53 protein-coding genes, 1 tRNA gene and 1 other RNA gene (1 of these 55 running past the window's edge) are annotated in these 56,259 nt (G+C 71.3%); 41 read left to right on the forward strand and 14 right to left on the reverse strand.

All coding sequences use genetic code 11. The features are described from left to right. Nucleotides 1–94: 94 nt before the first annotated feature. From AOM01_RS04040 to AOM01_RS04075, 8 genes are all read left to right on the forward strand, one after another. A complete protein-coding gene (locus AOM01_RS04040) occupies nt 95–523 on the forward strand; it encodes a DUF3052 domain-containing protein (protein ID WP_062289318.1) in 429 nt (142 codons plus the stop codon). Continuing rightward, complete coding sequence (locus AOM01_RS04045) at nt 520–984, forward strand: redoxin domain-containing protein (RefSeq protein WP_082109965.1); 465 nt, start codon at nt 520–522, stop codon at nt 982–984. The genes AOM01_RS04040 and AOM01_RS04045 overlap by 4 nt, the downstream gene beginning before the upstream one ends. 79 nt (nt 985–1,063) lie before the next feature. After that, nucleotides 1,064–1,684, forward strand: coding sequence for a SatD family protein (locus AOM01_RS04050; protein ID WP_169746512.1), 621 nt, complete (start codon nt 1,064–1,066; stop codon nt 1,682–1,684). 159 nt (nt 1,685–1,843) lie between these two features. After that, a complete protein-coding gene (locus tag AOM01_RS04055) occupies nt 1,844–2,353 on the forward strand; it encodes a Pycsar system effector family protein (RefSeq protein WP_156155820.1) in 510 nt (169 codons plus the stop codon). A 181-nt stretch (nt 2,354–2,534) separates the two neighbouring features. Further along, nucleotides 2,535–2,611 (forward strand) — tRNA-Val (locus AOM01_RS04060). A gap of 293 nt (nt 2,612–2,904) precedes the next feature. Beyond that, the gene (locus tag AOM01_RS04065) at nt 2,905–3,816 is read left to right on the forward strand and encodes a hypothetical protein (protein ID WP_062289326.1); all 912 of its coding nucleotides are present in this window, start codon (nt 2,905–2,907) and stop codon (nt 3,814–3,816) included. An 85-nt stretch (nt 3,817–3,901) separates the two neighbouring features. After that, on the forward strand, nt 3,902–4,576 hold the full coding sequence (locus AOM01_RS04070; protein ID WP_169746513.1) for an AbiV family abortive infection protein: 675 nt from the start codon (nt 3,902–3,904) through the stop codon (nt 4,574–4,576). Beyond that, nucleotides 4,573–4,872 carry a hypothetical protein gene (locus AOM01_RS04075; RefSeq protein WP_062289332.1) on the forward strand — a complete coding sequence of 100 codons (300 nt, stop codon included), beginning with the start codon at nt 4,573–4,575 and terminating at the stop codon, nt 4,870–4,872. The genes AOM01_RS04070 and AOM01_RS04075 overlap by 4 nt, the downstream gene beginning before the upstream one ends. A gap of 157 nt (nt 4,873–5,029) precedes the next feature. On the opposite strand, the gene AOM01_RS04080 is transcribed toward AOM01_RS04075, so the two are convergent. Next, entirely contained in the window at nt 5,030–5,785 is a 756-nt protein-coding gene (locus AOM01_RS04080) for a DeoR/GlpR family DNA-binding transcription regulator (RefSeq protein ID WP_062289335.1), read from the reverse strand. 55 nt (nt 5,786–5,840) lie between these two features. On the opposite strand from AOM01_RS04080, the gene AOM01_RS04085 reads away from it, so the two are divergent. From AOM01_RS04085 to AOM01_RS04135, 11 genes are all read left to right on the forward strand, one after another. After that, the gene (locus AOM01_RS04085; RefSeq protein WP_228374205.1) at nt 5,841–6,215 is read left to right on the forward strand and encodes a DUF4406 domain-containing protein; all 375 of its coding nucleotides are present in this window, start codon (nt 5,841–5,843) and stop codon (nt 6,213–6,215) included. A 62-nt stretch (nt 6,216–6,277) separates the two neighbouring features. Continuing rightward, nucleotides 6,278–7,126, forward strand: a complete 849-nt coding sequence (locus AOM01_RS04090) for a potassium channel family protein (RefSeq protein WP_062289340.1) — start codon at nt 6,278–6,280, stop codon at nt 7,124–7,126. A 10-nt stretch (nt 7,127–7,136) separates the two neighbouring features. Then, nucleotides 7,137–7,949: a Nif3-like dinuclear metal center hexameric protein gene (locus tag AOM01_RS04095; protein ID WP_062289344.1), complete on the forward strand. Its 813-nt coding sequence runs from the start codon at nt 7,137–7,139 to the stop codon at nt 7,947–7,949. An 18-nt stretch (nt 7,950–7,967) separates the two neighbouring features. Continuing rightward, a complete protein-coding gene (locus AOM01_RS04100) occupies nt 7,968–8,705 on the forward strand; it encodes a zinc ribbon domain-containing protein (RefSeq protein ID WP_062289347.1) in 738 nt (245 codons plus the stop codon). Further along, nucleotides 8,702–9,532: a histidine phosphatase family protein gene (locus AOM01_RS04105; protein ID WP_062289350.1), complete on the forward strand. Its 831-nt coding sequence runs from the start codon at nt 8,702–8,704 to the stop codon at nt 9,530–9,532. The genes AOM01_RS04100 and AOM01_RS04105 overlap by 4 nt, the downstream gene beginning before the upstream one ends. 67 nt (nt 9,533–9,599) lie before the next feature. Continuing rightward, a complete protein-coding gene (locus tag AOM01_RS04110; RefSeq protein WP_062289353.1) occupies nt 9,600–10,466 on the forward strand; it encodes a helix-turn-helix domain-containing protein in 867 nt (288 codons plus the stop codon). A gap of 89 nt (nt 10,467–10,555) precedes the next feature. Beyond that, nucleotides 10,556–10,927, forward strand: a complete 372-nt coding sequence (locus AOM01_RS04115) for a DUF2255 family protein (RefSeq protein WP_062289356.1) — start codon at nt 10,556–10,558, stop codon at nt 10,925–10,927. 27 nt (nt 10,928–10,954) lie between these two features. Further along, the gene (locus AOM01_RS04120) at nt 10,955–11,290 is read left to right on the forward strand and encodes a carboxymuconolactone decarboxylase family protein (RefSeq protein WP_062289365.1); all 336 of its coding nucleotides are present in this window, start codon (nt 10,955–10,957) and stop codon (nt 11,288–11,290) included. Further along, nucleotides 11,287–11,688 (forward strand): cupin domain-containing protein, encoded by a 402-nt coding sequence (locus AOM01_RS04125; RefSeq protein WP_062289367.1) that lies wholly within the window; start codon nt 11,287–11,289, stop codon nt 11,686–11,688. Before AOM01_RS04120 ends, AOM01_RS04125 begins: the two co-directional genes overlap by 4 nt. A 279-nt stretch (nt 11,689–11,967) precedes the next feature. Beyond that, nucleotides 11,968–13,023 (forward strand): zinc-binding dehydrogenase, encoded by a 1,056-nt coding sequence (locus AOM01_RS04130; protein WP_174441882.1) that lies wholly within the window; start codon nt 11,968–11,970, stop codon nt 13,021–13,023. 70 nt (nt 13,024–13,093) lie between these two features. Then, nucleotides 13,094–13,858 carry an SDR family oxidoreductase gene (locus AOM01_RS04135; protein WP_082109968.1) on the forward strand — a complete coding sequence of 255 codons (765 nt, stop codon included), beginning with the start codon at nt 13,094–13,096 and terminating at the stop codon, nt 13,856–13,858. A gap of 64 nt (nt 13,859–13,922) precedes the next feature. On the opposite strand, the gene AOM01_RS04140 is transcribed toward AOM01_RS04135, so the two are convergent. From AOM01_RS04140 to AOM01_RS04160, 5 genes are all read right to left on the reverse strand, one after another. Next, nucleotides 13,923–15,173 carry an ATP-binding protein gene (locus AOM01_RS04140; protein ID WP_082109969.1) on the reverse strand — a complete coding sequence of 417 codons (1,251 nt, stop codon included), beginning with the start codon at nt 15,171–15,173 and terminating at the stop codon, nt 13,923–13,925. Nucleotides 15,174–15,277: 104 nt separating this feature from the next. Then, a complete protein-coding gene (locus AOM01_RS04145; protein ID WP_062289373.1) occupies nt 15,278–15,952 on the reverse strand; it encodes an NADPH-dependent F420 reductase in 675 nt (224 codons plus the stop codon). After that, nucleotides 15,949–17,004 (reverse strand): LLM class flavin-dependent oxidoreductase, encoded by a 1,056-nt coding sequence (locus AOM01_RS04150; RefSeq protein WP_062289374.1) that lies wholly within the window; start codon nt 17,002–17,004, stop codon nt 15,949–15,951. The genes AOM01_RS04145 and AOM01_RS04150 overlap by 4 nt, the downstream gene beginning before the upstream one ends. Nucleotides 17,005–17,088: 84 nt before the next feature. Further along, complete coding sequence (locus tag AOM01_RS04155; RefSeq protein ID WP_062289378.1) at nt 17,089–17,943, reverse strand: formate/nitrite transporter family protein; 855 nt, start codon at nt 17,941–17,943, stop codon at nt 17,089–17,091. Nucleotides 17,944–17,995: 52 nt separating this feature from the next. Continuing rightward, the gene (locus tag AOM01_RS04160; RefSeq protein ID WP_062289380.1) at nt 17,996–18,580 is read right to left on the reverse strand and encodes a TetR/AcrR family transcriptional regulator; all 585 of its coding nucleotides are present in this window, start codon (nt 18,578–18,580) and stop codon (nt 17,996–17,998) included. Between the two features lie 117 nt (nt 18,581–18,697). On the opposite strand from AOM01_RS04160, the gene AOM01_RS04165 reads away from it, so the two are divergent. From AOM01_RS04165 to AOM01_RS04185, 5 genes are all read left to right on the forward strand, one after another. Further along, on the forward strand, nt 18,698–21,133 hold the full coding sequence (locus AOM01_RS04165; protein ID WP_228374206.1) for a beta-glucosidase family protein: 2,436 nt from the start codon (nt 18,698–18,700) through the stop codon (nt 21,131–21,133). 7 nt (nt 21,134–21,140) lie between these two features. Next, the gene (locus tag AOM01_RS04170) at nt 21,141–23,888 is read left to right on the forward strand and encodes a glycoside hydrolase family 3 protein (RefSeq protein WP_062289383.1); all 2,748 of its coding nucleotides are present in this window, start codon (nt 21,141–21,143) and stop codon (nt 23,886–23,888) included. A gap of 128 nt (nt 23,889–24,016) precedes the next feature. Further along, nucleotides 24,017–25,036: a CE1 family esterase gene (locus AOM01_RS04175; RefSeq protein WP_062289387.1), complete on the forward strand. Its 1,020-nt coding sequence runs from the start codon at nt 24,017–24,019 to the stop codon at nt 25,034–25,036. Between the two features lie 47 nt (nt 25,037–25,083). Beyond that, entirely contained in the window at nt 25,084–26,649 is a 1,566-nt protein-coding gene (locus tag AOM01_RS04180) for a sulfatase family protein (protein WP_062289389.1), read from the forward strand. An 81-nt stretch (nt 26,650–26,730) separates the two neighbouring features. Further along, nucleotides 26,731–28,011, forward strand: coding sequence for an anaerobic sulfatase maturase (locus AOM01_RS04185; RefSeq protein WP_082109970.1), 1,281 nt, complete (start codon nt 26,731–26,733; stop codon nt 28,009–28,011). Nucleotides 28,012–28,030: 19 nt separating this feature from the next. Here AOM01_RS04185 and AOM01_RS04190 read toward each other — a convergent pair whose 3' ends face one another. Genes AOM01_RS04190 through AOM01_RS04200 form a run of 3 tightly spaced genes read right to left on the reverse strand, consistent with a single transcriptional unit; the run spans nt 28,031 to nt 30,807 of the window. After that, a complete protein-coding gene (locus tag AOM01_RS04190) occupies nt 28,031–28,864 on the reverse strand; it encodes an SDR family NAD(P)-dependent oxidoreductase (protein ID WP_062289392.1) in 834 nt (277 codons plus the stop codon). A gap of 45 nt (nt 28,865–28,909) precedes the next feature. Then, nucleotides 28,910–29,881 carry an aldo/keto reductase gene (locus AOM01_RS04195; RefSeq protein ID WP_062289395.1) on the reverse strand — a complete coding sequence of 324 codons (972 nt, stop codon included), beginning with the start codon at nt 29,879–29,881 and terminating at the stop codon, nt 28,910–28,912. A gap of 50 nt (nt 29,882–29,931) precedes the next feature. Beyond that, a complete protein-coding gene (locus AOM01_RS04200; protein WP_062289397.1) occupies nt 29,932–30,807 on the reverse strand; it encodes an aldo/keto reductase in 876 nt (291 codons plus the stop codon). Nucleotides 30,808–31,115: 308 nt separating this feature from the next. Between AOM01_RS04200 and AOM01_RS04205 the strand changes: the two genes are divergently transcribed. Both AOM01_RS04205 and AOM01_RS04210 read left to right on the forward strand, forming a co-directional pair. Beyond that, nucleotides 31,116–32,006 (forward strand): helix-turn-helix transcriptional regulator, encoded by an 891-nt coding sequence (locus AOM01_RS04205; RefSeq protein WP_062289400.1) that lies wholly within the window; start codon nt 31,116–31,118, stop codon nt 32,004–32,006. Between the two features lie 64 nt (nt 32,007–32,070). Further along, entirely contained in the window at nt 32,071–32,856 is a 786-nt protein-coding gene (locus AOM01_RS04210; RefSeq protein ID WP_062289403.1) for an SDR family NAD(P)-dependent oxidoreductase, read from the forward strand. On the opposite strand, the gene AOM01_RS04215 is transcribed toward AOM01_RS04210, so the two are convergent. Beyond that, nucleotides 32,853–33,626: a YaaA family protein gene (locus tag AOM01_RS04215; RefSeq protein WP_062289406.1), complete on the reverse strand. Its 774-nt coding sequence runs from the start codon at nt 33,624–33,626 to the stop codon at nt 32,853–32,855. The genes AOM01_RS04210 and AOM01_RS04215 overlap by 4 nt on opposite strands. Nucleotides 33,627–33,700: 74 nt before the next feature. Between AOM01_RS04215 and AOM01_RS04220 the strand changes: the two genes are divergently transcribed. Next, nucleotides 33,701–35,083, forward strand: coding sequence for a glycoside hydrolase family 30 protein (locus AOM01_RS04220; RefSeq protein WP_062289409.1), 1,383 nt, complete (start codon nt 33,701–33,703; stop codon nt 35,081–35,083). Here AOM01_RS04220 and AOM01_RS04225 read toward each other — a convergent pair. Then, the gene (locus tag AOM01_RS04225; RefSeq protein ID WP_062289412.1) at nt 35,073–36,269 is read right to left on the reverse strand and encodes an aminotransferase class I/II-fold pyridoxal phosphate-dependent enzyme; all 1,197 of its coding nucleotides are present in this window, start codon (nt 36,267–36,269) and stop codon (nt 35,073–35,075) included. The genes AOM01_RS04220 and AOM01_RS04225 overlap by 11 nt on opposite strands. Before the next feature lie 96 nt (nt 36,270–36,365). Between AOM01_RS04225 and rnpB the strand changes: the two genes are divergently transcribed. Continuing rightward, an RNA gene (rnpB, locus tag AOM01_RS04230) (RNase P RNA component class A) lies at nt 36,366–36,742 on the forward strand. Nucleotides 36,743–37,166: 424 nt separating this feature from the next. Here the strand turns inward: rnpB and AOM01_RS04235 are convergent. After that, nucleotides 37,167–37,610, reverse strand: a complete 444-nt coding sequence (locus tag AOM01_RS04235) for a hypothetical protein (protein ID WP_062289414.1) — start codon at nt 37,608–37,610, stop codon at nt 37,167–37,169. A gap of 518 nt (nt 37,611–38,128) precedes the next feature. Between AOM01_RS04235 and AOM01_RS04240 the strand changes: the two genes are divergently transcribed. Both AOM01_RS04240 and AOM01_RS04245 read left to right on the forward strand, forming a co-directional pair. Continuing rightward, a complete protein-coding gene (locus AOM01_RS04240) occupies nt 38,129–38,356 on the forward strand; it encodes a ribbon-helix-helix protein (RefSeq protein ID WP_062289417.1) in 228 nt (75 codons plus the stop codon). Continuing rightward, complete coding sequence (locus AOM01_RS04245; protein ID WP_062289420.1) at nt 38,346–38,690, forward strand: type II toxin-antitoxin system PemK/MazF family toxin; 345 nt, start codon at nt 38,346–38,348, stop codon at nt 38,688–38,690. Before AOM01_RS04240 ends, AOM01_RS04245 begins: the two co-directional genes overlap by 11 nt. 46 nt (nt 38,691–38,736) lie before the next feature. Here AOM01_RS04245 and AOM01_RS04250 read toward each other — a convergent pair whose 3' ends face one another. Continuing rightward, complete coding sequence (locus AOM01_RS04250; RefSeq protein WP_062289423.1) at nt 38,737–39,519, reverse strand: SDR family NAD(P)-dependent oxidoreductase; 783 nt, start codon at nt 39,517–39,519, stop codon at nt 38,737–38,739. Between the two features lie 123 nt (nt 39,520–39,642). Here AOM01_RS04250 and AOM01_RS04255 point away from each other — a divergent pair, with 123 nt between their 5' ends. The 8 genes from AOM01_RS04255 to AOM01_RS04290 all read left to right on the forward strand — a co-directional run bounded on the left by AOM01_RS04255 (nt 39,643) and on the right by AOM01_RS04290 (nt 49,650). Then, complete coding sequence (locus tag AOM01_RS04255) at nt 39,643–40,485, forward strand: helix-turn-helix transcriptional regulator (protein WP_062289425.1); 843 nt, start codon at nt 39,643–39,645, stop codon at nt 40,483–40,485. A 249-nt stretch (nt 40,486–40,734) separates the two neighbouring features. Continuing rightward, a complete protein-coding gene (locus AOM01_RS04260; protein ID WP_062289427.1) occupies nt 40,735–42,894 on the forward strand; it encodes a DEAD/DEAH box helicase in 2,160 nt (719 codons plus the stop codon). A gap of 113 nt (nt 42,895–43,007) precedes the next feature. Beyond that, the gene (locus tag AOM01_RS04265) at nt 43,008–43,232 is read left to right on the forward strand and encodes a hypothetical protein (protein WP_062289431.1); all 225 of its coding nucleotides are present in this window, start codon (nt 43,008–43,010) and stop codon (nt 43,230–43,232) included. Between the two features lie 110 nt (nt 43,233–43,342). Further along, entirely contained in the window at nt 43,343–44,335 is a 993-nt protein-coding gene (locus AOM01_RS04270; protein ID WP_062289434.1) for a phosphotransferase family protein, read from the forward strand. 1 nt (nt 44,336) lies between these two features. Next, entirely contained in the window at nt 44,337–45,680 is a 1,344-nt protein-coding gene (locus AOM01_RS04275) for an MATE family efflux transporter (RefSeq protein ID WP_062289437.1), read from the forward strand. Then, a complete protein-coding gene (locus AOM01_RS04280; RefSeq protein WP_062289440.1) occupies nt 45,677–46,321 on the forward strand; it encodes a TetR/AcrR family transcriptional regulator in 645 nt (214 codons plus the stop codon). The genes AOM01_RS04275 and AOM01_RS04280 overlap by 4 nt, the downstream gene beginning before the upstream one ends. A 153-nt stretch (nt 46,322–46,474) precedes the next feature. Further along, nucleotides 46,475–48,760: a beta-galactosidase gene (locus tag AOM01_RS04285; RefSeq protein ID WP_062289441.1), complete on the forward strand. Its 2,286-nt coding sequence runs from the start codon at nt 46,475–46,477 to the stop codon at nt 48,758–48,760. Then, nucleotides 48,757–49,650, forward strand: a complete 894-nt coding sequence (locus AOM01_RS04290) for an AraC family transcriptional regulator (RefSeq protein ID WP_228374207.1) — start codon at nt 48,757–48,759, stop codon at nt 49,648–49,650. The genes AOM01_RS04285 and AOM01_RS04290 overlap by 4 nt, the downstream gene beginning before the upstream one ends. 3 nt (nt 49,651–49,653) lie before the next feature. Here the strand turns inward: AOM01_RS04290 and AOM01_RS04295 are convergent, their stop codons facing one another. Further along, complete coding sequence (locus AOM01_RS04295; protein WP_062289444.1) at nt 49,654–50,859, reverse strand: cellulase-like family protein; 1,206 nt, start codon at nt 50,857–50,859, stop codon at nt 49,654–49,656. A gap of 122 nt (nt 50,860–50,981) precedes the next feature. Between AOM01_RS04295 and AOM01_RS04300 the strand changes: the two genes are divergently transcribed. The 3 genes from AOM01_RS04300 to AOM01_RS04310 form a co-directional block, all read left to right on the forward strand. Next, entirely contained in the window at nt 50,982–53,906 is a 2,925-nt protein-coding gene (locus tag AOM01_RS04300; protein WP_062289447.1) for a DUF5107 domain-containing protein, read from the forward strand. After that, nucleotides 53,899–54,825: an aldose 1-epimerase family protein gene (locus AOM01_RS04305; protein WP_062289450.1), complete on the forward strand. Its 927-nt coding sequence runs from the start codon at nt 53,899–53,901 to the stop codon at nt 54,823–54,825. The genes AOM01_RS04300 and AOM01_RS04305 overlap by 8 nt, the downstream gene beginning before the upstream one ends. Nucleotides 54,826–55,103: 278 nt before the next feature. Continuing rightward, nucleotides 55,104–56,259, forward strand: partial view of a S1C family serine protease gene (locus tag AOM01_RS04310; RefSeq protein ID WP_062289453.1) — the 5' portion only. The gene runs 89 nt beyond the window's last position; 1,156 of the gene's 1,245 nt are visible here — the first part of the coding sequence; the start codon lies at nt 55,104–55,106; its stop codon lies beyond the right edge, outside the window.

Genomic DNA, 56,259 nt, shown 5'->3' on the forward strand with positions numbered 1-56,259 from the left:
CGCGTTGATTGCACCGTGCCGCGCGGTGCCTCTACTGTGGACGCCAGGCACATGCTCAGGCGTGTGAAGCACCGATGAAGGGGGTCCCGCCACCGTGGCGACGCAGGAGGACGCGAAAGCGGCGGTCGACGCCGTGGTCGCCAAGCTCGGACTGAAGAGCGGCCAGATCATTCAGGAGTTCGGGTTCGACGACGACACCGATGCGGACTTCCGCGCGGCGATCGAGTCCATCACGGGCGAGGACCTTGTCGACGAGGACTACGGCGACGTCACGGACGGCACGCTCGTGTGGTTCCGCGACGGCGACGACGACCTCGCCGATCTGCTCATGGACGCGCAGACACTGCTCGACGACGGCGCCGCCGTCTGCGTGTGCGTCCCCAAGGCCGGACAGGACGGCCACGTGCTCCCGCGCGACGTGCAGGAGGCGGCCTCCGTCGCCGGCCTGCACGCGACCTCCACCTTCGTCATCGGTTCCGAGTGGACCGCGACCTACCTGGTCGAGAAGGGCCGCTCCAAGTGACCCACCCCCTGGTGGGCCAGCAGGCCCCCGCGTTCCGCATGACGGACACCCACGGCCGGACCGTGACCACCGAGGACCTCGCCGGCACGGCGTACCTCCTGGTGTTCGTGCCGTTCGCGTTCTCCGACACCTGCACCAACGAGCTCATCGACCTGCGCAGCGCCGACGACCTGCTGGGCCGCGACGACCTCCGCGTGATCGTGGTGAGCTGCGACTCCGTCTACACGCTCAAGGCGTGGGCGGACACCCACTCGTACAAGGCGGACCTGCTGTCCGACTTCTGGCCCCACGGCGAGGTGTCTCGGCAGTACGGCGTGTTCAACCCGCACAAGGGGCTCGCGGGTCGTGGCTCCTACCTGGTGGACGCGTCGGGCACCGTGAGGTGGGCGATCGTCAACCCCGAGGGTGAGGCGCGCGACCTCGCCGAGTACCGGACCGCGGTGCGCTTCCTGCTCGGTTGAACGCGGTCCCGGCATTGCACAAGTGGCTGAAATGACGACTGAGAGTCCTGTGGCAACATCGCCGTCCGTGACTCGCTCAGTGACAGCAGTCATCGTGGACATTGTCGGCTCCCGCAGACTTCTTGACCGGCGTGGCGCGCAAATTGGTGTGCTGGAAGCATTTATGAGTGCAGAGCACGCGACGCGCCCGCTGGTACCTCTTGGCGCGACCGTTGGCGATGAGTTTCAAGCCGTTTACGTTGACGTCGAATCCGCCGTGCGGGTCACGACCCTCGCCGCGCTGCTACTAGCCGACGACGTCGAGTTTCGTGTTGGGATAGGTATCGGCGAGGTAGTTCAAATTGACGGCGACATCTCGGACGGTAGCGCTTGGTGGAGAGCTCGCGAAGCGATCGACGAGGCCCACCGTAGGGAACGCGCAGGCGAGGCGAGCGTGCGCTCCTGGTGCGTCGGAGACGGCGAGCGCCATGCGTTCGAGGTATGCGCAGTGTTGTTGTTGCGAGACCACATTCTCAGCCGTATGAAGGCACGCGAACGACGCATCGCGGCGCAAGTGCTCCTGGGCGATAATCAAGTTGCGATCGCGGTGCGCGAGGGCATCAGCCAAGCCGCGGTATCTCAGTCCGCGCACCGCTCTGGGGCCATCTCACTTCGAGAAGCAATTGGGGCCCTATGCGCCCGCCCGCGCGGGTTGCGCTGATACCGGACCGCGCTTCAAGGCGCTGCTCCTGGGCGGATAGCGCTGCACATGGTATTGCCCGCGTTTCAGTAAATCCGCCGCCAACAGCAGTTCTCGGTCGACGATGTGGACGCGCTTGCGAGCACGACGGTCTGGACTGGGCGTGGGTAGGATTCAGTCTTGACCTTTCCGGGGGGCATGTTGAAGAAGTCCGAACTCGCGGTGCTGAGTGAGATTCACGCTGAGGCGCGGTCAGAGATCGCCGTCGCTGACCAGAAGGCAGCGATCCTTCTTGCGACCATTAGTGTCACGACCGTTGCCGTTCTCGCCGCTGCTCTCGCTGGCCAGCTCACATCGGCCCAGTTGGCCGGCGCGAAGTCATTCGTGTGGTGGGGTGCGCTCGCGGGCGCCGGTCTCGCGTATTACTTCTGCGCGGCTGCGCTATGGCCACGGCTCGCGCCTGCTCGCGCGTCGAATCAGATTGCTTACTGGGGGCACGTCGCGGAGTTCAAGGGCATTTCAGATCTCCACTCGGCGATTGATGACGAGTTGCTTGCGCCGGACGAGCGACTCCTGCATCAGTGCTGGCACGTCGCTCGGATTGTGCGGAGGAAGTACGTGTATATTCGCCGAGGCCTGCTATGCGCCGGACTCTCTGCGGCGCTCGGCGCAGCGGTCGTTCTACTGTGATTGACCTCGTCGGCTGACGGACTGTAGTTGCACGGCCTCGCGGTGTTCGCGATGCGAACTCGAACGTGCATTGGTTGGGTCGCCAGCGGGCCATCGTGCAGGTTGCTGGTTCGACGGCGAACTCGAGACGCGAGACCTACCGTGGCGCCCGGTCATGGTCCGTCCTGCCACAATGGTCTGCGGGCCCTTAGCTCAGTTGGTTAGAGCACTGCGTTTACACCGCAGGTGTCGTCGGTTCGAGTCCGGCAGGGCCCACCAGTGCTTGTGGCCTGCAAGCGGGTCCGTATGGTACCCGCGCATGCCTGCTTGAGGATTCGTGCGAGCCGGGTGGGCGACGTGCGCGGCCTCGACGTGAGTCGACCTTGAGGGCGCCGCGCGACGGTTCCTCCAACTAGTCGGCGGTCTTTCGGCGTGCCAGCGGCGCTCGACCGACTATACATATCAGCGCGTGGGTCGGCCGCAAGGTCAGGTCTCCGGGTCGACTCCCCGATCGCCGCATTCGACGGGCGACACTTGCGTGAGTGTCGGAGGGTGCGAGTACCGTGATTCACATGGCAACCTCGACGATTGACCTGGTATCCCTGCTCGATGACGTCGCGAGTAGTGCGCAGTCCACCATCAACACGGTTCCGCGGGTGGACGAGGTCGACGGCGACTTCGACGCGGCTGACATCCCGAGCGCCGCAGCTCAGCGGTGGGTGAAGATCCCCGACGTGGTCGTCGTCGTGTGTGACCTCAAAGGGAGCACCGCGTTGGGCACTGGTGGCAAGCACGACACCACCACCGCACGTATCTACAAGTCCGCCGTCGACGGTGCCGTCAGGATTCTCCACGAGTTCGGAGCCAACTACATCGACATCCAAGGCGACGGCGGATTCGGCGTGTTCTGGGGTGACAACCGCTACGAGCGCGCTTTCTGCGCTGGCGTGACGATCCGCACTTTCAGCGACGCCTGGTTCGCCGCGCTACGGGCGAAAGACGCGACCGTCCCGCATACGGGTTACAAGGTTGGCATCGCCTCGGAGCGAGTGCTCGTCAAGCGTCTCGGGACTCGCAACGACCTCGAGGAGCAGGAACCTGTCTGGGCCGGCAAGCCCGTCAACTTCGCGTCCAAGTGCGCACAGGCCGCTGACGTTGCTGAGCTGATCGTCACCGACAAGGTTTGGGATCGCCTTAGTTCCAACGACTACGTCGCGTTCTCGTGCGACTGCCATGGAGCGCCCGCGGAACTCTGGGAGGCCGTAGAGGTCGAGGTCCTGCCCGAGGACAGCCGAGGAGCAGTCCGTCTGACTTCGGCATGGTGTGACACCTGTGGTCCGTCGTTCTGTGACGCCATCATGACGGGTGCGCGCAAGCGGGCGTCGGTGACAGAGGCTAAGCGCCAGGAGCACGACCGGAACTTCCGGGCGGCATTGCTGGCAATTCGCAAGCGTGACGCGGAGCACCGGTACCCCAAGTGGTGAGCGCAGAAGCCCCACCGCGGTCGACGCGCGAAGACGCATGGGCGCTCGTCGCAGGAGAGTCGGTGGAGTCGGAGATGGACGCGGAATGACAGCAATGACGGCGGAGCAGGCGCGCGCCTTTTGGCGTGCGCTCGTAGACAACGCGGCGCACCTGGTAGACGACTCGGCGCTGCTCGCAGCGACTTCGCCCGCACGGTCGCGATCGCTGCCCGTCCTCGCTCAGGAAGAGCTCGGCAAGGCGGTCCGGGTCTACAACGCATTCGAATCCTCCTGGAGCAGCGGGCGCGACGAAGAACGCGCGGTGCCGGAGTTGAGCAAGGGAGCCCGCGACCATCTGGCGAAGTTCATGGAGGCCTACAAGTACGGCGACGACCTCGACCACTTCTGGGGCGACTTTTCGTCGATAGGCGACCTTCCAGATTCTGATGACGCTGAGGATTGGAGAGCTTGGGCGCAAGCGCGCCAGACGCAGGCGCGGGAGGCGTCGCGGGAGGCCAATGCGGCCAAGCAGGCCGGCTTCTACGTCGACCTCAAAGACGGTGGCGCATGCAAGTCGCCGACTGACGTCGATATTCCTCACCTCGCAGGTCGGAGGGCGTTCGTCGCGGGCGTCATCGAGATGCTGCTTATCCAGGATCACGTGCGGATGAAGCACCAGGGCATGACGTACGACTCGACCCACGCGACACAGGCGCGACTCTTGAGGCACGCGCATCCCGAGTACTTCGAGGAGGCTGGCGCCGACGGCGGTCTCGCATGACTGCCTCGCTCCTCGGCGGGCTGATCGCCCTCTACGCGGTGTCGTTCGCGTTGCCCACGTGGGCTCTTGGCCGATACGTGGTCCGAGCACAGCGAGACCTCACCGTGCTTGAGGCGCGCGCGAATCTGAGCGGCAAGGACGAGGGCGCGTGGGACGACTTCGATGAGGCGTACCGCCATCCGGCGGCCAATGTGCGTGCGTCTCGCAACGCGTACCTGCTTGACGTCGCACTCATCGGCACCGGCACGGCAGCCGGCGCGATCGCCTCGGTGATCGCGCTGCTCGCGACGGCCTAGGCTGGTCGCCAGGCGTCGTGCGGGCTGATCGAATGGCGCAGGAGTGCGGTTGCGACGTCACTCCGATGGGCTCGAAACATCGCTATGACGGACTCGAGCGCTCAACGGCCTTGTATCGTCCCTGGTAGAAGGTTTCGCGAACTCCCCGCCACCCGTCTTACGCGGCGCTCACCAGCGGCACGCCGGCCTCCGCCAACGCACGCATCGACGCCAGCGCGGGATCGGCGTCCGTGATGACCCCGCTCACGGCATCCAGGCTCAGTACCGCGAACCGTGACGCCGCGCCGATCTTCTCCTCGCTCGCCATCACGTACGTCTCCGCGGCGCACGACGCGAGCGTCCGCTTCATCGCGGCCTCGTCCGCGTCGCCCGTGGTGAGGCCTGCGTCAGCGTGCACGCCGGTCACGCCGAGCAGGAACAGGTCTGCGCTCACGCCCCGCGCCGCCTCGGCGGCCGCCGCCCCGCACGCGACCGCCGAGTGCTTGAACAGCGCCCCGCCGATCAGGAGCACGGGCGCACGGTGCTCGAGCAGCGCCGCGGCGACGGTGACGCTGTGCGTGATGATCGTGCAGTCCAGGTCGCGGGGGAGCGCCGCCACCGTCGCGAGCGCCGTGGTCCCGCCGTCGAGGATCACCGTCATCCCGGGGGCGATGAGCGCGGCGGCCGCCGCGGCCACCCGCGACTTGCTGTCCGGCGCCACCCGGGTGCGGGTCGCATAGTCCGCCACCGCGGGGGAGGCGGGCAGCGCGCCACCGTAGACACGCACCGCGAGCCCCTCCGCGTCGAGCTCGCGCAGATCGCGGCGGATGGTGTCCTCGGACACCCCCAGCTCGGCGGCCAGGTCCTTCGCGACGATGCGCCCGTCGCGGGCGAGGCGGTCCAAGAGGAGCGACCGTCGTGACGCTGCCAGCATTCCGATTCCTTCCGACTTCTTCACATTCTTGCATGATTGTGCCTACAGTGCGGTCATGAACACACCGATGCTCATCCTCATCGCCGGTCCCTACGCCTCCGGAACCGGAGGCGACCCCGCCCTCATGGCGCGCAACCTCGAACGCCTCGAGGAGGCGGCCTGGCCCGTCTTCGCCGCGGGTCACGTCCCGATGATCGGCGAATGGGTCGCCCTGCCGGTCCTCCGGAGCGCGGGCGCCGACGGCCCGCAGGACCCGCTCGCCGCGCAGGTCATGTACCCCACCGCCGAGCGTCTGCTCGCGCACTGCGATGCCGTCCTGCGCCTGCCCGGCGACTCGAAGGGCGCGGACCAGGACGTCGCCATCGCACGCGAGCGCGGCATCCCCGTGTACTTCTCGCTCGAGGAGATCCCCCGCCACGTGCGCGCGTGACCCCGGGTGCCGCCCACCGCCCGCGCTAGCCTCGACCCAAAGATGGGCGAGGGGAGCACCAGGTGGCATTCGACCTCGAGGAGCATGAGGGCGGCCTGCGCAAGGGCGAGAGGTACAGTGCGTTCGCCAAGCGCGCGGACGGGGCGATGGCGGTGCTCGCGTTCGTGTTCCTGGTCGTGTGGTCGGCGCGCATCGTCTGGCGGGAGGAGCTCCCGGGCAGCGTGCGAGCGACGCTGCTCACCATCCAGGGCGTCATCTGGCTGGTCTTCCTCGCGGACCTCATCATCCGCGTCGCCCTGCACAAGCAGCGCTTCAGGTTCCTCCTCACGCACCCGCTCGACGTCATCGCCGTGATCATCCCCGCGGCGCGTCCGCTCAAGGTGCTGAGCGTCTTCGCGTCGGGCACCATGCTCGCGAGCCGCAAGGGCGTGGTGAAATCCACGCAGGCCGTCGTGATCGCCGTGCTCCTGCTCCTGTGGATCGCGTCCGTCGCGATGCTCGACGCGGAGCGCGGTCACAAGGGCGCGCAGATCGAGAACTTCGGGGACGCGTTGTGGTGGGCCATGGTGACGGTGACCACGGTCGGGTACGGCGACCTCGCACCCGTCACCGTGCAGGGCCGCGTCATCGCGACGGTGCTCATGCTCCTGGGCATCGCCCTCATCGGTATCGTCACCGCCTCCGTCGCCGCCTGGTTCGTGAGCCTCACCCAGGGCGAGGACGAGGCCCGCGAGGAGGAGCGCGAGGAGGTCACCCGCTCGCAGCTGCTCGCCCGGATCGGCGAGCTGGAGGCCAAGATCGACGGCCTGTCGCAGCCATCCGGGGGACTGTCCGGGCTCCCGCATCAGACGCCCGCGCCGGCCACCAAGAAGCCCCGCCGCTCGAAGGCCGAGGGCGGCGCCACCGAGTAGCCTTGTCCGCATGACCTCTGTGGCCGATGTGATGGATGCGCTCGAGAGTCGCTTCCCCCTCGACCTCGCGGAGGACTGGGACGTCAACGGCCTCTCGGTCGGGCGAGCGGACGCGACCGTCACGCGCGCGCTGTTCGCCGTCGACCCCACCATGGCCGTGGTCCAGGAGGCGATCGAGGCCGGCTGCGACCTCATCGTCACCCACCACCCGCTGCTGCTGCGCGGCGTCACCACCGTCCACGCGGGCACTCCGAAGGGCGCCGTGATCCACGCGCTCATCGAGAACGGCATCGCGCTGTACAACGCCCACACCAACGCGGACCACGCCGGCACAGGCGTCGCCGAGGCCCTGGCGAACGTGCTGGGGGTCTCCGGCGCGCTTCCCCTGGTCCCGCTGAGGGACGATGCCGAGCAAGGGACCGGACGGATCGGTCGCCTCGACGCCCCCATCAGCCTGCGACAGTTCGCGGAGCGGGCCGCGGCCGTCCTTCCCGAGACGGCGCACGGCGTACGCGTCGCCGGGGACCTCGACGGCACCGTGCAGACCGTGGCCGTGGTGGGCGGCTCCGGCGACTCGTTCCTCGCCGCCGCCCGCGAGGCCGGCGCGGACGTCTACCTCACCGCGGACCTGCGCCACCACCCGGCCTCCGACGCGCGCGAGACCGCGATGCTCGGCAACGGCCGGCCCTACCTTGTCGACGTCGCCCACTACGCGTCCGAATGGACGTGGCTGGAGGCCGCCGCCGAGTACCTCGGCGACGCGACCGGCATCGACACCCTCGTCTCCACCCTCACCACCGACCCCTGGACCGCGCGCTTCTGACGCGCAAGGAGAACATCCGTGCCCTCTGCACCCGCCGCCGACCAGATCCGCCTCCTCGACGTGCAGGACATCGACCTGCGCGCCCAGCAGGCGCGTCACCGTCGCGACCACCTGCCCATCCTCACCCAGATCGCGGAGCTCGAGTCGCGCCTCAAGGACCTCGACGAGGCCCGCGTCGCGACCGCGACCCGCGTGTCCGATCTTCGCCGCGCCGTCCAGAAGGCCGAGGACGACGTCCAGGTGGTCCGCGACCGCGCCGCCCGCGACAACGCCCGCCTGTCCGCCGGCCAGGGCAGCCCCAAGGACCTCCAGGCGCTCCAGTCGGAGCTCGAGGTCCTGGGCCGCCGCCAGTCCGCGCTCGAGGAGGTGGAGCTCGAGGCCATGGAGGCGCTCGAGGCAGCCGAGGGCGAGCACGCCTCCGCCAAGGAGCAGGTCGACGCGATCACCGTGCAGGTCGAGGAGCTCGCCGCCGAGCGCGACGCCGCCTGGGCCGAGATCGACGAGGAGATCGCGACGCTCGAGCGCGACCGCAACCTGGTGGTCGACGGCATCGACGCGACCCTGCTCGCGCTGTACGACAAGCTCCGCGCCGCGCAGGGCGGCATCGGCGCCGCCGCGCTCGCCCAGGGCCAGTGCCTCGGCTGCCGCACCGTGCTCAACCCGGGCGACCTGCGCGACATCGAGGCCAAGGCGCCCGACGCGATCGTCCGCTGCGAGGAGTGCGGCCGCATCCTCGTGCGCGGCGCGAAGCGGTGAGCGACACCCAGGTCGAGCCCCCGGTCCCGCACCGCGGGCACCGCTACGACGACGGCACCGACCTCGGAGGCGACGCGGCGGGAGAGGCGCGCGCCGCATCGTCCCCCGTGCGCGTGCAGTCGCCGTTCGCACCCGACGAGGAGAACCTGGTCGCGCCGCTCACGCTCGTGCTGGTGCGCCACGGCGTCACCGAGCACACCGAGCAGCGACGCATGTCCGGCGGGGGAGTGCCGGGCCCGGCGCTGAGCGCCGCCGGCCGCGTTCAGGCGGCGAAGGCCGCGGACCTGGTCTACGGGATGGGGCGCCGCACCTGGGTCCAGCTGCCGCACGTGACCCGGGTCATCGCCTCCCCGATGGTGCGCACGCAGGAGACGGCGGGCGCGCTGGGCCGGCGGATCGGCGCGCACGTCGAGACCGAGCCGGGCCTGCGCGAGGTCGAGTTCGGCGAGTGGGAGGGGCTCACCGTCCCCGAGATCATCGCGCGCGACGGCGACGCGATCCACGCGTGGCGTCGGGCGGAGACCCTTGCGCCGGGAGGCGAGTCGATCGCCCAGGTGGGCCCGCGCGGGCACGCCGTGGTCGAGTCGCTCGCGCGCGAGCACGCCGCCGAGTGCATGGGCGGACGCGACGTGCCGCGCGGCATCGCACTGGTGTCGCACGCGGTCGCGATCAAGTCGATCGTGGGCGTCGCGCTCGGGATGCCCGCCCGCCGTTGGGGTGCGATCTGGCCGTCGCCCGCGTCGACCACGATCCTCCAGGTCCGGGCCGCCAAGGACGGCACCATCGCGGAGACGCACGTGCTCGCGGTGGGCATCCCCGTCGAGTAGCGAACATGGGCTGGCGGGTACCGCCAGGGTCTCCCTCCCACGATGAGCGGCGCGTAGCGTCGGTGGAATGACAGCCTCCAAGGACGACGTCCGCGACTTCCTCACCAGCCGCCGCGCCAAGGTGACGCCCGCGATGGTCGGCCTGCCGGACCTCGGGAACCGCCGCGTGCCCGGCCTGCGCCGCGGCGAGGTCGCGATCCTCGCCGGCGTGAGCGTCGAGTACTACACCAAGGTCGAGCGCGGCGACCTGCGCGGGGTCTCCGACGAGGTCCTGGAGGCCATCGCGACGGCCCTGCGTATGGACGATGCGGAAGGCGCCCACCTCTTCGACCTCGCCCGGGCGGCGAACGCCGGGGTCAAGGCACGCCGCCGCGCGGCGCGCGCGCCGGGCGTGCGCACCGAGCTGCGGCACCTCATCGACGCGATGGGCGACGCGGTCGCCGTCATCGGCAACCCGCGCGGCGACATCGTCGCGACGAACGCCCTGGGTCGTGCCCTGTACTCACCCATGTACGACAGCCAGAGCGAGCCCGTCAACTACGGGCGGTTCATCTTCCTCGACCCCGCGGCCCGCACCTTCTACCCGAACTGGGCCGAGATCGCCGACGGCAACGTCGCGACCATGCGCACCGCCGCGGGGCGCGACCCGTTCGACCGGTCCATCTCCGACCTCATCGGCGAGCTCTCGACCCGGTCGGAGGACTTCCGTACCCGCTGGGCCCGCCACGACGTCCGCCTTCACCAGCTGGGCCGCAAGCGCATCGTCCACCCCGAGGTCGGTCTGGTGGAGCTGGACTTCACCCGGCTCGAGCTGCCCGCGGATGCGGGCCTCGACCTCACCACCTACACCGCGCCTCCCGGATCGGAGTCCGAGGACAAGCTACGGGTTCTGGCGAGCTGGTGGGCGACGCAGGACGTGCACGCGCGCGCCTGACGGGTACTGCGGGTACCCCTCCCGGCCGGGGCTCCCACACGGGCGCCTTGGACGCCACTCTGGAGTGGACGGCGTCGGAAGGAGACCTCATGACCACCTGGAAGCCCGAGACCCTCGCGGACATCGCCGCGACGGACGATCTTCACATCTCCCCGTTCCGTGAGGACGGCGTCACCCACGGGACGCCCACCGGGATCTGGTCCGTCGTGGTCGACGGCCGGCTCTTCGTGCGCGCGTGGAACGGCGTGCGCGGGCGGTGGTACCGCGCGGCGATCTCGCAGGGCGCCGGCCGCATCCGGGCCGGCGGTCACGCGGTCGACGTGCGCTTCGCCGCGGGGGACCCCGCGCTCGCGAAGGCGGTCGACTCCGCCTACGCGGCGAAGTACGCGGGCAGCCCGTACCTGCCGCCCATGCTCGGCGCGGGCCCGCGCGAGGCCACCGTCGAGATCACGCCCGCCTGACGCGCGGGACCCTCGGAAAGGAATGCCATGACCGACCAGCAGACCCCCATCCAGCGCATGCTCGGCGACGTCGCGCCCGAGTTCGCGGCGCTCACCGACGACGTCCTGTTCGGACGCGTGTGGGCCCGCACCGCGGAGCTGTCCCCGCGCGACCGGAGCCTCGTCACCATCACCAGCCTGGTGAGCGCGGGCAACATCGAGCAGCTCTCCGCGCACATCCCCATGGGCGTGGCCAACGGCCTCACCCGGGAGGAGATCGTCGAGGCGATCACCCACGTCGCGTTCTACGCGGGCTGGCCGCGCGCCGTCTCCGCGCTCACCCTCGCCAAGCAGCTGTTCGCATCCTCAGGAGAAGCCGCATGAACATCGAACCCGCCATCCCGACCATCAAGAACCCGCCGGAGCAGTTCGCCGGCGACGTGTGGCTCGACCCCATCGTGATGCCGCACACGGACGACCAGCGGGCCGTGGTGGCGAAGGTGCGCTTCGCCCCCCACGCCCGTACCGCCTGGCATTCGCACGCGCGCGGCCAGTACCTCCACGTGACCCAGGGCGTCGCGTACTTCGGCGGCCGCGACGGCACCCTCATCGAGGTGCGCGCCGGTCAGACCCTCTACACGCCCCCGGGCGAGGACCACTTCCACGCGGCCGGCGACGCGTTCATGGAGCACCTCGCGATCCTCGAGAACGCCGACGACCCGGCGACCACCACGGTGTGGAAGGAGCACGTGGCCGACTCGGACCTGCCGGGTGCGCGCTGAACCTGGGTCCGCGCGCTGATCGCGCCCCACGCTCGGCCACTCTCCACACCACGGCCGGCCTGTGAACGTTCGCCCGCGACAACTCGCGATGCGAATCGCGACCACGCGGGTGCGAGTTGCAGATCTGGTGTGGAACGCGGTCGGGTCGGCCCGGTCCGGGTTGCCGAGCGCCCCGTGAGGGGTACTGCCGGTACCCGTCCCCACCCGCTCTCCCGAGCATCGTCCCCAGGCGGGAGGCTAGAGAAGTCCCCAGCAACCCCCTCAAGGAGACCTCAATTGATGAAGGCCGCTTTCATGTACGGCGCGGGCGATGTCCGCGTCGAGACCACCCCGAAGCCCGGGATCCAGGAGCCCACGGACGCGATCGTGCGCACGGTGCGGGCGTGCATCTGCGGCTCCGACCTGCACCCTTACCACTCGATGCCCGCGTCCGAGCACGGCCAGAGCATGGGCCACGAGCTCATCGCGGTGGTCGAGGAGATCGGCGCCGACGTCAAGAACCTCAAGGTCGGCGACTTCGTGGTGGTGCCGTTCGCGTTCTCGGACAACACCTGCGCGATCTGCAAGGAGGGCTTCCAGACGGCCTGCCCGCACGGCGGCTGGTACGGCACCCCCGCGGTGCCCGGCCTTCAGGCCGAGTACGCCCGCGTGCCCCAGGCCGACGGCTCGGCCGTGGTGGTCCACGACGTCGACCCGGAGACCGCCTCCGAGGAGACGCTCGCCTCGCTGCTGGCGCTGTCCGACGTCTACCTCACCGGCTACCACGCCGCGTTCATGGCCGAGATCAAGCCCGGCCAGACCGTCACCGTGATCGGCGACGGCGCGGTGGGGCTGTCCGCGGTGCTCGCCGCGAAGCAGATGGGCGCCGCGCGCATCATCCTCATGGGCCGCCACGAGTCCCGCACCGACCTCGGCCGCGAGTGGGGCGCCACGCACGTGGTCGCCGAGCGCGGCGCCGAGGGCGTCGCGAAGGTCATGGAGATCACCGACGGCGAGGGCAGCCACGTGGTCCTCGAGGCCGTGGGCCACATGCCCGCCTACGAGCAGGCCTACGGCGTGGTCCGCGCGGGCGGCATCATCTCCCGCGTGGGCGTGCCGCAGTACGAGGAGGCCCCGATCGGGTTCGGCTCGCTGTTCGGCAAGAACGCCCGCCTCGCCGGCGGTCCCGCGCCGGTCCGCGCCTACCTCGAGGACGCGATCCAGCAGGTCGTGTCCGGCGAGATCAACCCCGGCAAGGTGTTCGACATGACAGTCGGCCTCGACGGCGTCCCCGCGGGCTACTCCGCGATGAACGACCGCGAGGCGCTCAAGGTCATGGTGAACCCGAGCCTCTGACAAACCTCGGATGGGCCGCGCTCGCCGGGAGGCGACCGCGGCCCGTCCCCTTCATTCCAGGGAGGACATCATGACCTCAGCACTGCAACCGGGAGCGACGGTCCTCGCGATCGGTGCGACCGGCTCCATCGGGCGCCACGTGGTGCCCGCGCTGCTTGCGGAGGGCCTCGCGGTCCGCGCGTTCGTGCGCGACGAGTCCCGCGCCCGCCGCATCCTTCCGGACGGCGTCGAGCTCGCGGGCGGCGACATCGAGACGGGCGCCGGCCTTGATGCGGCGCTCGACGGCGTCGACGGGATCGTGCTCACCCACGGCGGCGCGCCCCGCCAGGTCGACTACCAGGGCGTGGTGAACGTGCTCGACGCGCTCGCCGGGAGGCGACCGCGCATCGCGCTCATGACCTCGATGTCGACGTCCAAGGGCGGTTCCCAGTACGGGGGCGTCCTCGACTGGAAGCGCCGCTCCGAGCGGCTGATCCGGGCCTACGGCGCGCCGTACACGATCGTCCGCCCGGGTTGGTTCGACTACCAGGCCGCGGGGGAGCGCGCGCTGCTCGTCGAGCAGGGTGACGTCTCGCCGGTCGACAGCCGCCGCGGCGTCGCGCGCTCGCAGATCGCGGCCGTGCTGGTCCACGCGCTGCTGTCCGAGGCAGGGGCCGGAGTCACGCTTGAGCTGTTCGCCCAGGCGGGCGAGATGCCGACCGACTGGGACGGCGTGTTCGCACCCTTGCAGAGGGACGATGCGGTGGCCCTGGGCGGTGCTCAGGACGCGGGCGTCGCGCTCGCGGACGAGCCGGCCGAGGTGCTCGCCGACATCGCGGGGTTCCGCGGGGCCTGACACGCGTCGCGGCCGAGGCTCGCCGGGAGGCGACCCTCGGCCGCGCGGGCATGGTGCGCGGACGTCAGGGCCCGAGGCAGTCGATGGGGATCACGTGGACGCCGTCGTCGCGCAATCCGCCCGCGCCGGTCCCGGTGATGACCGCGAGAAAAGCCGGAGCTCCGTGCTTCTCATCGTCGACCTGAGCGCTGAAACGCAGAAGCGCCGCTGCCGCGGTGTCGACTGCATCGGGGTTGAGCTTGACCTCGACCGCGCCCCATCGTCGCGGGCCTGCCGTGATGACCGCGTCGACCTCGTTGCCGTTCGAGTCGCGCCACGATTCAACACGTGCGTCGAGTGCCTGGGCGTAGACCCGGAGATCGCGGACGACGAGAGCCTCGAAGTGGAGGCCGAGCGCATTGAGGTCCGATGCGAGCTCGGCGCTGCCCACTCCTAGCGCCGCCACGCCGAGCGACGGATCGACGAAGTAGCGCACCGGCGCGACCCGCAGTCGCGCCCGCGACCGCATATGCGGCAGCCACGCCTCAGAGTTGTCGAGGAGATGGAGCCGTGTCAGAGCGGAGATGTATGCGGAGAGCGTCTCCTTCGCGATGGGCCCCCCGTCGCCGCCTACATCCTTGGCGAGCTCGACCGACTTCGGGGCTTGCGCGACGAACCGACCTAGCGAGGTGAGCAGGCGGCGAAGGTTCTGGGGGTCCCGCCGCGCGCCGAGCCTCGGCACGTCGACTTCGACGATGTTGGCGAGGTAGTCGCTCAACCAGCGCCGCGCGTCTGACTCGTGCGAGTCGATGAGGTCCGGCCAGCCGCCGATGACAATGCGCCGGAGCAGTTCATCGAACTCAAGGCGTGTGCCTATTCCATGTTGGCGCTCGCCGGCCAGGAGCGCGGCGAGTGACATCTGGCCGTTCGAATATCCGGATTCGTAGAGGCTCATCGGCCGCATCGGCAATACCGAGACACGGCCGGCACCCGAGTGCCGTGCGACGTCGTCGGCGGGTGTGGCCGAGCCTGTGAGGATGAACTGACCCTTCGCCCTGCGGTCGTCCACCTGGCGACGGACCCGGTTCCAAATCCTCGGCTCGACTTGCCACTCGTCGAACAGGATGGGCGTGGGGTTGTCGAACAGCCGTTCAGGAGCGAGGGTGACGAGGGCGCGCGCCGAGTCATCGTCGTCGAGTCGAAACGCAGTCCGTGCGCGCTGTGAAGCGGTCGCTGTCTTTCCGCAGGCCTTCGGCCCCTCGATGAGGACAGCGCCCATGGCAGAGAGTCGGGCGTCGAGTTCGCCATCGGCGACACGCGGCACATACGCTTGCACTCCAGCAGTCTACCTTTTGCATCGTCGCGAGTCGACTTTTTGCATTGGACGGGATCTCCGTCCTGCAGGGAGGCGACCCTCGGCCGCGCGGGCATGCCCTCAGCTCACGCCCGCGCGGCCTCCCGCTCCTGCTCGCGCGACGCGGCGACGAGCCGCATGAGCTCCTCCGCCTCGACGTTCGCGCCGAACGCGGGGGCGCCCGGCTGCAGGTGCCAGCCCTCTTCGAGCTCGCCGATCGGCACGGGGTCGAAGCCCATGGCGTCGATCAGGCCGGAGACCGCGGCGACCGCCGCATCGTCCCCACCCGCCAGCGCGATCGCGCGGCGACCGGGGCTGCCGGCGGGGCGCGGGCCCTCGTCGAGGTCGTGATAGCCCATGTGGTTGAAGGCCTTGACCACGCGCGCGCCGGCGAGGCGCCGCGCGACGGTCTCGGAGGACGTGGTGGCGGGATCGGCCAGGTCGTCGCGCACGCCGTCGACCTCCCACCAGTAGTTCATCGCGTCGATGACGAGCGCGCCGTCGAGCGCGGCCGCGTCGACGGTGTGGTGCTTGCCGAGTGGCAGCGCGAGGATCACGACGTCCGCCTCGGCGGCGACGGCGGCGGCCGTCGCGACCCGCGCGCCCGGGGCCAGCACCTCGACGATGAGCGCGATGCGGTCGGGGTCGCCCGAGCCGGCCATCACGACGTCGTAGCCGGCCCCGACCGCAAGGCGCGCGAGCACGGTGCCGAGCTTGCCCGCACCCAGGATCCCCACGGTGCGGATGGCGGCGGCCGTCACGCGGCGCCCTCGGCGAGCAGCTCGCGCACGCGCGGGATGACCTGGGTGCCGAACAGCTCGACCGCGCGCAGGCGCGAGGACGCGGGCATGGCGCCGCCGCCGGTGTAGACGAAGTCGAAGCGGCCCACGTCGAGCACGCGGATCGCGGCGGTCATCTTCGCCGCGACGGTCTCGGGGGAGCCGACGTAGAGGGAGCCGAAGTCGACCTCGTCGTCGTACTGCGCGCGCGTCATCGCGGGCCAGCCGCGCTCCGCGCCGATCCGGTCCCGCATCGCCTTGTAGCCCGGGAAGTAGGACTCGCGCGCCTCCTCGTCGGTGGGCGCGATGAAGCCGTGGCTGTGCATGCCGACGGGGTGCGCGGTGGTGCCGAGCTGCGCGGTCGCGCGCCGGTAGAGGTCGACGTACGGCGCGAAGCGGCCCGGGTCGCCGCCGATGATCGCGAGCATGAGGCGCAGGCCGTAGCGCGCGGTGCGGATCACCGACTCGGGGGAGCCGCCCACGCCCACCCAGGTGGTGAGGGAGCCGGAGTCGGTCTTGGGGTAGACGTCGGCCTCGTGGAGCGCGGAGCGCTTGGTGCCCTGCCACGTCACCGGCTTCTCGGTGAGCAGCTGCGCGAACAGCTCGAGCTTCTCCTCGAACAGCACCTCGTAGTCGGCGAGGTCGTAGCCGAACAGCGGGAAGGACTCGGTGAAGGAGCCGCGGCCCAGGATGACCTCCGCGCGACCGTTCGACACGGCGTCGAGCGTGGAGAAGCGCTGGAACACGCGGACCGGGTCGTCGGAGGACAGCACGGTGACGGCGGAGCCCAGGGTCACGCGCTCGGTGCGCGACGCGATGGCCGCGAGGACCATCTCGGGGGAGGAGATCGCGAAGTCCGGGCGGTGGTGCTCGCCCAGCGCGACCGCGTCGATCCCGACCTGGTCGGCGAGGGCCGCCTCCTCCACCACCTGGCGCAGGGACGCGGCGTGGGACATCGGCTCGCCCGAGTCGTGCAGGGGCAGGTCGCCGAAGGTCTCGATGCCGAACTTCACGTCGGCTGCGGGGGTGGTCATGCGGGGCTCCTCGTGCGCGCCCCGGGGTTGTTGAGGCGTCAACTACTGAGCGTAGCGGGGGTCCGGTCTATTCCGCTGGTCGCCTTACCGGCCGTCGCGCGCCGCCTGGCGGCGCAGGTACTTGCGGTCGTCGTTGGCGTACGCGTAGTACCAGCCGATCAGCAGCCCGCCGCCCACGAAGTTGCCGACCAGCACGATCGCGAGCTGGGCGAGAGCGAGCCCCCAGTCGAGGCCGTGCGTGAGGGCGGCCACCGAGAACACCACGGTGTTGGCGACCGAGTGCTCGAACCCCACGAAGGCGAACACGAACACCGACATGATCATCGCGATCGCCTTGGTGAGGTCCTCCTTGATGACGCCGTTGTAGACCAGCAGCATCCCCAGGTTGATCATGAAGTTGCACAGGATCGCGCGCACGAACAGGTCCGACATCCCTGCCCAGCCCTGGTCGAAGTAGGCGAGCTTGTGCTCGACGGAGGCGTCGAGCTGCGCACCCATCGCGCCGCTGGCCATGGTCGAGCCGGCCACCAGGATCGCGACGGCGAGCCCGCCGATGATGTTGCCTCCGTAGCACATGGCCAGCACGCGCAGCGAGCGCAGCGGGGTGGTGCGCTTCCAGTACAGGCCGATGGTGACGATCATCATGTTGGACGTCAGCAGCTCGGACTTCGAGTAGTAGATGAACACCAGCGCGAAGCCGAAGATCATCGCGCCCAGGATCTTGCCGATGTTGACGAACGAGCCGTCGCCGGCGCTCTCGAACGCCGCGATGACCGCGAAGTTCGTGAGGTACATGATGCCGATGATGATGCCGGCCATCGCGGCGCGCATGAGGTACACGCGGGCCAACCCGCCGCTCATGGCGGTCTTGGTCTCGAGCGCGTCGAGGACCGTGGAGATGAACTGCTTACCAGGGAACAGCGCGCTCTGATCGCTCATGGGGCCCAGCCTGCCACGCCCGACGCCGCGCGTCCCAGGACCCGCCTGGGACTCAGTCGAGCCCGAACGCCTCGCGCAGCATCCGGCGGACCTGCGCGGGCACGTCGATCACGCCCGGGTGGAGCGCGTCGTACATCTGCAGCCCGTCCCACGCGCCCACCAGGAACGCGGCCCGCTCGGCGGGGGACAGCGGGTCGTCGATCGGGAGCTTCGCGCGCTGCTGCATGATCATCCACGCGAAGACGCCCGCGACCAGGTCGTGCCGCTTCTGAAGCGTCTCGCGCGCGGGGTGATCCTCGGCGCCGGCCTCGGCCAGAAGTACGGAGAGCAGTTGGACCAGGCCCGGTGTCTCGGCGTTGCGCGCGGCCTGCCCCGCGAACCCTTCGACGACGTACTCCGCGGTGAGCTCTTCGGGCAGCTCGGTGGGCATGCCCTGTGCGTCGTGCCACTCGATGACCGCCAGCAGCAGCGCGGTCTTGTTGCCGAAGTGGTGTAGCAGCGTCGAGTGGTCGACGCCGGCCTCGCGCGCGATCGAGCGCAACGAGGTCCCGTAGAACCCCTTCTGCGCGAACGCCGTCGCCGCGCTCTCCACGATCGACTGCTTGGTCGCGCGCCCCGTGGCGTACCCGTCGGGCATGGCCGTTCCTCTCGTATGCAGGCGCGTCGCGTCGGATTTTCCACCACGCGGTGGAATTTGTTACGCTCCACGCCGGAACCCCACCAACCGGTGGAACTTGATGCGAGGTAGTTTCTCATGACGGTCGACGGCGACAGGATGCTGACGCGTAGCGCGATGACGCTCGCGGAGAAGGCGTCCCTCATGTCGGGCGCGAACTTCTGGAACACCAAGTCCGTCGAGCGCCTCGGCGTTCCGGGGATCATGCTGACCGACGGACCCCACGGCCTGCGCAAGCAGGGCGGCGCCGCAGACCACCTGGGCCTCAACGCCTCGCTCCCCGCCACCTGCTTCCCGCCCGCGGCGACACTGGCGAACAGCTGGGAGCCCGCGCTCCTCGAGCGCGTGGGCGAGGCGCTGGGCGCCGAGGCCGCCGCGGAGCGCGTGAGCGTCCTGCTGGGACCCGGCCTCAACATCAAGCGCAACCCGCTCGCGGGTCGCAACTTCGAGTACTTCTCCGAGGACCCGCTCCTGTCCGGCACGCTCGCGGGCGCGCTCGTGCGCGGCATCCAGACCCGCGACGTCGCCGCGTGCCTCAAGCACTACGCGGTCAACAGCCAGGAGACGCACCGCATGACCATCGACGAGGTGGTCGACCGGCGCTCCCTCCACGAGCTCTACCTCGAGGGCTTCCGCATCGCCGTCCGCGATGGGCGTCCCTGGTCCGTCATGACCTCGTACAACAAGGTCAACGGCACCTACGCGAACGAGCACGGCGAGCTCGCCGCGATCCTGCGCGACCGCTTCGGATTCGACGGCCTCGTGGTCACCGACTGGGGCGGCAACAACGACCGCGTCGCGGGCCTGATCGCCGGCAACGCCCTCGAGATGCCGTCCGCGGACGGCGTGACCGACGCCGAGATCGTGACCGCGGTGCGGGACGGCATTCTCGACGAGGCCGTCCTCGACGCACGGGTCGACGAGGTCCTGGCGCTCGTCGAGCGCACCTCCGGCGCGCGGGGGGACGATGCGGCGGTCGCCGACCACGCGGCCCACCACGAGCTCGCGGTCGAGGCCGCGCGCCGATCGTTGGTCCTGCTGCGCAACGAAGGCGACGCGCTGCCGCTCGGGCCCGACGCGGGCCGCGTCGCCGTGATCGGCGACTTCGCCGCCACCCCGCGGTACCAGGGCGCCGGCAGCTCGCTCGTCAACCCCACCCGCATCGACGCGCCGCTCGACGCGCTCCGCGCCACCGGTCTCGACATCGTCGGCTACGAGCCCGGCTTCGCGCGCCGCGACAAGGCGTCGACCCGCCTGCGGGACCGGGCGCTGGCGCTCGCCACGCGCGCCGACACGATCCTCCTGTTCCTGGGCCTCGACGAGTCCGCCGAGGCCGAGGGCGTCGACCGCGCCCACATGCGGCTCGCCGCGAACCAGCTCGACCTGGTACGCGCGATCACCCGGCTGGGCAGGCGCGTGGTGGTGGTGCTCGCGGGCGGCGCGCCGGTCGAGCTCCCGTTCGCCGAGAACGTCGACGCGATCCTCCACGGCTACCTCGCCGGCCAGGGCGGCGGCCGGGCCATCGCGGACGTCCTCACCGGCGCGGTGAACCCCTCCGGCCGCCTCGCCGAGACCTACCCGCTGCGCTACGAGGACGTGTCCTCGCACTCCTCGTTCGGGCGCACCGAGGCCAGCTCGGAGCACCGCGAGGGCATCTACCTGGGGTACCGCTACTTCGACAAGGTCGGCGCGCCCGTGCGCTACCCGTTCGGCCACGGACTCGGCTACACCGCCTTCGAGATGACCGGCCTGGTCGCGGGCCCCGGATCCGCGCGCGTCACCGTGACGAACGTGGGCCACCGCGACGGCAGCGAGACCCTGCAGCTCTACGCGGAGGCGCCGGAAGGCGCCGAGGGCGAGTTCCGCGCACCCCGCGAGCTCGTCGGCTTCGCCAAGATCCACCTCGCGCCGGGGGAGAGCGCCACCGTCGAGATCCCCTACGCCGAGCACGCGTTCCACGTCTTCGATGCCGCCGCGGACGCGTGGCGCGCCGTCGGCGGCGCGTACGCGATCCTGGCCGGAGCATCGTCCCGCGACATCCGGGCCCGCGCGGAACTGGTGGTCGCGGGTGACCCCTGGACCACGCCGGACGCCGCGCGGCTGCCGCACTACGTGTCGGGTCACGTCGAGGACGTCGACGCGGCCGAGTTCGAGGCCCTGCTCGGGCGGCCCCTTCCGCCGGCGACGTGGGACCGCGACCGCCCGCTCACGCGCGCCGACATCATCGCGCAGTGCCGGGGCAGGGGCGGCTTCGGCGGCCTCCTGTACTGGACCGTCGACACGGCCGGCACCGTGCTCATGGCGCTCGGCAAGCCGCTCGCGGCCAACAACACGAAGTTTGTGCTCGACCTGCCGTTCCGGTCGGTCGCGCGCATGAGCGGCGGAAGGGTCGACGAGCCGATGCTCGACGGCCTGCTGCTCATGGTCAATCGTCGCTTCTGGAGCGGGCTCGCCCGCGTCGGAGGCGCCTGGCGCGCTCGGCGAAGGAGCGAGCGCGCGTCACGCAAGGATTGAGAGAGACATGGCTACCCGCAAAGAGATCAAGCAGGAGGCCGTCGCGCGCGTCAGGGACGAGCGCGCGGCCAGCCAGGCGCGCCGCGACGAGCTGAAGGCGATGACGCCCGACGAGCGCACCGCCGCCAAGGCCGCCGACAGGACGGCCGCGAAGGAGGCGAAGGCGACCGCGAAGGAGGAGCGCGCGGAGGTGCGTTCCACCATGAGCCGTGCCCAGCGCCGCGAGCTCAAGCGCCGCGAGCGCGTGTACCGCAAGGTCAGCCACCGCCGTCGCCGCGCGATCGGGTGGGGCGTCACCGGCGTCGCCGTCATCGGCATCGGTGCCCTCGCTGCTCCGTATGTCGGAGGAATTGCGCGCGTCGCGTCGCTCAGCTTCACCGACGACACCCCCCAGGCGGCCGCCGCGCGCGAGGCCGCGCTCGGCGTCTCCGAGTCCATCTCGGACGAGGGCATGGTGCTGCTGAAGAACGAGGGCGGCGCGCTGCCGCTGACCGGCGGCGTCAACGTGTTCTCGTTCTCCTCGTTCAACCTGCGGCTGGGCGGCGGCGGCTCCGGAGGCTCCAACACCGCGGGCGCTCCCACGCTCTACGAGGCGCTCGAGGCCCAGGGCGTCGAGTACAACACCGACCTCTACGCGACCATGGAGGACGCGGGCGCCGCTCACTCCGAGAGCTCGAGCAACGCGTTCGTGCAGATCGCCGGGGCGCTCACGGGCGCCGGAGGCGAGCACGAGCCCGCCCCCGACTACCTCACGGATGACGTCCTCGCTCAGGCGCAGACCTTCTCCGACACCGCGATCGTGGTGGTGGGCAACGACGGCGTCGAGGGCTCCGACATGACGCATGCCGACCTCCAGCTCACCGACGCGCAGCGCGAGCTGCTCGACAAGGTCACGGCGGTCCAGGACCACGTGATCGTGGTGGTGAACTCGGGCAACCAGATGGAGCTCGGCTTCCTCGACGAGTACCCCGAGATCACCGCCGCCGTGTGGATGGGCACCCCCGGACCCCAGGGTGCGACCTCGCTCGCGAAGGTGCTCACCGGCGAGGTCAACCCGTCCGGGCGTCTCACCGACACCTACGCGTACGACATCGCGTCCGCGCCCGCCGTCGAGAACTTCGGCGACTACAACTACACCAACGTCAAGCGCGGCTTCCTCGACTACGAGGAGGGCATCTACGTCGGATACCGCTACTACGAGACCCGCTACGAGGGTGACGAGGCGGGCTACGAGGAGACGGTGCAGTTCCCGTTCGGATACGGCCTCAGCTACACGTCCTTCGACTGGGCCGCAGCCGAGCCCGTGATGACCGACGCGACCGTGTCCGTCGACGTGACCGTCACCAACGGGGGTGACGTCGCGGGCAAGGACGTGGTCCAGGTCTACTTCTCCGCGCCCTACACCGGCGACATCGAGAAGTCCTCGATCGAGCTCGCGGGCTACGCCAAGACCTCGCTCCTCGAGCCCGGTGCGTCCGAGACGGTGACCGTCGAGTTCGCGGTCCAGGACATGGCCTCCTGGGACACCGCCGCGGGCGGCGCGTACGTGCTCGAGGCCGGTGACTACGAGATCTCAGCGCGCTCCGACGTCCACTCGCCCGTCGCATCGTCCACCGTGACCGTCGCGAACGACGTCACGTTCGACGCGGACGCGGACACCGGCGTCGCCTACGAGAACCGCTTCGACTATGTCGAGGGTGACCTCACCTACCTGTCCCGCGCGGACTGGGACGGCACCTACCCGGCCGCACCCGACGGCAGCGAGCAGGCGTCCGACCAGGTGCTCGCCCTCATGGACCCGACGTACGAGCCTGCCCAGGGCGACGCGCCCACGTACGGCGCCGACAACGGTCTGATGCTGTCCGACATGGTGGGCCTCGAGCACGACGACCCGCAATGGGACGCGTTCCTCGACCAGCTCACGCTCGACGAGCAGGTGGACCTGTTCTCCTACGGCGCGTACCAGTCGGTCGCGGTCGAGCGCCTGGGCGTCCCGTCGATCACCATGCTCGACAGCCCCGCGGGCCTCAACTCGCTGTTCTCGCCGCTCGACTCCGCGGCCTACCCGACCGAGGTGGTCATCGCCTCGACGTGGAACGACGAGCTCGCGTACGCGTGGGGCGAGTCCGTGGGCAACGAGGCGAAGGCCTACGGCGTCGAGGTCTGGTACGCCCCCGGCATGAACCTTCACCGCACCGCGCTGGGCGGTCGCGACTTCGAGTACTTCTCCGAGGACCCGCTCCTGACGGGCAAGATGGCCGCGGCCGTGGTGTCGGGCTCGCAGGACCAGGGCGTGCCCACCACCATCAAGCACTTCGTGCTCAACGACCAGGAGGTCAACGCGCGCACGGGCATCAACGTGTTCGCGTCCGAGCAGGCGCTGCGCGAGCTGTACCTGCAGCCCTTCGAGATCGCGGTCAAGGAGGCCGATGCGGCGGGCGCCATGAGCTCCTTCATCAACCTCGGCGGCAGCTGGGCCGGCGGCAACGAGGATCTCCTCGAGGAGGTGCTGCGCGGCGAGTGGGGCTTCGAGGGCTTCGTGTCCACCGACGCCGTGCTCGGCGGCTGGATGGCTCCCGAGCTCGCCGCCCGCGGCGGCAACGACTGGATGCTCGCGGTGTTCCCGTCCGCGACCGTGAAGTCCACCAAGGCCGCGGTCGACGCGGACCCGGTGGGCATGGGTGAGGCGCTGCGCGAGCGCGTGCACAACATCCTGTTCACCGTCGCCGGCTCGAACGCGATGGACGCGTCCTAGCAGGGCGCGCCGCCCGACCCGTATGGCGGACGGATCGCATATCCGTCCGCCATACGGGTCGCCCTCCACCTGCATGCAGGATCGATCCCCGATCGATCCGAACCTTCTCAGCACACGAAAGGTCGACGATGACCACGCTTGAGGCGCCGTCCAGTCCCGTCACTCCCGCGCCACGCCGCTGGCGCCGCCGTCTCGCGATCACCGGAGGCGTGCTGGGCGGGCTGGTGGTCGCGGCCGGGGCCGTCGGCTGGTACTTCGCCTACGCCCCCGCACCCGCGGAGCCGGAGCTCGATGCCACGGTCGAGCAGCGCTCGCTCACCGTCGACGGGATGGAGCGCACCTACACCGCGGTGGTGCCGTCGTCTCTCGCGGACGATGCGCCGCTGTGGGTCGCGCTGCACGGCTCACGGATGGACGGCGCCGGCATGCGTGCCGCGGCCGGCTACCAGCTCGATGAACTCGCCGTCGAGCAGGGCTTCGTGGTGATCTATCCCGACGGCTACGAGGACACGTGGCACGACTGCCGGCCCGACACCGGCTACCCCGCGACCGCCGAGGGCATCGATGACGTCGCGTTCCTCGAGGCGCTCGTCTCCGAGGCGGCGAGCGCGTACTCGCTCGACGCGTCGCGCGTGTACGGCGTGGGCTACTCCAACGGCTCCCACATGCTCTTCCGCATGGCCGCGGAGTCGCCCGGCACCCTCGCAGGCATCGAAGCGAACGCGGCGAACCTCCCCACCTCGGACAACTGGTCCTGCGAGGCCTGGACCGAGCCGATCCCGACCATCCTGGTCGAGGGCACGGGCGACCCGATCAACCCGTTCGACGGCGGCCAGGCCGGTGCCTTCGGGCAGGACCTCGGCGCGGTGATGTCGGCCGCGGAGTCCGCGGCGGCGATCGCGACCATCAACGGTGTCGCGGGCGAGCCCGCCGAGTCCGTGGTCGGGGGCGAGCCGGGCGAGGCCGGCGCAGTCACGCTGACCGCCTACGGCGCCGGATCCGAGGCCCCGGTGCTGCTCTACACCGTCGCAGGCGGAGGCCACGGCGTGCCGAACCCCGCGACCCGCCTGCCGCGCATGATGGGCGGCACCACCGACGAGCTCAACGCGCCGGTGGAGGCGTGGGAGCTGTTCTCGAGCCTCGGCTGACGCGGTCGCGGTTGCACTGTTCACACCCCTCAACAAGAAGGACGACGATGTCATCAGAACTTCCCCCGGAGACTGCCGAGACGGCGCCCGACGGCGCCACCACGGCCGACGCAGCGTTCGAGGAGCAGACCACGGTCGCTCCCCAGCAGAAGCGCGGCCGCGGCAAGCGCATCCTCAAGGCCACGGGCCTGACGCTCGCGCTGCCCGGCGCAGCCGTGGTGGCCGGCGGTGGCTACGTCGCGGTCAAGTCGCTCACCGCAAGCCCCGACAACTCTCCCGAGCACGAGGAGTCGAAGGCCGACTACCTCGACGCGCTCGCCGGCACCACCGCGTCGGGAGATGCGCCCAACGTGCTCCTCGTGTACTACGACGACCTCGGATACGGGGACCTCGGGTTCATGGGCGACACGCCGATCAAGACACCGAACATCGACAAGCTGGCCGAGAACGGCGTGGTGCTCACCAACTACCACTCGCCGTCCGCGGTCTGCACACCGTCGCGCGCGGCGATGCTGACGGGACGCCTCGCCCCGCGTGCGGCGGTGCCGGACGTGCTGTTCCCGAGCGACAACCCGCTGGCTGTCATGAACAAGATGAGCGGCTCGTTCGGGCTGACGCAGGCCGAGATCACCATGCCCGACGTCCTGCAGGCGGCCGGCTACCAGACCGGGATGATCGGCAAGTGGCACATCGGCGACACCGAGGGCTCGCTGCCCAACGACTTCGGATTCGACACCTTCCTGGGCGCGCGCTATTCGAACGACATGACCCCGTTCAAGATCTACCGCGACAACGACGTGGTGGTCGAGGAGGTGGACCAGACGAAGCTCGACGCGCTCTACACCGACGAGGCCGTGAAGTTCGTCGGCGACGCCGCGGAGAGCGACGACCCCTTCTTCCTGTACTTCGCCCACAACTTCCCGCACGAGCCGCTGTTCGCGGCTGAGGAGAACGAGGGCCGTTCCGACGCCGGGCTGTACGGCGACATCGTGGAGGGCCTCGACGACGGTATCGGCCGGATTGTCGACGAGCTCGAGGCGACGGGCCAGCTCGACAACACCATCATCATGATCACCAGCGACAACGGCCCGTGGTACCAGGGCGATGCGGGCGATCACCGCGGTCGGAAGGGCGTGATCAACGAAGGCGGCATGCTGGTTCCGTTCCTGGCGCATTGGCCCGCGGGCCTTGAGGGTGGGCAGACGCTGGACACGATGACGATGGGCACGGACATCCTGCCGACGCTCATGGACTGGCTGGACATCGACGCACCCACGGATCGTGTGCTGGACGGCTCGAGCATGGCGCCGTTGCTGGCGGGCGAGGCGGACTCGGTGAGCGACTTCTACTACTACTACGCGGGCGAGAAGCTCATCGCCGTGAGCGACGGCCGGTACAAGTACTACACCGAGCACCCGTACCTCTACGGCACCAGCGATCTGTCCTTCTCGGTCGCACAGAAGAAGGGTCCGTGGCTGTTCGACCTTGCGACGGATCCGGCCGAGGCGTACGACGTCAGCGCCAAGCATCCCGAGGTTGTCGCGGAGCTCAAGGCGGAGCTCGAGCGCCGCGACGCCGAGATGGCCGAGAACCCGCGCGGCTGGGTCTCCTGACCCCAGCGTGAACGATGCGGCCGTCCACGGCGACGTGGGCGGCCGCATCGTCGCCCCCGACCGAACAGAAAGGATGAGGCGATGACCACGAGCCCTCACGAGCCCACCCCGCGCCCCACCGTGGTCGCGGTGCCGGGCCTCGACCCCGTGACGGCCGGGGGAAGGCGGCGCCTCCCGTTCACCGTGCTCGCCAAGCCCACCGGGGCGGCCTGCAACCTCGACTGCACGTACTGCTTCTTCCTGTCGAAGGAGCTGCTGTACGACGGCGACGGCCAGCGCATGTCAGAGGCGGGACTCGACGCGTACCTAGCCAACCTGCTGCGCTCTCAGCCCGACGGCGACGTCGAGATCGCGTGGCAGGGCGGCGAACCGACGATGCGAGGCATCCCGTTCTTCCGGCGTGCGGTCGAGCTCGCGGAGCAACTGCGCCGGCCGAAGCAGACCGTCCGTCACACGTTGCAGACCAACGGCACGCTGCTGGACGATGCGTGGGGCGAGTTCCTCGCGACGAACGGCTTCCTCATCGGCCTGAGCATGGACGGCCCCGCGCACCTCCACGACGCGTATCGGGTCAACAAGGCCGGGCGTGCGACGCACGCGCAGGTCCTCCGGGGGCTTGACGTGCTGAAGCGCCACGGGGTCGAGTTCAACATCCTGTGCACCGTGCACGCGGTCAACCAGGATCACGGTCTCGAGGTGTACCGGTACTTCCGTGACGAGCTCGGGGCGCGTCACCTGCAGTTCATCCCGATCGTCGAGCGCGTCACCCGCGAGCAGCTGCCCATCGCCGAGCAGGGCTGGAAGGACGGCAACGGGACGCGGATCCTCTACCGCCAGGAGGGTGACGCCGTCACCTCGCGCAGTGTGGATCCCGCGGCGTGGGGCGAGTTCCTGGTGGCGGTGTTCGACGAGTGGGCGGCCAACGATATCGGCGAGGTATTCGTGCAGCACTTCGACGTGATGCTCGGCAACGCGCTCGGCCAGTACTCGATGTGTGTGCATGCCCCCGAGTGCGGCTCCGCGCTCGCGGTCGAGCACACGGGCGACGTGTACTCGTGCGACCACTTCGTGGAGCCCGGTTATCTCCTGGGGAACGTGGGGGAGCGGTCGCTCCAGACGATGCTGCAGTCGCCTGCGCAGCGGGAGTTCGGGGCGGCGAAGCGGACGTCGTTGCCACGGCAATGCGTGGAGTGCCCCGTGCGATGGGCATGCCACGGCGGGTGCCCGAAGGACCGGTTCGACGTCTCGAGGGATGGCGAGCCCGGGCTCAACCACCTGTGCGCCGGCTACTACCGCGCGTTCTCGCACGCCGAGCCGACCATCCGACGCATGGCCGAGCTGGTCGCGCCGACGCTGGGCTGACGCGACGTCCGCGCAAGCGTCAGACTTCCTGCGAGAACCCGACCCGCCGCTCGCTCTCCGCCCAGAGCGCGTCGGCGAGCGCCGCATCGTCCATCTGTGGGTGACGCTTGCGAGGGAGGGCCCGGCGTTCGGTGTAGGTCTCGCCGGAGCGCGCCGCCGTGCTCTCCATCGCCCAGGTGAGGTTCGCGGCGCCGTCCTCCGGGGTCTTCAGGAACAGCGCGAGCGGACCCTTGTAGAAGAGCTTCATCGACGTGGTGCCGGTGTCCTTCGCGAAGTTCGACGCGACGTCGCCCGGGTAGATCGCGACCGCGCGCACGCCGTCGCCGCCGAAGCGTCCGTGCAGCGACCGGGCGAACAGCATGGTCGCGAACTTCGCGTTCCCGTAGGCCGTGGTCGGCTTGTACGAACGTGCCGAGTCGAGGTCCATCAGGTCGAGGCGGCCGTACTTGTCCGCCGCGGCGCTCGCGGTGTTCACCACGGTCCCGCGCGCGGCGACCACCAGGTCGAGCAGCAGGTTCGTGAGGAGGAAGCCGGCGAGGTGGTTCACCTGCAGGGTGCGCTCGTTGCCGTCGACGGTCACGGCCCGCTGCGCGAAGATCCCGCCGGCGTTGTTGGCGAGCACGTCGAGACGGTCGGTCCGCTCGCGCACCCAGCCCGCCAGCGCGCGTACGTCGTCCAGGCGCGCGAAGTCCGCGGGGCAGGCTTCGCCGCCCGTCGACGCTGCGACCGCCGCGAGCTTGGCGGGGGAGCGGCCGGTGAGGAGCACGCGGTCGCCGCGCTCCGCGAGGGCCCGCGCCGTCGCCGCCCCGATCCCGTCGGATGCGCCGGTGACGAGGATGGTGCGCTGCGTCAAGGTCTCCTCCAGAGGTGCGCGTGAATCGTACCGAGGAGGAGCGCCTCAGTAGCCGCGCGGCTCCCGCGCCTGGTACGGCGCCTCGAGCGCCTCGACCTCCGCCTCGGTGAGCTCGATGTCCAGCGCCGCGACGGCATCGGGAAGGTGATGCGGCTTGGTGGCGCCCACGATCGGCGCACTCACCACCGGGTTGCGCAGCACCCACGCGAGCGCGACCTGCGACATGGGGACCGCACGCTCAGCCGCGATCCGCTCGACCGCGTCCACCACGCCCTGGTCCGCGTCCATGAACGTCGCGTCCGCGACCGGGTCGTTCCCCGCGCGCGAGGTCTGCGTGCCCCACGGCCTCGCGACCCGGCCCTTCGCGAGCGGCGAGTAGGGGATCGCGCCCACGCCCTGGTGCGCGAGAAGGCCGAGCATCTCCCGCTCCTCCTCGCGATACAGCAGCGAGTACTGGTCCTGCATCGACACGAACCGCGTCCACCCGCCCAGGTCCGCCGCGTGCTGCATGGTCGCGAACTGCCAAGCGTGCATCGCCGAGGCGCCGATGTACCTCGCCTTTCCCGCCGTCACCACGTCGTGGAGCGCCTCCATGGTCTCCTCGATGGGCGTCGTGGGGTCGAAGCGGTGGATCTGATAGAGGTCCACGTAGTCGGTGCCCAGACGCGTGAGCGACGCGTCGATCTGCTCCATCACGGCCTTGCGGGACAGGCCCTGACCGCCGGGACCGTCGTGCATCCGGAAGTGCAGCTTGGTCGCGAGCACTATCTCCTCGCGCGTGCTGAACTCGCGCAGCGCGCGCCCGGTGAGCTCCTCGCTCACGCCCTCCGAGTAGACGTTGGCGGTGTCCCAGAACGTGATGCCGAGCTCGACGGCCTGCCGGTAGAACGGCGCGGCCTCCTCCCACGCGAAGGCGCCCCACTGCGGCACCTGTGAGGTCGGGCTGCCGTAGGTCATGGTCCCCAGCGCGAGGCGAGGGATGCGGAGCCCGGAGGCTCCGAGGCGGGTGTACTTCATCTTCTGCTCCTTTGCGAGGGACGATGCGGTGGCTGGGTGGGCGACGAGGCTCAGGCCTCGGGGATGGCTCGGTCGAAGAACTCGTCGCGGATCGCGTCGGGCTCGGGGCCGCCGCGCACGCCGGTGTCGAGCGCGTCGATGGACGCGAGCTCCTGGTCCGAGAGCGTGAAGTCGAAGACGTCGAAGTTCTCCGCGATGCGGCTCGGGGTGACCGACTTGGGGATCACCTGGCGGCCCTCCTGGAGGTGCCAGCGCAGCATCACCTGCGCGGCCGTCTTGCCCTGCGCCGCGGCGATCTCGCCGATGGTCGGGTCCTCGAGCGTCGAGCGGCCCTCGCCGCGGTAGAACGTGATGCCGCCGATGGGAGACCACGCCTGGTTGAGGATGCCCGCGGCGGCGTCCGCCGCTTGGATCGCGCCCTGCTGGAAGTAGGGGTGGACCTCGATCTGGTTGACGGCGGGCACGACCTCGGCGACATCGAGCAGGCGCGCGAGGTGGTCGGTCATGAAGTTGGAGACGCCGATCGCGCGCACCTTGCCGTCCATGTAGAGGGTCTCGAGGGCCTGGTAGGCGGCGATGGTCTGCTCCCAGCGGGAGGGCGCCGGCTGGTGGAGGATCAGCAGGTCCAGCTGGTCGATCCCGAGCTTCGCCGTGGCCTTCTCGAACGCGTGGAGCGTCGCCGCGTGCCCGTAGTCGCTCACCCACACCTTGGTCTCGATGAAGAGATCGTCGCGCGGGATGTCGCTCGCGGCGAGCGCGGCGCCCACGCCGGACTCGTTGAAGTAGGCGGCGGCGGTGTCGATGTGGCGGTACCCGACTCGGAGCGCCGCCGTGACTGCGGTTGCGGTCTCGTCCGGCGGAGTCTGGAAGACGCCGTAGCCGAGGGCAGGCATGGTGACGCCGTTGTTGAGGGTGAAGGTGTCCATGCCGTCGACGCTAGGCCGCGAGCCAGCTGCGAGGGAGGGACTGGTGTTACCCCGATCGCGGAGTCCCGTGAGTCGGGACGCTGAGTCCTCAAGAGTTGTTCACATGTGCGATTGCGGGACGCTCAGTCCTCGCCGTCACGTCCGCCGCGGACGCTGTCCGGCGATGGTGCGCGCGACCTCGGAGGACTGGTTGTCCCGAGATGCGCGTCCGCGTGCGAAATGGAGGACTGAGTGTCCCGACGGTCGGACGCGGAGGCGGGTACCGACCGTCCCTCCCTCGGGGCGAGCGCCCGCCGTACGGTGGACGCATGAGCACGAACCCCGAGGTGACCGAGTTCCTGCGCACGCGCCGCGCGCGCATCACCCCCGACCAGGCCGGCTTGCCCGCGTACGGCGGCAACCGCCGCGTGCCGGGTCTGCGCCGCGAGGAGGTCGCGATGCTCGCCGGGGTGTCGGTCGACTACTACGTGCGACTTGAGCGCGGCAACCTGTCCGGCGCGTCGGAGTCCGTGCTCGAGGCGCTCGCAAACGCGCTCCAGCTCGACGACGCCGAGCGCGACCACCTGTTCGACCTCGCGCGTGCGGCGGGTCCCGCATCGTCCCGCGCGGCCGGCCGTCGCCCGACGGGGACGGTACGTCCCACGGTCCAGCGCATCCTCGACTCCATCAGCGCGCCTGCGTGGGTGCGCAACGGCAGGCTCGATCACCTCGCGCACAACCGCGCCTCGCGCGCGCTGTACTCGCCGCTGCTCGACAGCTCCGCGAGGCCCACCAACACGGCACGCTTCCTGTTCCTGGACGATGCGTCGCGCGACTTCTTCGTCGATCGCGACCAGGCGACGGCCGACGTCACCGCGCTGCTGCGCATGGAGGCCGGACGCCGTCCCCACGACAAGGGGCTCACCCAGCTGGTCGGCGAGCTGTCGACCCGGTCGGACGAGTTCCGACGCCTGTGGGCCCGCCATGACGTCAAGTTCCACCGCTCCGGCGCCAAGCAGCTCCGCCACCCCGCGGTCGGGCTGCTCGACCTCGAGTTCGAGGCGATGGAGCTGCCCTCCGACCCCGACCTCACGCTGCTGGTCTATGCGGTCGCGCCGGGGTCGCCCGCCGCGGACAAGCTCGCGCTGCTCGAGCACTGGGCCGACGAGCGCGAAGCCGCCGGGCTGCTCGCCGACGTGAGCGGCGCCGCGCCGCGCTGACCGCCGGAAGCCCCCGCGACCTCTCGAACGTTGCCCTAGAGGACCCCGACCGAGAGGAACCCTCATGTCCACCGCCGTCCGCCCGCCGTCGCAGTACGAGGACCCCATCGTCGCGCCGCACTCGCTCAAAGGGCGGCGCATCCTGGTGGTCGGGGGCTCCTCGGGGTTCGGGCGACAGGTCGCGGTGGATGCGTCGCTGGCGGGAGCCGACGTCATCGTGGTGGGGCTCGACCCCGCCAAGTCCCACGCGACGGCGCAGGAGTGCGGCGCGCTGGGCCACGGCAAGGCGAACGCGCTCGCCTTCGACGTCACCACGGACGCGGGTCGCGAGCGACTGCTCGAGGCGGTCGGCCGCGTCGATCACGTGGTCTCCACGCTGGGCGGGCGTCTTGGCGACCACGTCCGCGAGGACGACGACGACGCGGTGCGCGACGTCGCCCGCCGCAAGGTTGCGGACAATCGCGCCTTGGTGGACGCGCTCGCGGACCGGGTGGTCGACGGCGGGTCCTTCGTGCTCACCGCGGGCTCGACCAGGAGGCCAGGCGAGGGCGACGGGGTCGCCGCCGTGACCGGCAACGAGGAGATCGTGGACCTGGTGCGGGAGAAGGCGCTCGAACTCGCGCCGCGCGTGCGCGTCAACGCGGTCGCCCCCACGTGGACGCAGACGCCGCTCTGGCGTCATCACGACGACGCCACGGTGATCGCGATGCGCCGCGAGATGGAGGAGCGCATCCCGCTGGGCCGCACCGCGGACATCCGCGAGGTGGCGCGCGCCTACCTCTTCCTCATGACCAGCGGATTCGTGACCGGCCAGACCATCGCGGTGGACGGCGGGTACTCGCTCACCTAGCCCGCGATCACGAGCGTCAGCTCGTCCGGCCCCTTCGCCTTGCGCACGAGGCTCACGTCCACGAGCGCGGAACCGATCATCCCGGCCGCAACGTCGGCGAGGTCCTCCGCGGACTCGGGCCGCGCATCGTCCCGTACCAGGTGCGACGCGAGCAAACCGCGCGTGTGCTTGGCCATGTGGCTCACCACCGCGCGCTTGCCGTTCAGCTCGCGCTGCACGTTGACCGCGACCCACGGCGAGCCCTCGGGCCGGTACGCCGCGACGTAGGAGGCGCTGCGGCAGTCGATCACGAGCCCGCCGTCGGCGAGCGCCTCGAGCTCCTCGCGCAGGTGACGCTTCCAGAAGGCGCCGAGCCCGCCGATCCGCCCCAGCGACGTCCCCATCGAGAGCCGGTACGCCGGGATCCGGTCCGCGGGGGAGACCGCGCCCCACAGCGCCGAGACGATCCGCACGCTCTCCGCGGCCTTGTCCAGCGTCGCCGCGTCCCAGTCCGCCATGCCGGCGGCGTCGTAGAGCACGCCGGTGTAGACGGTGGACGATGCGCCGGCCGGGTTCTCCCACACGGTCCGGTTGCGCGCGACCTCCTGGTGCAGGGACGCGCCCACCCCGAGGACGTCCATCGCGTTGCGCTGGCCGCTCACCTTGGCGAGCGCGTCGCCCACGCGGCGGCGCGGGCCCTCGAGCCCCGCGTGCGACAGCGCGGCGAGGTCGACGGGGTCGCCGGCCAGGGGAGCGGTCTTGCCCTCGGAGGGCGGGAGCAGGATGAGCACCGGATAAGGGTAGGCGGAGTTCGTCCCGGCATCTGGCACAATTGTCGCAGCCCCACACAAATCCGGGAGAACCCATGAACACTCGCACCGCCGCGTGGACCTCTACCACCGCATCGTCCCCCTGGCAGGAGCGCGACGCCGTCGCGCTCGGCGAGCTGACGGCGATGCCGTCGGTGATCCTCGAGACCGAGCGGCCGCAGCAGGCGGTCGAGGGGTTCGGGGCCTCGTTCAACGAGATGGGCTGGGACGCGCTCGCGCTGCTCGACCCCGAGGCGCGCGAGGAGGTGCTGCGCGACCTGTTCGCACCCGGCGCCGCGCTCAACCTGTCGCTGTGCCGCATGCCGGTGGGCGCGAACGACTTCTCGCGCGACTGGTACTCGTACGACGAGACGCAGGACGACCTCGAGCTGGCGGACTTCTCGATCGACCACGACCGCGAGACGCTCATCCCGTTCATCCACGCGGCGCAGGCGCACCAGCCGGACCTGCGCGTGTGGGCGTCGCCGTGGAGCCCGCCCACCTGGATGAAGGCCAACGGCCACTACGCGGGCGCGCGGCCCCACGTCGCGTTCGGCGACGTGCACAACGGTATCGAGGACCACCAGCTCGGCGCCGAGGGCACCGACATGATGCGCCTCGAGGAGCCCGTGCTCGCCGCGTACGCCCGCTACTTCGGGCGCTTCGTCGACGCGTACGCAGCTGAGGGCATCCCGATCGGGATGGTGATGCCGCAGAACGAGTTCAACTCCGCCCAGCCCTTCCCGTCCTGCACCTGGACCCCCGAGGGGCTCGCGACGTTCATCGCGCACCTCGGCCCCGAGATGGACGCGCGCGGCGTCGAGGTGTTCCTGGGCACGCTCGAGCGTGCGGACGATGCGCTGATCACCCGGGTGCTCGCCGACCCGGCCGCGGCGCCGTGGGTCCGCGGCGTGGGCGCCCAGTGGGCGGGCAGGGGAGCGGTGCCGCACGTGCACCACGATCACCCGGAGCTCCCGATCTATCAGACCGAGCAGGAGTGCGGCGACGGCCTCAACGACTGGCGCCTCGCGCGTCACGCGTGGGAGCTCATGCAGCACTTCTTCAGCCACGGTGCGCGCGCGTACATGTACTGGAACATGGCGCTGCTCGAGGGCGGCGTGAGCCGGTGGGGCTGGGCGCAGAACTCGCTCGTGGTGGTCGATCCCGAGACGGGCGCGCACCGCTACTCCCACGAGTTCCATGTGCTGCGCCACGTGTCCGGGTTCGTGGCGCGAGGCGCGCGGGTGATCCCCACCCTGTCCTACACCGGCCACACCGACCAGCTGGCGTTCCGCAACCCCGACGGCTCGACCGTGATCGTCGCGCAGAACCCGCTCGCCGAGCCGATGATGATGACGTTCCTGGTCGACGGCTCGGTGCTCGCGGTCGAGCTGCCGGCGGACTCGCTCAACACCTTCGTGGTGGCTCCTACGGAGTGACGGGTCCGGTGGCTCCGAGCGAATCAAGCCACCGCCCCAGGCGCTCGAGCCCCTCCACGATGTCCTCGGGCGACGCCGCGTACGACAGCCGCACGTGCGTGTCGCCGTGGGTCGCGCCGAAGTCGCGGCCGGGCGTGAGCGCGACGTGCGCCTCGCGCAGGGCGCGTCCGCAGAAGTTCCACGCATCGAGACCGGTGGCGGAGACGTCGGCGAACGCGTAGAACGCTCCGTCCGGCGCCGAGGGGACGGGCAGGCCGATGCGCGCGAGCCCGTCCAGCATGAGCGACCGCCGGGCGAGCAGCTCGCGGCGCCGCGCCTCGGCCTCGGCGAGCGAGGCGGGGGTGAAGGCCTCGAGCGCGGCGATCTGGACGGGCGCGGCGGCGGACAGGAAGTAGTTCATCGCGAGGCGCTCGACTGGGCCCACCAGCTCCTCGGGCAGCACGCACCAGCCCAGCCGCCAGCCGGTCATCCCGAAGGCCTTGGAGAACGAGTTGAGCACGATCGCGTCCGGGTCGTGCGCCAGCACCGTGCGCAGCGGGCTGCCGTCGGGGTGGCGGTCGGCGGTGTCGAGGTAGATCTCGTCGACCAGGCGCCACGCGCCGCGCTCGCGGGCGAGGTCGCAGATCGCCGCGAGCTCCGCCCGGGGGATGGTGGTGCCCGTCGGGTTGGACGGGGTCGCGACCATCACCACGCCGGTATCGGGGGTCCAGTGCCGGTCCACGAGGTCACGGGTGAGCTGGAAGCGCGTGGCGGGGGAGGTGGGGACCGTGAGCGCGTGGCCGCCGAAGGACTGCACGATCTGCCTGTTGCACGGGTAGCTCGGGTCCGCCATCAGCACGTCGGTGCCGGGATCCACGGTCGCAGCGATGGTGAGGACGAGCGCGGCCGAGGCGCCCATCGTGATCGCGATCCGTCCGGGGTCGACCTCGACGCCGTGGCGGTCGCGGTAGAAGCCGGCGATCCGCTCGCGCAGCTCGGGCATGCCCAGCGAGGACGTGTACGCGAGGCGACGCCCGTCCATCGTGCCCGCCATCGCGCGGCGCACCGCGGCGGGCGCCCCGAAATCCGGCTCGCCCAGGTTCAGACGGACGATGCGGTGGCCGGCGGCCTCCAGCTCGCTCGCGAGGTCGCCGAACGCCATCGCATGGAACGGCTCGATCGCCTGCGCGCGCCGCGAGACCTGCATGGTCGCTCCTCCGGTCGGGTCCGGGCTCCATCCTCCCGCACGGACGGCGAGGTGCGATGCGCCGGGGTGTCGCTCCCGGTATCCTTGCAGGGCGGATGAGCTGGCCAGGCGACCGCGTGACCCTCTCGGGGGTCCCGAGGAACGTCCGGGCTCCGTAGAGCAGGGTGATGGCTAACGGCCACCCGGGGTGACCCGCGGGACAGTGCCACAGAGAGCAGACCGCCCCTCTCCCTCGGGAGCGGGGTAAGGGTGAAAGGGTGAGGTAAGAGCTCACCGCGCGACTGGTGACAGGAGCGGCAAGGTAAACCCCACCCGGAGCAAGACCAGACAGCATGCGTTCGAGGGCTGCTCGCCCGAGCATGCGGGTAGGTTGCTTGAGCCCTGGAGCAATCCAGGGCCTAGATGGATGGTCGCCCCTCCGTCCTGGTAACGGGGCGGAGTGACAGAACCCGGCGTATCGGCCAGCTCATCCGCCTTCCTGGTGATTACCAGGCCCGATGTCATTGCGACATCTGCTCAGTCCGCACAGAGTCCGCGGCAGGATCGGCGTGCTTGTCCGACAGGAGATCCGAGCGCCACACCCCGCCGCCACCATGACCACGTGCCCGGTCCCCAGCTCGTCCACCGCGCCGCAGAGCGAGTTGGCCCGACGGCGATCATCGAGACGGCGACAGGTTGCATCGTCGCGCGTGTCGAGCGCCTGCCGGACGGTGTGCTTCGGGCGAGGCGAACCGGACGGATGCCGGACCCGGTCGAGACGGTGCCGCGACGCATCTGGGCTGTGGTCGCGCGCACGTGTCAGCGCCCCCGCCCAGCCGGAGCCGAGCGGGGGTGCGTCGATGTCGAGCTATGGGGCTGTCAAGCCGGCCCGGCGATTCGGCCGGCGGCGACCGGGGCTCACGCGCAGTCGAGAGCGGGGGTCGTGAAGTGCTGTTCGACGATCGTGCCGTCCGGCTGCGTCACAGAGACCCACAAGTGGCCCGCCGCGACGCTAGCCGTGTCCAAGAGGGCAGTGGCACCCCAAGCACTCGCCTCGTCGAACGTCGCGGTGTGGGTGACCTGATAATTGCGCGCCTTGAACCTCACCACGACGGTGCCGCCGACCGGAACAGATATGTCCCAGCGCAAGGCAACCACAGCCGGTGCCGTGAAGCACGAGACCTGGGTGTTGACGTACGTGCCGCCTGCGAGCGTCAGGCTGGCGTAATAGAGGTTCTCCACCGACGGGAGCGGCTGGAGCGGTACGGGCTTGCCGTCTGCGCTGGCGGGTGCGGTGAATGCGAATAGGGCCGTGAGCGTGCCGACGACAGCGGCGGCGAGCCTGAAGCGAGTTGTCCTCATGATGGTTTCCCCTCCCTGATTGGTGCGGGAAGTCCGCGCCAAGTGAAGTCTGCGCCTTCTGGTCCGGTTTGGCGCGGGGAACCTGGGAAGATGCAGTCGGCCCGCCCCCGAGCAAGTGGCGGGCCGCCCAGGTTGGGTCCTCCAATTCGCTGACGCTCCGAGGCGTGGGTTCGTAGGGGGCGAAACCTCAGGGCGGCGAAGGCAGAGGGTCGAGGGGCCCTGCACGCGTGCCCGCAACGTAATGCGAGAGCGCCCGCGGACCCCTCTGACGCGACGAGGGTCGCAGGGGCCGCGCACGCGCACCCGTGCGGAGCCAACAGGCCGCAAATGGGCCGCAACTCACCCACGTGCACCCACATCTCATTTGACAAAGCGCTAGTAAAATGCCTGGCAGTGAGCATATGCCACTGCCTTCCATTGTCTGCCAGCGGCGCAGGCGGCCGACCCGGCGTATCGGCCAGCTCGTCCCCATGTCGCCGCTCCTCGGCCGCGGAATACCGATCAGTATACTCTCGAGCATGGCGACCACGATCAAGGTATCCGAGGAGCTGCGCGACCGTATCAACCGTGACGCGCAGGAGCGCGGCGTCACCGCTGCGGGGCTCATCGAGGGCCTGCTCGACGCGTACGAGCGCCGCCGCCGGATGGAGGCGTTCGGGCGTGCCGTGCGCGGCGCCGGATCCGAGTACTGGGACGAGTTCCGCGTCTGGGACGTGGTCGTGACGGACGTCGATCATGGTGGATGACCTGCGGCGTGGGGCCGTGGTGTGGGCCGAGCTCGACCCCGTCCGCGGCCGCGAGCAGGCGGGGCGGCGTCCCGTGCTCGTGGTCGCGAGCGACCTCTACCTCGAGCAGGCCGACACGCTCGCGATCGTCGTGCCCGCGACCACGACGGACCGTGGTTGGCCGAACCACGTTCTGCTCCGCGGCCCGCGGCTCGACCTCCCGCAGCGCACCTACGCCATGACCGAGCAGCCGCGCACGATCACCCGGGATCGCCTCGCGGGCGTCATCGGCGTGGTGGACACGGAGACGATGCGCGACGTCGACATGTGGCTGCGCGACTTCCTCGCGCTGTAGTGCCACTAGGCCGGAGCCGCCGCGCCCGCGCCCGCGCCCGCGTCCGTCACAGTCGGTAGCCACCCGACGCCTCGATCCGCTGCGCGGTGACCCAAGCCGAGTCGGGCTCGACGAGCGACGCGATCACGCCGGCGATGTCGGTCGCCACTGCCGAGCGCCCGAGCGCGGAGCCATCGGCGAACACCTTGCGGACCGTCTCGTCGCCCACCCAGCCCGAGAACTGCGTCTCGACGGGTCCCGGCGCGACGGTGTTGACGCGGATGCCGCGCGGGCCGAGCTCCTGCGCCCAATACCCGGTGAGGACGCCGACCGCGCCCTTCATCGCGGCGTACGCGTCGCGTCCGACGTGCACGAAGCGCGTGAGGCCGGTGCCCAGGTTGACGATGCTGCCGCCGTCCCCGAGCAGAGGCGCGCCGTCCGCGGGTGCGGCGAGCGCCTGCGTGAGCAGGTACACGCCGCGGATATGGGTCGCGTAGAGGCCGTCGAGGACCTCCGCGGTGGTCTGGCCGAGGCGGGTGTCCGCGCCGAAGCCGGCGTTGTTGACGAGCGCGTCGAGCGTGGTGGTGCCGAAGGTGCGCTCGAGGACGCCCGGCAGCTCGCCCACGAAGCGGGCGATGTCCGCGGGCTCCGCCACGTCGAGGGGGAGCGTGACGGCGCGTCGCCCTGCTGCCTCGACGGCAGTCACGGTCTCGGCGGCCTCCTCGGCGTGGCTGCGGTACGTCACGATGAGGTCGTGCCCTCGGCGGGCCAGTTCCTCGGCGGTCGCGCGGCCGATGCCGCGGTTGGCGCCGGTGACGAGGGCGAGGGGGCTACGGGTGGCGTCGTTCATCGGATTCTCCTTCAGGGGGTGGTGGAACCAGCCTGAGGTGGCCCCGGGGCGCGGAGAAGAGGGCGCTCACCCTGGGGTCGGCGCCCCTACCTTCCGCCGCTCTGACCGGCACATACTGGGCGGATGGACCTCCCCGAGCTCGGTGCCTTCCTGCGCTCCCGCCGCGACCGCATCACGCCAGGCGACGTCGGGATCGTGCCCGGGCCGCGGCGTCGCGTCCCCGGTCTGCGCCGCGACGAGGTCGCGCTGCTGGCCGGCGCATCGGTGGAGTATTACACGGAGCTCGAGCAGGGGTCGAAGGTCCAGCCCTCGCCGCAGATGCTGGGTGCGCTCGCACGCGCGCTGAGGCTCACGGGTGACGAGCGCGACCACCTCTACCGGCTCGCGGGACGGCCCGTGCCGGCGCGCGCGACGGACCTCCACGTCGATCCCGCGATGCTCGCGCTGCTAGACCGCCTCGACGACACCCCCGCGTTGATCGTCTCCGACCTCGCGGAGACGCTCGCCGCGAACCCCCTGGCACGCGCGCTGCTCGGCGAGCGCCACGGACTCCCGTGGCCGCGATCGAGCCAGGTCTACCGGTGGTTCACCGACCCTGAGCAACGCGCCGCGCACCCCGCCGAGGACCACGCGCGGCTGGCCGAGTCGCTGGTCGCGGATCTGCGCATGGCGGCGGCGCGACGCGCGCCCGACGACGAGCGCCTCGCGGACTTGGTGGCACGGTGCACGGAGGCGTCCGAGGACTTCGCGCGCCTATGGGAGGAGAGGGCCGTACGCCTGAGGCGCGTCGACGCGAAGGTGTTCGTGCATCCGGCTATCGGCGCGATCGACCTGCTCTGTCACAACCTCTACACGGCGGACGGCTCGCAGCACCTGCTGTGGTTCACGGCCCGTGACAACGCCGCGAGCCGCGCGAAGTTGGCGCTGCTCCGGGTCGTGGGCGCCGAGGAGATGTCGACGCGCTGAAGGCGCGCGACGCGCGCCTGCTCGCTCGGATCGGGAGTTTCGCCATAGAATGCAGGGGCATCAACGGTCGCGTCACGGCGCGATCCGTACCCGCCCACCTCGGCATCGGCACCGCCCGACGCCCCGCCGGCCCATCTGAACGGCCCGCGGTCCGCGCGAGGACACCGAGGACCGGGACCCGCGTTCTCGCGGCCGTTCCAGGGCGGGACATCGCGCCGCGCATGCGCCGCGAACCGAGGAGGAGACGTAGTGGCAGGAGCAGGGCAGCGGCGATCGGGTCGCACGCGCACCACCGGCGGCACGCAGCGTCGGCGTGCGTCGCGACCCACCGAAGAAGGCCTGATCCCCCTGCTTGCGGCCATCGCCCGCGACGTCGACCGCGTGGTCCAGCGTCCTCCCACACGCACTACGGTGCGCACCAAGTACCAGGTGGTCGCCCTGCTGGTCCGCGAGGAGCGCGCCCGCGTGAAGGCCGACCCCGACCTGTCCCTGGCCAAGCGCGAGGAGGAGCTCAAGCGGCTCGACGGCCTCGCGACCATCCTCGCCAAGATCGCCGCGCGCGACACCTCGCTGCTCGCGCTCCTCGCTGATGACGCGCGCGTCTCCGAGTCCGCGCGGACCTACAAGGCGACCGTGCTCCGCTCGGCCGGACGGGACGTGCCCGACGAGCCCGAGCCTCCCGCACCGGTCGAGGCGGCGCCCGAGGCCGACAAGCGGGTGGTGCCGCAGTCGGCGATCGCCCACCGGCTCGCCAACCCCTTCCTCGCCCCCGACTTCGGCGTCGCCCAGGAGCGGCGTGCCGCGGCGCCCCGGCGGCTCGCCAGCTGGGAGCTGCTCGACACCATGTTCCGTTCGTTCGAGCGCGACGCGCCCGGAGCGCGCGCCTGCATGGACCTGCCCGAGCCGACCGCCCTGACCGCCACCGCGACAAGCGTCCCGTTGGGGCGCGAGCTCATGCCGCACCAGGCGCAGCTGGTCACCGCCGCCGCGCGCGGCCACCGCACCTTCCTGCTCGCCGACGAGCCGGGCCTGGGCAAGACGGCCCAGGCCCTCATCGCCGCCCAGGCGGCCGACGCCTATCCACTGCTGGTCGTGGTGCCCAACGTCGTCAAGGCGAACTGGGCTCATGAGGTCGCCCTGTGGACGCCGCATCGTCGCGCGACCGTGGTCCACGGCGACGGCGACGAGGTCGACGCGTTCGCCGACGTCGTCATCGTCAACTACGACATCCTCGACAGGCACGTGGGCTGGTTCGGCGACCTCGGGTTCAAGGGCATGGTGCTCGACGAGGCGCACTTCATCAAGAACAAGGGCTCGCAGCGGTCGCAGCACGTGCTCGCCCTGTCGGAGCGCATCCGGCAGCGCACCGCCCGCCCGCTGCTGATGGCACTCACCGGCACGCCGCTCATCAACGACATCGAGGATTTCCGCGCGATCTGGCAGTTCCTGGGCTGGATCGACGAGGACAAGCCGCTCGGCGGCCTCATGACCGCGCTCGAGGACACGGGCCTCATCCCGACGGATGCCGGCTGGTACGCGGCAGCACGCACCGCCGTGGTCGACCAGGGGATCGTGCGCCGGCGCAAGGTCGACGTCGCGGAGGACATCCCCGCCCGTCGCGTCGCGGACCTGCCGGTGGAGCTCGACGGCCCGCTCGGCCGCTCCATCCGCGCCGCCGAGACGGCGCTCGCCGCCCGCATGGTCGAGAGCTACCGGCGCGCGACCGCCGGACGCGAGGCGAACCCGGAGGACGGGATCGATCTCGACCTCGCCCGGCGCATCGCCGCCGCCGAGCTCAAGGACTCGAGCTCGAAGCGCAAGGGCGAGAACGTGTTCGAGATGGTCCGCAAGATCGGCCAGGCGAAGGCCGGTCTCGCCGCGGACTACGCCGTCCAGCTCGCGCGCAACGTGGGCAAGGTGGTGTTCTTCGCCAAGCACGTCGACGTGATGGACCAGGCCGAGCAGATCTTCGCCGACCGCGGCATCCGCTACGCCTCGATCCGCGGCGACCAGACCGCGAAGGCGCGCGCCCAGAACATCAAGGCCTTCACCGAGGACCCCGAGGTGCAGGTGGTGGTGTGCTCGCTCATGGCAGCCGGCGTCGGGCTCAACCTCCAGGTCGCGTCCAACCTCATCCTCGCGGAGCTGTCCTGGACGGACGCCGAGCAGACTCAGGCGATCGACCGGATCCACCGCATCGGTCAGTCCGAGCCGGTGACCGCGTGGCGCATCATCGCCGCGCAGACCATCGACGCGAAGATCGCGGAGCTCATCGACAGCAAGTCGGGCCTCGCGGCGCAGGCGCTCGACGGCGTCGCGATCGAGGAGGGGGAGTCCTCCAGCGACGTCCAGCTCGACGCGCTGGTCGCGCTCCTGACGGACGCGCTCGAGGCGGAGGGCCTGCACTAGGAGGAGCGGCGACACCCTGAGGTCCGCCCTCAGGGGAGTACCGCATATGGGGGAGGGCGATCCCATCCTCCCGGGTGATGCGCGCGCACCCGCCCGCGCGGAAGAGTCGACCCATGCGATCCTCACGCCCGTCTGCAGGGACGCGACGCCGCGCCGAGTGGGACACGCGCGGGCGCGTCGCCGCCGTCGCGACGGCCGGGATCGTCCTCGCCGCGGGACTGGCGGGCGCCGCCGCCGCGAGCGCCGGTGGGGACGAGGACTGCACGCTGCTGGCGCGTGGGCTCATCGCGATCGGCGTCCCCTCGATCACCGACGGCGAGGGCTGCGTCGCGCCCTGACGCCCATCCGGGTGTGAAAAACCGGCACCCCTGCCGGTTTGCTGTACGCTGGCGCGATCGGTGCACCGACGCATCGTCCCGACGCACCCGCAAGAAAGGGGCGAGACTCGATGGAGAGCCTCACCAAGAACCGCCAGTCCAAGGACACCCTCAAGACGCTCATCGCGCGCGCCTACGGCGCCGGCGAGGTCCCCGAGGGCGAGAACTTCGCGACCGAGATCACCGAGGGCTGGTTCAACGTCGCGTACCGCATCCGCCTGCGCAGCGGCCGCGAGGCCGTGCTCAAGATCGCGCCCCCCGCGGACGTCGCCGTCCTTACCCGCGAGCACGGCATGATGCGCAACGAGCTCGAGGCGATGCGGCTGGTCGCCGAGCACACCACCGTGCCCGTCCCGCGCATCGACCACGTCGACCTCACGCACGAGGTCGTCGACGCGGACCTGTTCTTCATGGAGTTCGTGGATGCGGACAACTTCGGGTTCGCCGCCGCGGACGGCCGGCTCGACGCCGCGACCATCGCGGCGGGCAATCGCGAGCTCGGTGCGCTCAACCGCGAGATCAACACCGTGGTGGGTCCCCACTTCGGCCCCCTCGAGGGGCCCGGCTTCGCGACGTGGCGCGAGGCCTTCATCGACGCCGTCGAGACCACGCTGCGCGACGGCGAGGCGGTCGAGATCGACCTCGGCTGGGATCCCGACGTCATCCGCAAGGTGCTGGCCGCCCACGCGGACGCGCTCGACGAGGTCACCGAGCCGCGCCTCATCGAGGTCGACCTGTGGACCAAGAACTCGATGATCCGCGACGGACGGATCGTCGCGATCCTCGATCACGAGCGTGCCCTCTACGGCGACCCGCTCATGGAGGCGGGCCTCACGGGCCTGGACCTCGCCGGCTTCGACGACCCGACCGACTTCATGGCCGGCTTCGGGCTCGGCGAGCTCACGCCCGCGCAGCGCACCCGGCGCCGCCTGTACTCGCTCTACCTCGCGGTCATCATGACGGTCGAGACCAAGTACCGCGGCCACACCGACACCCAGGTGTACGACTTCGGCCGCACCGAGCTGGACCGCGTGATGGCGGCGCTCGGGCACGTGCGGGTCTGACGTGGCCGCCCCGCCCACCGGCACCCGAGCGGAGGAGCTCGGCACGCGCCCGCTCGGGCGCCTGCTGTGGTGGTCGTGCGCGAACACCACGGCGTCGGTGGGCATCTACGGCGTCTACGCGCTCACGAACGCGTGGTTCGTCGCGCGGATGGTGGGGGAGACGGCGCTCGCCGCGGTGACGCTGGCGACGCCGCTCCTCCTGCTGGTGGGTGCCGTCTCGACCACGGTGGGGGTGGGTGCGGCCTCGCTGGTCTCCCGCGCCCTGGGGTCGGGCCGGCCGGACGATGCGGCACGCGCCACGGGCAACGCGCTCGCCCTGTTCTGGACGGTCGCGGGCGTCACGGCCGTCCTGGGGCTGACGTTCCTCGATCCGCTGCTGCGGATGCTCGGCGCCACGGACGCGACGCTGCCCTACGCCCGCCCGTACGCGGCGGTGATCCTCGCCGGTGCGCTGGTGTCCACGGGGTTCTCCGCGATCGTGCGCGCGGAGGGCCGGCTCGGGTACTCCACGCTGATCTGGGTGACGGCGGTGGTGGTGCAGATCGTGCTCGACCCGGTGCTGATCCTGGGGCTCGACCTCGGGGTCACCGGGGCGGCGCTGGGCACGGTGGGCGGCCAGGCCGTCTCGGCCGCGCTGGCGCTGTGGTTCTTCTTCGGCCAGCGCGAACGCCCCTACCGGATCGCCGCGGCGCACCTGCGCCCTCATCGCGACACGCTGCGGTCCATGGTCGGCATCGGCGCGCCGTCGTTCCTCGCGGGCGTCGGGGCCACCGCGGTCGTGGCCGTGGTCAACTCCTCGCTCGCCGCCGCGGGCGCCGCCGCACTCGCGGCATTCGCGGTCTGCGCCCGGATGCAGACGTTCGTCACCATGCCCCAGATCGGCATCACCCAGGGCACCCAGCCCGCGGTCAGCTTCTCGGCCGGCGCGGGACTGTGGCCGCGGGCAGCGCGCGCGGCCGCCTTGTCCACCCGCGCGACGGTCCTCTACGGCGCGGTGGCCGGACTCGCCGTGGCGCTCGCCGCGCAACCGCTGGCGGCGCTCTTCCTCGACCCGGGCGAGGCGCGCGACACGGCGGTGACGGCGCTGCGGATCATCGCGATCGGGTTCATGTTCTCCGGGGTCGCGCCGCTGGTCTCCGGCCTGTTCCAGGCGGTGGGAGACGCGCGACCGTCCTACGCGCTGTCCGTCGGCACCGTGGTCGCGATCAAGCTGCCGCTGGTGATCGCCCTGTCCACGCTGGGCCCCACCGGCATCTGGGTCGCCCTGCCGCTCGGCGAGCTGCTGTCCGCTGCCGTCGCCCTCATGCTGCTGCGGCGGTCCCGCGGCCTGCGAGGCGCGCCATGACCGCCGCGCCCCAGGATGAGGGCCCCATCGCCGCACGCCAGCGCGCCTACGCCAAGGGCGACCGCCGCCGTGCGCAGATACTGCGCGAGGCGTTCGCCGCGTTCTCCGCGGGCGGCTACCGCGGCGCCTCGATGGTGCAGATCGCGGCGGCCTGCGGCGTCTCGCGCGCGGGCCTGCAGCATCATTTCCCCACCAAGGAGGCGCTGCTCGCCGCCGTGCTCGAGGAGCGCGACCGGGTCAACGGGGAGCGGTTCTTCGCCGGCTGCGACGCCCGCACGGACGGCATCGACTACCTCGAGCGCCTGATGCGCGTGCTCGAGCACAACGTCACCCAGCGCGAGCTCATCGCGCTGTTCGCCACCCTGTCGACCGAGGCCGCGGACGCGGATCACCCCGCGCACGGCTACTTCGCGGACCGTTACCGGTGGCTCCGGCACGACATCGACGACGCGCTCGAGGAGGCGACGTCGCGCGGGCTGCTCCTGCCCGGCGTCGACCTCGACGGGCTCTCCTCCGACCTCATCGCCCTCATCGAGGGCCTGCAGGTCCAGTGGCTGCTCGATCCTGACGCGGTGGACATCCCGCGCCGGGTGCGCGCGTGGCTCGCGCAGGTGATCGCCGCGGACCTGCGAGCCGGCTGACCCCGCGCGCCTCGCGCGCGCCTCGCGCACGCGACACGCGATCCGTCCATGCGGCCGCGCGATCCGGCATCAACCGCGCGGGGTCGGCGCCGCTAGCGTGTGACGGGATCGCCCGGCGTGCGCCGTCGCACCCCCAGGGCCGAAGGAGGCGCCATGGTCCACCAGCTCCGCGCGAACGCACCCGCGCCCGCCGCACCCGCCCCGCTCGACATGGGCGACCCCGCCGGCACGGGGGCCGCGATCACCGTCACCACGACCCACCTCGAGCGCGGCGGCGTCCCGTGGATCCCGGTGATGGGGGAGTACCACTTCAGCCGCGACCTGCCCGAGAGGTGGGAGCGCGAGCTGCGCAAGATGCGCGCCGGCGGCGTCGACGTGGTCGCGACGTACCTGCTGTGGATCCTCCATGAGGAGACGGAGGGCGACCTGCGCTGGGACGGCGCCCGCGACGTGCGCACCTTCGTCGAGACCGCCCACCGCGTGGGGTTGAAGGTGATCCTGCGCATCGGCCCGTGGGCCCACGGGGAGACGCGCAACGGCGGCTTCCCCGACTGGCTCCAGGCGCTGCCCGTCGCCCACCGCACCGACGACCCCGCCTACCTCGTCCACGTGCGGCGCTGGTTCGCCGGCATCGCCGAGCAGACCCGCGGCCTCTTCCACGGACCAGACACCCCCGACGCGCCCGTGATCGGCATCCAGGTCGACAACGAGCTCTACGACCAGCCCGCCCACCTCGCCACCCTGCGCCGCCTCGCCGAGGAGGCGGGCATGCGCGCGAGCCTGTGGACCGCGACCGGCTGGGGCGGCGCGCAGCTCCCGCCGCGCGCGGTGCTGCCCGTGTACGCCGGCTACTCCGACGGCTTCTGGGAGGAGTCCGACGTCGAATGGCCCGCGTTCGGCGCGACGCACTTCACCTTCTCCGCCGCGCGCGACGACCTCACCGTGGGCGCCGACCTGCGTGACCACGGCGCCGTGGTGGGGGACGATGCGGCGCTCGGGGCGGGCGACCCGTGGCCCTACGCGACGTGCGAGCTGGGCGGCGGGATGACGGTCGCGTACCACCGTCGCCCCCACGTCGACCCCGCGGACGTGGCCGCGCTCGCGCTCACCAAGCTCGGCTCCGGCTCTGCCTGGCAGGGCTACTACCTCTACCACGGCGGCACCCACGCGATCGCGGCGCTGTCCACCACGCAGGAGTCGCACGCGACCGGCTACCCCAACGACGTCCCGGTCCGCGACTACGACTTCTTCGCCCCGCTGAGCGCGCACGGCCGGCAGCGCCCGCACTTCCACTCGCTGCGCCGCCAGCACCAGTTCCTCCGCTCGTGGGGACATGTGCTTGCACCGCTGCCCGTGACCCTTCCCGCGCCCGCGGACGGTGGACCGCGCTGGTCCGTCCGTGCCGACGGCGGGCGCGGCTTCCTGTTCCTCAACACCCACCAGCCCGCGGTCGCGCCCCTGCCCGACCTCGAGGACGTCGCCTTCGAGGTCCGGGTGGACGATGCGACGGTCACCGTCCCCACGCGGCCCACCCGGGTGCCGGCGGGCACCGCGGCCATCTGGCCGCTGCGCCAGCCCTTCGGATCGATCCCCGCGCTCACGGTCACCGCGCAGCCCGTCACCGAGATCCGCGTGGGCGACCGGACCGTGGTGATCTTCGCGGCCGCGGACGGGATCGACGTCGAGCTCCAGGTCGAGCGCGACGGCGCGACGGAGATCATGCGCCCCGAGGGTCCGCCCGGCCCCGGATGCATGGTGACGGTCGGCGACACCGACCTGGTGTTCCTCGCGGCGGCCCAGGCGGACACGGTCTGGCGAGGCGAGATCGAGGGTCGCGACACCGTGCTGCTGTGGGACGGGGAGGCGTGGTTCGACGCCGCCGGCTTCCGCATGGCGCCCCCGGCCCGAGCATCGTCCCTCCTGGCGGTGCCGGCGCTCGCGACCGACGCCAGCGGGACCGCGGGACCGTTCACCCGTCACGCCGTGCCGGCGGGACCCTCGCCCCACACCGTCGCGCTCGGAGCGGGACCCGAGCCGGTCACCGCGCCCGTGCGCAGGGATCCGCGCTCCGGGCGGCTCTCCGCGCCCACCGACGGCGACTTCGCGGCGCTCGATCCGGTCCCGGTCGCGATCGAGGACGCCTGGTTCGAGGACGTCGAGCAGCTGATGCTCGAACTCGACTGGACCGGGGACGCGCTGCGCCTGTACGCGGGCGAGACGCTCCTCGCGGACCAGTTCTGGTCGGGGCGGCCGCTCGAGGTGGACCTGCTGCCGCACCGCGAGGCCATCCGCTCTCACGGGCTCACGCTGCGCGCGTTCGCATGGGACCCCGCCGCCGGGGTGCACGTCGACCGGCGGGTCCGGCCGGCAGGGTCCGCGCCGGTGCTCGAGCTGCGCTCCGCGGTGGCGCGGCCCGTGGTGACGATCGCGCTGGCATGACCCGGGAGGCCTGGCACGATGTCCTCGTGGAGCAGGTCGACGGGTTCGTGCATCAGCGGATGCACGTGGTCGAGCGGGCGCGCGTCACCGAGGCGCTCCGCCGCCCCGTCACCCGGCGGCTCGTGGTCACCGACGCCGGGTTCTTCCCGGCGGCCCGGTTCCACGCGCGGGCACGGCCGCACGGCGTCGCGGAGACCATCCTGATCGTGTGCGTGAGCGGTTCCGGGTGGGTCGAGGTCGCGGGGGTGCGCACCGGCGTCGGTGCGGGGGCGGTCGCGGTGATCCCCGGCGGGGTGCCGCACCGGTACGAGGCCTCCGAGGCAGCGCCCTGGACCATCTGGTGGTGCCACCTGCGCGGCACCGACGTCGCCGAGCTGGTCGCCGCGACGGGCCTCACGCTCGAGCGGCCCGTCGCCACCCTGCGCCATCCCGAGCGCGCGGTGGCGCTGCTCGAGGAGATGGTCACCACGCTCGAGCGATCGGTCGCGGCGGCACAGCTGGTGGGCGCGGCCGGCTGCGCGTGGAAGCTCCTCACGCAGGTCGCGGTGGACCGGGCGATGCCCGAGCGCGGCGACCCGTTGGGGCGCGCGATGCGCTACATCGACGAGCGCTTCGACGGGTCGATCCGGGTGGCGGACCTCGCGGCGATGGTGGGCGTGTCCGCGTCGCACCTGTCCGCGCTGTTCCGGGGCGCGACGGGCGCCGGGGTGCTCGCGTACGTGACCAGCCGGCGCATGGCCGCGGCGCGCCAGCTGCTCGACTCGACCTCGATGCGGATCGCGGACGTTGCGGCGGCGGTCGGGTACCCGGACCCGCTGTACTTCTCGCGCCAGTTCCGCAAGGCGCACGAGATGAGCCCCAGCGAGTACCGCGAGCTGCGCAAGGGCTGAGCGCTACCCGCGGATCATGGCGGTCGCCCGGCGCTGCCAGGCGACGTCCACCCAATGAGGGTGGTGCGGGGCGGCGTTGGACGTGGTCACGGCGCCCCACGCGCCCTGGTCGACCGTCTCCGCGATGCCGGCCTCCGCGAGGTCCTTGCCCACGGGCCCGTCCTCGAACGTGCTGTGGAGCGGCGTGTACCCGACCCAGCCCTCGCCGATGACGAACGGCACGCACGCACGCCGTGCCCACGCGCCGATCGCCCGCACGCGTGCGCGGATCTCCTGGTGCATGAGCGCGCGGAACTCGCCGTAGTGGTCGTAGAGCCAGAGGTCCCATCGGACGGGGTCCACGTGGTCGTACGTGTAGAGCATCTGGTCCGTCACCACGGTCGCCTCGAGGCGCCAGGGCTCGGGACGGCCGTACTGCTCGAAGGTGGGTGAGCCTTCGCGCAGGAGCTCGGAGAGCGCGGGGTTGGGGAAGCCCGCGGTGCCGCTGTCGCGCACGTCGATGCGCCGCTGCAGCGCGTCGAGGACGCCGTACGCGTACACGTGGAACTGGCCCATTTGCAGGGAGGCCGGCAGCGACGCCATGTCGAGGTGCGGCGGCCTTCCGTAGCTCACCGTGACCGGCACGTCGGGGTGGTCGCGCGACACGAGAGTGATCGCCTCGTCGATCGCGTCCGGGGTTGCGGGGACGCGGGAGAAGTCGACCTCGTTGTGCAGTTCCACGAAGGCGACGGCGTCGAGGAGGCCGGCACGGCGGATGTCCCCGAGCAGGGCCGAGGTGGCGCTCGCGAGGCGGCGTAGCCGCTCCTCGAGCGGCACGGCGTCGATCGCGCGCCACCAGCGGTCGTCGGCGGCGAACGCCGGGGACTGCTGGTGCTCCCAGCTCGACAGGATGACCCGCATGCCGCGGCGCGCGGCGGCGTTGAGGAGCTCGAAGAGTCGCTTGCGCAGGTGGACCGTCGCGGGGGTGTGGACGTCGTACCAGCGTGTCCCGGCGCCGCGGCCCTCACCCATGCCCGTGAGCGTCAGCGCCTCCGGGAGGTCGTGACCTCCCGCGAGGTAGAGCGGCGCGGCGCAGATCCGCAGGGCGTTGTAGCCGCGCTCGACCGCCTCCTCGACGGCACGGTCGAGGTCGGCGTACACGTCCGCGGCGCGGGTGTACCAGGAGAAGTCCCACAGGGAGATCGCGAGTCGGTCGGTGGCGGTCGGCACACCGCGACGCTACGCGACCGGTGCGGCCGCGGGCGCTACCCGGCCCGCGCATCGTCGCTTCGTCCATGCCGGGCGCGCGAACGCCCATGGGCGAGCCTTGCGCGCGCGTCTAGGTTGCAGTCATGACCGGCAACGACGCTCAGCATGATGAGGCGCGGATAGTCCTCCCCGACGCCCCCGCGCACCTCGCCGCCGCCCTCGCGGACGGCGGTGCCGTCGCGTGGGAGCAGCCCGTGCCCATCCGCACCTACGAGGCGGGGGAGCCCAGCCCATACCCCATGTACCTCGACCGTCGCGTCTACCAGGGCTCGAGCGGGAAAGTGTACCCGCTGCCGTTCACCGAGTCGATCGCGGACTCTCAGGTGACGCGCGACTGGCAGGCCATCCACCTCGAGAACGCCTACGTGCGGCTCATGGTGCTCCCGGAGCTCGGCGGTCGCATCCACATCGGGTACGACAAGACCACCGGCTACGACTTCTTCTACCGCAACAACGTCATCAAGCCCGCGCTGGTGGGGCTTGCGGGGCCGTGGATCAGCGGCGGCGTCGAGTTCAACTGGCCGCAGCACCACCGTCCGGCCACGTACCTGCCCGTCGAGACGTCGATCGAGATCGGTCCGGACGGCGCCGTCACCGCGTGGTGCTACGACCACGACCCCTTCGCGCGCATGTCCGCCCTGCACGGCATCCGGCTGCGGCCCGACAGCTCCGTGGTCGAGCTGGTGGTGAGGGTGCACAACCGCTCGAGCGAACGCCAGACCTTCCTGTGGTGGGCCAACGTCGCGGCGCGGGTCCACGACGACTACCAGTCGTTCTTCCCCGAGGACGTGCGCTACGTCGCGGACCATGCGCGGCGCGCCCTCACCGCTTTCCCGGAGGCCGACCGGCCGTACTACAACGTCGACTACCCGTCGCTGGCTGAGGCGACGCCCGGCGCGGACCGCCTCGACTGGTACCGGAATATCCCGGTCCCGACCTCGTACATGATCGTGGACTCGCAGCAGGACTTCTTCGGGGGCTACGACCACGCCGCGGGAGCGGGCTTCGTCCACTGGGCCGAGCGGCGGCTCGCTCCGGGCAAGAAGCAGTGGACCTGGGGGAACGCTCCGTTCGGGCACGCGTGGGACGAGCAGCTCACGGACGGCGATGGCCCGTACGTCGAGCTCATGGCGGGCGTCTACACCGACAACCAGCCCGACTTCAGCTGGCTGTTGCCCGGTGAGACCAAGGTGTTCACCCAGCACTGGTTCCCGATCCCCGCGATCGGCGCGGCGCATCAGGCGACGCCGGACGCGGCGGTCAACGTCACGGGAGGGGACGATGCCGTGGCCACCTTCGCGGTCACCTCGCCCCAGCGGGGGGCGGTGGCGCGGATGTTCCGAGGCAGGACGGTGGTGGCCGAACGCGCCGTCGACCTCGTTCCCGGGGAGGTGGGGTCTCTCGAGGCACGGGTCGCGCGCGCCGAGGCCGCCTTCGAGCTGCGCGACGCAGACGGGACGCTGCTGGTGCGGTGGGAGCCGGTCGAGGTCCCCGACGCGGAGCCGTGGGTCGCCGAGGAACCTGCCGCTCCCGAGGCGACGGAGAGCGTCGAGGAGCTGTATCTCACCGGGCTTCACCTCGCGCAGTACCGCCACCCGACGCGCGAGCCGCTGCTGTACTGGGACGAGGCGTTGCGTCGCGACCCCGGCCACGTCCCTACGCTCCTCGCGGTCGCGGACCGGCTCTACCGCGCGGGACGCTACGCGGAGGCGCTCACTCGGGTCGAGCGCGCCCTCGCACGGCTCACCCGCCGCAACGCGAACCCCGTCGACGCTGAGGCGTTCTACCTGGCAGGTCTCGTTCTCACCCGGTTGGGTCGGCTGGAGGAGGCGGAGCGGGCGTTGGGGAAGGCCGGCTGGGACGGCACGTGGGCGGTGCCGGCCGGTCTCGAGCTCGCGCGCCTGCTCGCCCGCGACGGCCGCAACCGTGCCGCGCTGCGGGTGCTCGACACGCTCGACGGCGTGGTGGGGCACGACGCGCGGCGAGCTGCGGTGCGGGCGATCGTCCTACGACGGCTCGGCAGTCCCGGCGAGGCCGCCCTCGTGCTCGACCGCGCGCTCGAGTCCGATCTCCTCGACGCGACGCTGCGGGTGCTCGCCGGCCTGGAGGTCGCCGCGGACCCGGGGGTCCTCGTGGATGTCGCGTTGGACCTCACGAAGGCGGGGGAGGCGGAGGGCGCGCTCGGGGCCCTTGATGCCGCGATCGCTGCGCCCGTCACCGGTGCGGGCAACATCCGGCCCGTCGCGCACTATCTGGCCGCCGCGATGCTCGACCGCGGGGGGAGGGCCGCCGAGGCCGCGGCGCGGCGGGAGGCCGCGCGCCGCTCGGACCGGGCGCTCGCCTTCCCGGCAGGTCTGGATGCGCTCGACGCGCTAGACGCCGCCATCGCGGCGGATCCGGCCGACGCGGTCGCGCGCTCCCTGCTCGGCATGCTCCTCTACGACGCCCAACGGCGCGAGGAGGCGGTAGCGCAGTGGGAGGTCGCCATCGACCTGGGGCTCGAGGATCCCGTCCTGCTGCGCAACGCGGGTCTCGCCGCGTACACCATCGCGCGGGACGATGCGCTCGCGTGGGAGCGGTACGGTCGGGCGGTCTCCGCCGCGCCGGGGGACGCGCGGCTTCTGTTCGAGCGCGACCAGCTCGCGGCCAGGCTCAGCCAGTCCTCACGGGACCGGCTCGCGGCGCTCGAGCCCCACGCGGCCCTGGTGCTGACCAGGGACGACCTCACGATCGAGTACGTCGAGCTGCTCGTCGCCGTCGGGCGGGCCGAGGAGGCGCTCGCGATCCTCACCTCGCGCGCCTTCCACCCGTGGGAGGGCGGCGAGGGTCGCGCGCTCGCGGCCTGGGATCGCACCCACGCCGCTCTGGGCCTCGCCGTGACCGACCCGCCGCGCGGCCTGGGCGAGGCGCGGGCCCGCTACGCGCCCCCGGCGCCCGTGCGCGAGGACGGCGTGACCGACTACTTCGCGACCAGCCTGCCCGAGCTGCTCCTGTTCGCCCGTGAGTGACCAGCACGCGATCGCCGCGGGCGACTATGAGGCGTCCGTCGCGGGTCTGGGCGCGAGCCTGCGACGGCTCACGTACCGGGGTCGGGACCTGGTGGTCCCGTTCGGCGCCGACGTGGAGCGCCCCGACATGCGCGGGGCGCTGCTCGCACCGTGGCCCAATCGGACCGCCGACGGGACGTACGAGTTCGCGGGACACATGCATCGTCTCGCCATCGACGAGCCCGCGCGCCGGACCGCGAACCACGGCCTCGTCGCGAACCTCCCCTTCGTGCGGCGCGACGGCGCCGCGCACCGGGTGGTGCTCGCGGCGACACTCGAGCCGCGCGACGGCTTCCCGTGGCGGCTCGCCCTCACCGTGACGGTGACCGTGGGTGCGGACGGGTTGACCCACGAGGTCGAGGCGCAAAACGTGTCGGACGACAGCGCACCGCTAGGGCTCGGTGTGCATCCGTACCTGCTCGCGGGTCCCGCCGTGCGCGACGCGATCGACGCGTGGACCCTCGAACTCCCGGCGGACGCGGCGATGGTGGTGACGCGGGACCGCCTGCTGCCCGACCGCATCATCCACATCGACCGCCATGACGGCGGTGTGCTCGACTTCCGCGAGCCTCGTGTCATCGGGAGCGCGGCGCTCAATCACGCCTTCACCGCGCTGCGGCGCGACGCGGACGGCTGGGCGAGGGCGCGGCTCACGACCGCGAGGGGAGACGGTGTCGAGCTCGCGGTCGACGGTATGTACCGATGGATCCAGGCGTACACCGCGGACATGCCGAGCGCGGGGCCGCCACGGGCGGGGATCGCGCTCGAGCCGATGACGTGCCCTCCGGACGCCCTGAACTCGAAGCGCGACCTGCTGGTGGTGCGGCCCGGCGGGCGAGCGACCGCGACCTTCCGCATCCGGGGTCTCGACGTGGCCTGACGCACGATCCGTGCGCACGGTCGCCGCACCCGCTCGCGGCCGGGCGCACGAATCCTGCGATTTCATACGAATCGCCCGACACGGCCCGCGTGGTTCCGGGGATGCGCCGAGGTGTGCTCGTACGTTGATGGCGCGGCTCCTCGCCAGTTGCCCCCCAGCCTGGCGAGGAGTCGCCCAGGCGTTCCGCCGCCGTTCTCAGCAATCTCCCTGGTTCCTCCCAGTCGAGTCCCCGCCTCACACGATGAGGTGGAGGCAGGTAGACATCCAAGGAGACAGCGATGAACGACGACCCGTACCTGCCCCCCGCCGCGAGCACCACCGTGATCGAGTGGAAGCCCCCGCGCCGCCGCTCCGGACTGCGCCGCGCGGGCACCGTGCTGGGTGCCGCCGGGCTCCTGATCGGAGGTGTCGGGATCGGCATCGCGGTGGCGGACACGGACACGGCGACCGTCACCGCCGAGGAGGAGACCTCCGCTGTCGACAACCCGACCGCGCTCGAGGACACCCCGACGCTGGGCGACGCGCCCACCGACGTCCCGTCGAGCCCGAACCTCGGCGGCACGTGGCCCGGCGAGGGCGGCTACCCGGGAGGCGACTCGGGGTACGGCGCGGGCATCTCGACCCAGTCGGAGGCGACCGTCGCCGACAGCGACGAGACCACCGGCGTGGTGCTCATCGACACGGTGCTCGGCTACGGCCAGGGCGAGGCCGCCGGCACCGGCATGGTGTTGACGAGCGACGGCCTGGTCCTCACCAACAACCACGTCATCGAGGACTCGACCGAGATCACCGTCACGCTCGCGACGGGGGAGACCTTCTCCGCCAGCGTCATCGGGTCGGACTCCGCCGACGATGTCGCGCTGCTCCAGCTCGAAGGCGCCTCGGGCCTCACCACGGTCGCGATCGACGACGACGGCGTGACCGCCGGCGACGCCGTCACGGCGGTGGGCAACGCGTCGGGCGGCGGCGTCCTCATGGCCGCGGACGGCTCCGTCACGGGCCTCGAGTCCTCGGTCACCACCTCCGCCGACTTCACCACCGCGAGCGAGACCCTCGACGGGATGATCCAGTTCTCCGCGGCCGTGGTCTCGGGCGACTCGGGCGGCGCCCTGCTCGACAGCGAGGGCGAGGTGATCGGCATGACCACCGCCGCCTCGACGGGCAGCGCCGCTGTCACGGCCTTCGCCATCCCGATCGAGGACGCGCTCGACATCGCCGCGCAGATCCAGTCCGGCGACACCTCGAGCGGTGCGACCCTCGGCTACCCGGCGGTGCTCGGCGTCGCCGTGTCCGAGCGGGGGCAGATCCAGTACGTGTACGACGGCACCCCGGCCGCGACCTTGGGCCTGACCGCGGGCGACACCATCACGACGGTCGACGGCGTCACCGTGGGCAGCGCCTCGGAGATCTCCGCGGTGCTCGCGGATCACGAAC

It is taken from the genome of Demequina phytophila (assembly GCF_000971135.1).
Lineage (GTDB): Bacteria > Actinomycetota > Actinomycetes > Actinomycetales > Demequinaceae > Demequina > Demequina phytophila.

Coding starts and splice junctions, on each gene's coding strand:
- AOM01_RS04080 (WP_062289335.1), bottom strand. CDS start 5,785: ATGCTGGCAGCGTCACGACGGTCGCTCCTCTTGGACCGCCTCGCCCGC.
- AOM01_RS04160 (WP_062289380.1), bottom strand. CDS start 18,580: ATGCCCGACGGGTACGCCACGGGGCGCGCGACCAAGCAGTCGATCGTG.
- AOM01_RS04120 (WP_062289365.1), top strand. CDS start 10,955: ATGACCGACCAGCAGACCCCCATCCAGCGCATGCTCGGCGACGTCGCG.
- AOM01_RS04075 (WP_062289332.1), top strand. CDS start 4,573: ATGACTGCCTCGCTCCTCGGCGGGCTGATCGCCCTCTACGCGGTGTCG.
- AOM01_RS04235 (WP_062289414.1), bottom strand. CDS start 37,610: ATGAGGACAACTCGCTTCAGGCTCGCCGCCGCTGTCGTCGGCACGCTC.
- AOM01_RS04255 (WP_062289425.1), top strand. CDS start 39,643: ATGGACCTCCCCGAGCTCGGTGCCTTCCTGCGCTCCCGCCGCGACCGC.
- AOM01_RS04165 (WP_228374206.1), top strand. CDS start 18,698: ATGACGGTCGACGGCGACAGGATGCTGACGCGTAGCGCGATGACGCTC.
- AOM01_RS04155 (WP_062289378.1), bottom strand. CDS start 17,943: ATGAGCGATCAGAGCGCGCTGTTCCCTGGTAAGCAGTTCATCTCCACG.
- AOM01_RS04150 (WP_062289374.1), bottom strand. CDS start 17,004: ATGACCACCCCCGCAGCCGACGTGAAGTTCGGCATCGAGACCTTCGGC.
- AOM01_RS04110 (WP_062289353.1), top strand. CDS start 9,600: ATGACAGCCTCCAAGGACGACGTCCGCGACTTCCTCACCAGCCGCCGC.
- AOM01_RS04170 (WP_062289383.1), top strand. CDS start 21,141: ATGGCTACCCGCAAAGAGATCAAGCAGGAGGCCGTCGCGCGCGTCAGG.
- AOM01_RS04225 (WP_062289412.1), bottom strand. CDS start 36,269: ATGCAGGTCTCGCGGCGCGCGCAGGCGATCGAGCCGTTCCATGCGATG.
- AOM01_RS04180 (WP_062289389.1), top strand. CDS start 25,084: ATGTCATCAGAACTTCCCCCGGAGACTGCCGAGACGGCGCCCGACGGC.
- AOM01_RS04125 (WP_062289367.1), top strand. CDS start 11,287: ATGAACATCGAACCCGCCATCCCGACCATCAAGAACCCGCCGGAGCAG.
- AOM01_RS04265 (WP_062289431.1), top strand. CDS start 43,008: ATGCGATCCTCACGCCCGTCTGCAGGGACGCGACGCCGCGCCGAGTGG.
- AOM01_RS04130 (WP_174441882.1), top strand. CDS start 11,968: ATGAAGGCCGCTTTCATGTACGGCGCGGGCGATGTCCGCGTCGAGACC.
- AOM01_RS04220 (WP_062289409.1), top strand. CDS start 33,701: ATGAACACTCGCACCGCCGCGTGGACCTCTACCACCGCATCGTCCCCC.
- AOM01_RS04065 (WP_062289326.1), top strand. CDS start 2,905: ATGGCAACCTCGACGATTGACCTGGTATCCCTGCTCGATGACGTCGCG.
- AOM01_RS04285 (WP_062289441.1), top strand. CDS start 46,475: ATGGTCCACCAGCTCCGCGCGAACGCACCCGCGCCCGCCGCACCCGCC.
- AOM01_RS04270 (WP_062289434.1), top strand. CDS start 43,343: ATGGAGAGCCTCACCAAGAACCGCCAGTCCAAGGACACCCTCAAGACG.
- AOM01_RS04300 (WP_062289447.1), top strand. CDS start 50,982: ATGACCGGCAACGACGCTCAGCATGATGAGGCGCGGATAGTCCTCCCC.
- AOM01_RS04210 (WP_062289403.1), top strand. CDS start 32,071: ATGTCCACCGCCGTCCGCCCGCCGTCGCAGTACGAGGACCCCATCGTC.
- AOM01_RS04095 (WP_062289344.1), top strand. CDS start 7,137: ATGACCTCTGTGGCCGATGTGATGGATGCGCTCGAGAGTCGCTTCCCC.
- AOM01_RS04280 (WP_062289440.1), top strand. CDS start 45,677: ATGACCGCCGCGCCCCAGGATGAGGGCCCCATCGCCGCACGCCAGCGC.
- AOM01_RS04135 (WP_082109968.1), top strand. CDS start 13,094: ATGACCTCAGCACTGCAACCGGGAGCGACGGTCCTCGCGATCGGTGCG.
- AOM01_RS04195 (WP_062289395.1), bottom strand. CDS start 29,881: ATGAAGTACACCCGCCTCGGAGCCTCCGGGCTCCGCATCCCTCGCCTC.
- AOM01_RS04070 (WP_169746513.1), top strand. CDS start 3,902: ATGACAGCAATGACGGCGGAGCAGGCGCGCGCCTTTTGGCGTGCGCTC.
- AOM01_RS04175 (WP_062289387.1), top strand. CDS start 24,017: ATGACCACGCTTGAGGCGCCGTCCAGTCCCGTCACTCCCGCGCCACGC.
- AOM01_RS04200 (WP_062289397.1), bottom strand. CDS start 30,807: ATGGACACCTTCACCCTCAACAACGGCGTCACCATGCCTGCCCTCGGC.
- AOM01_RS04185 (WP_082109970.1), top strand. CDS start 26,731: ATGACCACGAGCCCTCACGAGCCCACCCCGCGCCCCACCGTGGTCGCG.
- AOM01_RS04115 (WP_062289356.1), top strand. CDS start 10,556: ATGACCACCTGGAAGCCCGAGACCCTCGCGGACATCGCCGCGACGGAC.
- AOM01_RS04245 (WP_062289420.1), top strand. CDS start 38,346: ATGGTGGATGACCTGCGGCGTGGGGCCGTGGTGTGGGCCGAGCTCGAC.
- AOM01_RS04290 (WP_228374207.1), top strand. CDS start 48,757: ATGACCCGGGAGGCCTGGCACGATGTCCTCGTGGAGCAGGTCGACGGG.
- AOM01_RS04085 (WP_228374205.1), top strand. CDS start 5,841: ATGAACACACCGATGCTCATCCTCATCGCCGGTCCCTACGCCTCCGGA.
- AOM01_RS04250 (WP_062289423.1), bottom strand. CDS start 39,519: ATGAACGACGCCACCCGTAGCCCCCTCGCCCTCGTCACCGGCGCCAAC.
- AOM01_RS04240 (WP_062289417.1), top strand. CDS start 38,129: ATGGCGACCACGATCAAGGTATCCGAGGAGCTGCGCGACCGTATCAAC.
- AOM01_RS04205 (WP_062289400.1), top strand. CDS start 31,116: ATGAGCACGAACCCCGAGGTGACCGAGTTCCTGCGCACGCGCCGCGCG.